Source organism: Pseudogemmobacter sp. W21_MBD1_M6 (assembly GCF_052119585.1).
Lineage (GTDB): Bacteria > Pseudomonadota > Alphaproteobacteria > Rhodobacterales > Rhodobacteraceae > JBGQOJ01.
The window spans coordinates 1-57,443 of sequence record NZ_JBGQOJ010000018.1; the positions used below are offsets into that span (position 1 = coordinate 1).

Sequence of the window (57,443 nt, forward strand, 5' to 3'; positions counted from 1 at the left end):
TGACAACCAGCCTCCATCTCACACTGGCCCAATGTCTACACCGCCGTCAGATCAGGCGCAATTTTTAGAGGTGCCCACAAGAGTATCGCGCAGCAGATCGTGATCGTCAGCAATCAGAATTCTCATTAATTTCTACCTTTGCACACCCCAGAGTAGATTACCGGAGTCCAAAGGCTTGGCACAAGGTAAATCAGGCGGACAATCGCGCCGACCGACCTATCCATCCGGATATGGCGTTAACCTTAATGAAGCAACGGCGGCACCATATGCAGCGTTGCGGGCGCGGTTGCCACCAAAACCTGTCCGCCCGCTCGGTTGAGGCGACAGCCGGAATGCCTCAGGTTCAGGGCAACAGATCGCCTTATCCGAGAGAGCACCATGCAATATTCTCATCCAAACGCATTCACCAAAGCCACCGCCGTTACATCACACTCCAAGGACGCACCGGCTGCGTCGGTTCCCGTCTTGCCACTGTTTGGGCTTCGTGTTGTCAATGCCACGGCAGACACCGCGATCACAGCGATGCTGACTGCGGGCAAACGTCGCGTTCATTTTCTGAACGCCCACTGCGCCAACATCATGAACAAGGACACGGCCTATGCTGCCGCGCTACAGACGGCGGATATGGTCCTGCCGGACGGCTTGGGGGTCGAGCTGGCCCTGCGGATGAAGGGCAGCCGCCTGGCGGCAAACCTTAACGGTACCGATTTCGTGCCCGCGCTGATGCAGGTCGCCGGGAAAATGGGGCTGTCCGTTTACCTGTTCGGCGGTCGCCCCGGCACCGCCGAGGTCGCTGCCAACGCACTTTGGGCAAAGGCACCCGGCCTGAGAATTGCAGGCACACGGGACGGGTTCACGGGGGCCGCCGATACTGATGCTGCAATCCGTGATATCAACGCCTCTGGCGCGGATATTCTGCTGGTGGCTCTGGGCGTTCCGATGCAGGATCTGTGGATCACCGAAAACGCAAACCGTCTTGCACCGCGCCTGTCTCTGGGTGTCGGGGCGCTGTTTGACTTTCTGGCGGGCAATGTGTCCCGCGCGCCCCGCGCGGTACGTGCTGCTAAGATGGAATGGATCTGGCGACTGTCGGTAGAGCCACGCCGTATGGCGCACCGCTACCTGATCGGAAATGCAACCTTCATGGCGCGGGCCGCCCGCCACGCCCTTCAATGTGCAAGCACCGCCGACATGCTGAAGCGCGCGGTGGATATCACCGCCTCGGTCGGTGCCCTAGTTTGCCTGTCGCCCGTTTTTCTGGCGGCCATGGTGGCGATAAAGCTGGACAGCCGTGGCCCTGTCTTTTTCACGCAGACCCGGATCGGTCGCACTGGCGTGCCTTTTCCAGTCTATAAATTCCGCTCGATGCACATTGATGCAGAGGCCCGCCGCACGGCGCTTCTGGAAACATCGGATCGCACCGGTATCTGCTTCAAATCCCGCAATGACCCTCGTGTGACACGCATTGGCCGACTGCTGCGCCGTTATTCCATCGACGAACTTCCGCAGATCCTGAACATCCTTCGCGGCGAAATGTCGGTCGTAGGACCGCGCCCCGCCTTGCCACAAGAAGTTGCCGCCTATCCCGCCCGCGCTCTTGGCCGTATGGCTGTCAAACCCGGCCTGACCGGAATTTGGCAAGTCTCTGGCCGCGCCGAAATCGGGTTTGAAAAGATGATCGATATGGATCTTGCCTATGCCCAGTCAAAATCGCTGCTGCTGGACATGATCCTGATCGCCCTGACCTTTCGCGCCGTCATCGGCGGGCGCGGCGCCTATTAATTCCGATTTTCACACATTCACCAAAGGACCTATCCAATGACACGTATCCGCAAAGCAGTCTTTCCCGTCGCCGGTCTTGGCACACGCTTTCTTCCTGCCACAAAATCCGTTCCGAAAGAGATGCTGACCCTGATTGATCGCCCGTTGATCCAATACGCCGTGGATGAGGCCCGCGAAGCCGGAATCGAAGAGTTCATCTTTGTGACCGCCGCCGGAAAGACCTCGCTCGAAGATTATTTTGATACCGCAGCCGCGCTGGAGCACCGGCTGACGGCCAGTGGCAAGACGACCGCGCTTGATGCGCTGTCTGTCACGCGGATGAACGAAGGCGCACTGACATTTGTGCGTCAGGACCAGCCACGCGGGCTTGGCCATGCCGTGCGCCTTGCCCGCCGCATGGTTGGCGACGAGCCCTTTGCGGTCATTCTGACCGATGACGTGATCATGGCCCGAAAGGGCGCGCTGAGCCAGATGATAGAGGCACACGGAAACACCGGCGGCCATATGGTTGCAACGATGGATGTGCCGCTGGAGATGACATCATCCTACGGTGTGCTTGATGTGTTCGCAGACAAGGGCCGGATCGCACATGCGCGCGGGCTGGTCGAAAAGCCGCATCCAACAAAGGCCCCGTCGACCCACGCGGTGATCGGTCGCTACATCCTGCAGCCGTCGATCTTTGATCGTCTGGATGAAATCGGTCTGGGTGCCGGCGGCGAAATGCAACTGACCGACGCGATAAATGCTGACGTGGGAAATGTCGGCGTCTGTGGCTACCGTTTTGACGGCGAGCGGTTCGACTGTGGGTCGATCCAGGGCTTTGTGCAGGCGACAGCCGCTTTCGCACTGGCGCGCCCCGACCTGCGTGACGCCTTTGCCGGTTACGTGGCTGACCGCACCCAGTGTTTCCGCAGCGCCGCATAACCTACCCGAATGGATAAATCATGATCCGTTATTCCCCATGATCTATTCTGGCGAACCTGCCATGGTTGTATTGAAAAACAGGAGACTTCCGATGCTGACACCCCTTTATCGTACGACTGTCGCCGCAGTTGCGTTTGCCGCCTTTATGACGTCGGCCATTGCGTCAGAACTGGGACGTCCCACCACAGACGTCCTTTTGACGGTAACGGGTGCAATTGCGGTGACAAACGCAGAAGATGCCGCGGTTTTTGACTTGCCTATGCTGGAAGCAATGCCCCCAGTAACCTTCCAGACGACAACAATCTGGACGGAAGGTTTGCAGACATTCACAGGCGTGCCACTGAAGACTCTGATTGATACGCTTGGTGTCCAGACCGGGACGCTGCGCGCGACTGCCGTCAATGATTACACCGTCGAAATTCCGGTAGATACAGCTATCGAAGGCGGCCCGATCATTGCGTATGTTCGAAATGATGCCGCGATGTCCCTACGCGACAAGGGACCACTTTGGATCATCTATCCATATGACGGCAACCCGGACTATCAGTCTGAAGTGGTTTATTCCCGAAGCATCTGGCAACTCGACAGGATCGAAGTGGTCAAGTAACACAACGTATAGGTGCCACTGCGGCATACGGATATGGAGTGACGGCTGCCGTGACCAAAAGGCTTAATCCATATCGTCTGGCCTGGTTGGCGCTGATTGCGGTCTCATCGACGTTGATCTTCATGACGTTCGGATCTTTGGTTTACGAAGTCAGCAGGAAGCTGGAACTTCTGCGCACAGCCAGTTCTGACAACGTCCAATGGACACTGTCACAGGCTGAGGTCGAGTTCCTTGAGTTCGACATGGCAATGGTCCGGGCTCTTGTGTCGGATCCGCCAGATACAGATGCGGTGCGCGAGGCTTTTGACATTTTCTACAGCCGTATGGAAACGATAAACTCCAGCGCTTTGTACAAAGACCTGCGACAAGACCCTTCTTACGAAAATGCCTTTTCGAACCTTCTGAAATACATGCGCGCCGCACCAGCGATGATCGACGCGCCTGATTCCGCGTTGATCGCCTCACTACCCCAGCTTGCGGCACCGCTCGAGAACCTTCGGCTCGACGTCAGGCGTTTGTCGAACGGTGGACTGTTGCAGTTCGCAAGATCGGCCGACACCCAACGAAAAGGCGTGGCGGAAACTCTTTTGCGGCTCGCCGTGGCGACTGCCTTGCTGCTTGCAACGCTCACCCTTTTTACGGTATTTCTGGGCGGCCTTTACAGACAAAGCGACCGTCGACGGATCGAACAAAAAACCACCAGTGATCGCCTCGCGACCATTCTTAGTACGTCGCTGGATGCAATTGTGGTTGCGGACTCCTCCGGCTTGATTATCGACTTCAACGGCGCAGCCGAAAAGGTCTTTGGTTACCAACGCCAAAGCATCATCGGGAAAGACATCGGGGCCGTGCTCGTTCCCCAAAAACACCGCAAAGCCCATTACGATGGAATGGCCAGATACCGAAAGACCGGCGTGAAGCATGTTGTCGGCAGCGGCCGCATACAGCTTGAGGCAATACGTGCAAACGGAGAAATCTTTCCCATCGAAATGTCCATCCAATCGGCACAATCCGCCGACGCCGAAATCTTTGTCGCCTTTATGCGGGATATTTCCCACCGCGTTGCGGCAGAGGCAGAGCTTGTCGAAACGCGCGACAAGGCACTGGCCGGTGAAAAGGCCAAGGCAGAGTTTCTTGCCGTAATGAGCCACGAAATCAGGACGCCGCTAAATGGCTTGTTGGGAAATGTTACGCTTTTGCGTGATACCCCCTTGTCGCTAAAGCAGGTCGGCTACCTTGATAACATGGATATTTCGGGAAATGTTTTGTTGTCCCATGTAAATGATGTGCTCGACATTGCAAAATTTGAAGCCGGTAAGATGAATGCCCAAAAGGTGCCCGTCCATCTTAATCGTTTTCTGCAAGAAACGGTCGAGAGCCAACGTGGCCCCGCCCAGATTTCCAGCAATGTCCTGCGCTGGGAGTGGGTGGGCACGCCGATCATATGGTGCACGACCGATCCCGGACGTCTGCGCCAGGTGCTGCTGAATCTAGTGGGAAACGCCATCAAATTCACCCGTAACGGCCTGATTACCATTGAGGTCGAAGTGATAGATCGCTCCTGTGTCCCTCCCATTACGGAATTCCGCGTGATCGATACGGGGATCGGAATTCCCGAGGGTGATATCGAGCGTATGTTCGCGGATTTCGAAACCCGCGACTCGTCTTACGGCAGGGCGACGGGCGGAACGGGGCTGGGGCTTGGAATAGTGCGGCGCATCGCCAGTGTTCTGGACGGACAAGTCGGCGCTGAAAGCGTTGAGGGTGAGGGAAGCACATTCTGGGTGCGACTTCCACTGGCGGAATGCTCTGCCCCCATCGAGAATTCGGTGAGGCGCAACAGTGGCGCTTCGGTACGCTCGCTGCAGGTGCTGGTGGTAGAGGACAATGCGATCAACCGGGATGTGGTCCGGGGAATGCTGACAGGTGACGGTCACAACGTTACCGAAGCCACCGATGGCCAGATGGGCGTTCATATTGCAGATCTGCGCCGATTTGACTTGATTTTGATGGATATCAGCATGCCCGTCATGGACGGCCGCGCTGCAACGCGGAAAATCAGAGAATCCAACGGACCGTCATGCAATGCACCCATTGTGGCTCTGACGGCACATGTCATGCCGGAAGACATCACAGAGTTTCTAAGCATCGGGATCACCGATTTTCTTGCAAAACCCTTGTCCAGGCCCGACCTTCGCCGGATCATCAATGATACACGGTTCGAACCTGCGGATCGTCATCCCCAAGTCCTGCCAAAGCCAGTGACTGCAAACAGCAGAGCACCCGTTCTGGACCTTGAGGTCATCGCCTCGCTGACAGAGGCGGTCGGTGCAAGAAATGCGACAAGCCTGATGGGCCGGTTCTGTGCCGAAGCCGATGACAGGGTGGCGTGGCTATCCGACGGTGCCAGAGGCGAGACCAGCACCGCCGAGTTGACAGACGCCATTCACAAATTGACAGGAAGTGCCGGAACCTTCGGTGCATCACAGCTGAAGCACCATCTGGCCTATCTTGAAAAACTTGGACGTCAGGATGCGCGCGATACTCTGGATAGCGCCTTACCTCAGATCCGCAAGATTTGGCTGGAAACACGTGCTGAGTTGCAGAAAGTCGCGCTATGAAGGCGTTTCAGATGCTTGATCCCATGATTTTATAGGGCGGTCCTTGCGCCGGAATGGCCATTGACCTGCTCATACTCTTCAACGAACCATACCGGCGGGATCCGCCATCATCACCGCTTGGCTTCCTGTATCGGGACGGCATCAGATGATCGATGACCGCACGGGGCCATTGCGCCTGCTTGGCCATCAATTGGATGGTGCCTCCACGTCGCAAGGCCATCAGGCTTTGAATCGGCTTTATGCGCCTACTGCAGGCCCATGATCCTCAAAAACCAACTTTTGTCGAAAAGTCGGTCTTTGAGTGTCGAACCACAACAAATAGAAAGTTAATGGTGATCCCAGCAGGACTCGAACCTGCAACCCCCTGCTTAGAAGGCAGGTGCTCTATCCAGTTGAGCTATGGGACCGCTCTTTATGGTTTTGCGCAAACCACGCAGGGATGGCAAGGCGTGATGCGCGATTGCGCCGCGAATATGCGACATTGCACACATTCGGTGCCTAGTGGGTCCAGACCGCGCGGCGGTTCGGCACGAAATTCTCGGAGTAGCCGCCTTTGCGGATATTGGGCTTGCGGGTGTGTGGCTCTGTGACGACCGCCTCGATCCCTTTGTCCCCGGCGTATGTCAGTGCAGCCTCTTTGCTGTCGAACGACAGTTTGACCTGCGTCTGGGTGTCGGTCGAACTGGTCCAGCCCATCAGGGGATCGACGTCGCGTGCGCTGTCCTGGGCGAATTCCAGCACCCAGCCCTTGGTCTTGGCTGTGCCAGACTGCATGGCTGTTTTGGCGGGTTGGTAAATACGCGCACGCATGGGACTCTCCTGTCGTTTGCCCATCTTATCCCGAATGTGGACCACGTGCGCAAGCGGGCAATGCGCCCGTATCGCCATGTTCTAGGTGTTTTCAGGGGGGAAGGTGCCAGCTGCATCGGGTACTCAAGGGGTGGAGCGAGGGGGTGCAGCTGGCTGGGAGGTCCAATAGGGTAGGTTCAGGATAGAATTCATGCGGGATTTTGACAAGCAATATTCATCTTAAGGTTGTTTTATCTGCGCACCTTCTGTCTCGGGTGCCGCCCGCCAATGCCAGTCTCCCCTTGAACCAGAACAAAAACAGATCATTTTAAGGGCTCACACAGGAATCGCTTATGTCAAACCCAGTTCTTCACGCCCCTTCCCCCGACGTCCGTCTTCGCGACAAGCTAGAGGGCGGACAACGGTTTGTGATGCACACCGAATATACCGCAGCGGGCGACCAGCCCAAGGCGATTGCGGAACTGTCGGAGGGTGTACGCAACGGCGAGCGGGATCAGGTTTTGCTGGGGGCCACGGGCACCGGAAAAACCTTTACGATGGCCAAAATCATCGAGGAAACCCAGCGCCCCGCGATTATCCTTGCACCGAACAAAACATTGGCTGCCCAGCTTTATGGCGAATTCAAAGGCTTTTTCCCCGACAATGCCGTCGAATATTTCGTCAGCTATTACGACTACTACCAGCCAGAGGCCTATGTCGCCCGCTCTGACACCTTCATCGAGAAGGAATCGCAGATCAACGAACAGATCGACCGCATGCGCCATTCGGCCACGCGCGCCCTGCTGGAACGGGACGATGTGATCATCGTGGCGTCTGTATCCTGCATTTATGGCATCGGCTCTGTCGAAACTTACGGCGCGATGACACAGGATCTGGTCGCGGGGCAATCCTATGACCCGCGCAAGGTGATCGCCGACCTGATCGCCCAAGCCTACAAGCGGAACGATGTGGGATTTCAACGGGGCAGTTTCCGGGTGCGCGGCGATGTGATCGAGATCTGGCCCGCCCACCTTGATGACCGCGCATGGCGGATGTCGTTCTTTGGCGACGAGTTGGAAACGCTGACCGAATTCGACCCGCTGACCGGTGCAAAGACCGATACGTTTGACCGCATCCGCATCTACGCGAACAGCCACTACGTGACCCCGCGCCCGACGATGAATCAGGCGATCATCGGCATCAAAAAGGAACTGCGCCACCGGCTGGATCAACTGGTGGTCGAGGGCAAACTGCTGGAGGCGCAGCGGCTGGAACAGCGATGCAGCTTTGATCTGGAGATGCTGGAGGCGACAGGCGTCTGCAACGGCATCGAGAACTACTCACGCTATCTGACGGGCCGCGCACCGGGAGAGCCGCCGCCCACCTTGTTCGAATTCATCCCCGACAACGCCATAGTGTTCGCCGATGAATCTCATGTCTCTGTCCCGCAGATCGGCGGCATGTACAAGGGCGACTTCCGGCGCAAGATGACGCTGGCGGAACACGGTTTTCGCCTGCCGTCATGCATGGACAACCGCCCCCTGAAGTTCGAGGAATGGGACGCGATGCGCCCGCAATCGGTCTTTGTCAGCGCCACCCCCGCGAAATGGGAGATGGAGCAGACCGGCGGTGTGTTTACCGAACAGGTGATCCGCCCGACCGGCCTGATCGACCCGCAGATCGAAATCCGCCCCGTGGAAATGCAGGTCGACGACCTGCTGGACGAGGTGCGCAAGGTCAGCGCGGCGGGCTTCCGCACGCTATGCACCACCCTGACCAAACGCATGGCCGAGGATCTGACCGAATACATGCACGAACAGGGCATTCGCGTGCGCTATATGCATTCGGATATCGACACGATCGAGCGGATCGAGATCCTGCGTGACCTGCGGCTGGGCGCGTTCGATGTGCTGATCGGCATCAACCTTCTGCGCGAGGGTCTGGATATTCCCGAATGCGGGCTGGTGGCCATTCTGGACGCCGACAAAGAGGGTTTTCTGCGCTCTGAAACCTCGCTGATCCAGACCATCGGCCGCGCCGCGCGGAACTCTGAAGGGCGGGTCATCATGTATGCCGACCGGATCACCGGCAGCATGGAACGCGCCATGGGAGAGACGGATCGCAGGCGGGCGAAACAGGTCGCCTACAACCTTGAACATGGGATCACCCCGACAACGATCAAGAAGAACGTCGATGACATTCTGTCGGGCCTATACAAGGGCGACACCGATCAAAGCCGCGTCACCGCCAAGATCGACAAGCCGCTTGTCGGTTCCAACCTGAAGGCGCATCTGGACGCCATGCGCCTGCAAATGCGCAAGGCCGCCGAGAACCTGGAATTCGAAGAAGCGGCCCGTCTGCGCGACGAGGTCAAGCGGCTGGAAGCCGTCGAACTCGCCATTGCCGACGACCCGCTGGCGCGTCAGTCCGCTGTGGAAGCGGCGGTCGAGGCGGCGTCAACGGCAGGCGGGCGCAGCACGGGGGGCAGAGGCGGAATGCGCGGCGGGAAAAGCAGGTATGGCGGGAAGAAGTAGGGATGAGGATGGCAAACTTGCCAAATCCACGCAAGTTGGAACCGCGTTCCATCTAGATGAGCTACGTTCAAGAGAAAACAACCGTTTATCAAAAAATGTCGAGCGTTTTACACGATGGATTTTCTGATTGACGATAATTGCCACAGTTTCCACACTTCTTAATCTGACACTATTTGCGAAACAAATTAGAGGCCGTATCTGGTGATAAGGAGCGGGAAACATGCATCTCTCCTTCTAAGATTTGGCGATAGGTTGCGTGAGTTATAAGAATCCCTACCCCACCAATCCCCTCTTGCGCACGATCTCGTGCAGCATCGGCATATCCACCCGCCCCTCGGCATAGCGGCCGCGGATGAGGAAGCCTTTGGTTCCCACCTTGCGAAACTTGACCCTCCAGTCGCGAAAGCGGTCGTTGCTGACCACCCGCAACCCGTTCCGCGAGGCATAGTCCAGCAACATCGGGTCGGCGGGGGTGCCGCTTGGGCTGATCTGCACCTGCGCGGGGCTTATCCCCAGCAAGGTGGCCAGCTCTGCCGCATCCATATGCCGCCCCGACAGTTTGTACCCGACATTGGCATCGAAAAAGACCACCGGCACGAACTCTGCCTTGACCAGTTCCGCCAGCACGCGGTGCAGAACGTCCAGCGACGGCGCCTCTGCCCGCCAATGCATGACGTTGGACCCGTCCACCACGATACGCCGCCCCCTGGGAGGGACGGCAGCCTTGGGGCGAAGCACGCGCCGGATCAGAATGATCAGCGCGGCCACACCAAGTATCGGAATCAAAAGCAAGACATCAGGATCCATGGCCGTATGGATGGCCGAAGCACTCAAACCCGTCCAGCCCGAAGCAGGGCCTTACCCGCCGCTGACCGTCAGGCCCAACAACTGCCAGCTTTGCATGCCGCCACGATAGTATGAAATCCTGTCCGCGGGATAACCCGCCGCGATCATCGCGCGGATCGCGGTTGGCGATTGGCCGCACCACAGCCCGTTGCAAAACAGCGCCACGCGTCTGGCGTCGTCGCACTCCCACCCGTCAAAGCCGACCTCGCAGCCCAGCTGTGCCAGTTGATCGGTCATCACTGTGTAGGGAATATTGACCGCGCCGGGGATCGTGCCCTTGGCGACCCAATCGGGTGTGCGGCTGTCGATCACCATGGCTTCGGAATCGGCCAGCATGTCCAGCAGCTCCAGCTCTCCGATGTTTGTGACCCCTTCGGCGGGCGACATCGGCTGGATGCAGAACGGCGGGCACGCACGCGAGGTCAGGGCAAAGTCGCCCGTGATCTGATGCGCATTGTCCTGAATGCGGGAAATCTCGACCGGGCCAGCCTCGGTCTGGACGGTGACGGATGCGACATCGGGGCGGATATTTACGGGCTTGTCCTGCGCCGATGCGCCGCCCGCCAAACAGATCATCAAGATCGCCCCAAACCAGTATTTCAACATCGTATTCTCCTGAAAATGGTAATCAATAATGACCGGCGACCTCGTACATCACCGGCTCGAACCGGCTGCACAGCGCGGCAATATTGCGGTTCCGCTCTCGCATTTCCGGTGTGCGCAGCATCGCCTGAAAATCCTTGCGATCACGCCACTGGCTGTAGTTGGCAATCCGCGTCTGGGCGTCGTTCACATGAAGCCCCGCCGAGATAAACCCCGGCTGGTGGCGGATGAACACCTCGTAGGCCTCTCGCAGCTGGTCCAGCAGGTCGGCACATGTGCCGGGTGTCATCTCGAAGGTGGTGATGACAGTCTGGCCGTGAAAATCGGTCGAAATCGTGGTCATGATGGCTCCTCCTGAATTCAAGCTACCAGAAAGGAAAGCGTTGCGCATCTGTTGCGACGAGGCATGGGGCGCGATAAACAGGCGCATGACCAAAGTACCCTCGCCCATTCGCCCCACAGCCCCCGAGGCCATCGCGCTTGCGCGTGCGCTGTTGCGGGGCGCAAGGTTCGGCGCGTTGGGGGTCATCGACCCGGACAGCGGTTCGCCACATGTGACGCGGATTGCCGTGGGAACGACGCCGGACGGGCAACCGATGACGCTGATTTCGGACCTCAGTGCACATACAAAGGCGTTGCGCCACTGTTCCACCTGCTCGCTACTGGTCGGAGAGCCGGGCGACAAGGGCGATCCGCTGACCCATCCGCGACTAAGCCTGACCTGCTCCGCGCGGTTTGTGCGCCACGGCGACCCCGCCCATGCAGACCTACGGTTGCATTACCTTGAAACCCACCCAAAGGCGCAGCTGTATATCGATTTCAGCGATTTTCAGTTCGCGATCCTGTCCATAGAAAAAGCCGCCCTGAATGGCGGCTTTGGTCAGGCGTTCGAACTGTCCGCCGCTGACATGATCGGCGGTTAGGGGCGCGCACTGCACGCCCCCGCCCGTCAAATCGGGGTGTCCATCCGCGCAGTCAGATGCACCGCGCCACGGCAGGCCTGCGGCCAGTTCAGCTTTATCTGGCTGCCATCCACACCCTGCCCTGTATTTGCATAGGGAAGGTCGTAGACCGTGGTTGATCCCGCCTGAATACGCCCTTCCGGCACAAGGCCCTGAACACTTTTCGTGCGGCCGGAAAACGGGAAATAAGGTCCAAAATCCACAAGCCACGATGTGGCATCCGTGGCCTCTGTGTGTTTCAGGGTCACCGGGTTCGACACCGGCTGGTTGACCGCGTTGAAACTGTTTCCTTCGAACACAATGTTCCGGTAGGCAGCCTTGTTGAGGTCCGCATAGGTCGAGTCGATACCCTCGACCCGGTCGATATTCCCGTCCAGCGGCCGAAACACGTTTCCCGTGACTGTAAGACCCTGAATGGAATGATCGGGGCCGTAGGGTTTTATGACGATCCAGCGGAACCAGGGCGCGACATCTGTCGCTGTGAATATATTGCCGGTGATCGACAATCCGCCGAAATAATACTGGTTGGCGAACTCTGGCTCTGCCTCGTATTCGTTGGTCCACTCGATCGAACAATTGTCGATATAGTTGCCGATGACCGTCGTCTTCATATTTGTGCCGGCCAGAATAAGGCCGCCGTTTCGGATACCGTTCGGTTCGCTGTCACCGTGGAAAAAGTGATTGCCGCAAATCACGTGACCCGTTCCGCCCATGATCGCGAAATGGGCAAACAGCACCACGCGGTTGTCCCGCAGTTTCACATCGTTCGAATTGACGTTCAGCGCGATCGTTGTCCGGTCCTGCACCCGCGCACTTTGCTCGTTAGACAGGAATTGGCATCCGTCGATCAGCATGCCCTGACAGCCGCCCCCGATAGAGGTGATCCCCCGGTCTTTCGGCTTGGTCACAAAGCAATCCCGCAGGTTGAAGGTCAGGCCCTCGGGTGGCAACATGATGCCGCTTGAAATGCCGCTGCACTGGAATTCGATATCCGCAAAGGTCACGCGGCTGAACTGGCTGAACCCGCTGAAATCCAGAATGTATTTGAACCGCTTGAACGTATAGCTCTGGCTGCTTGCCGCCCCGAACAAAGGCTGGCTAAGCGTCAGGGTGGCCGCACCCACATTCCGCGCCTTCACATAGATTTCACGGCCCACACCGTTGCCCGACACATGCGAGCCGACCTGTATCTGCGCGACATTCGCAACATTGGTCAAAAGCAGGGGGTTGGCCTTGGCATAAGTCGCGGTCGAGGTAACCTCGTCCGTTGTCCAATCCGGCCCGCTGATGACGTTGAACTGGCCATTGCGGATCACGCGGCGGGTGTTGAAGGAATCCAGATCGCCTGTAGCCGCGCGCACGTCAATCGGGGCGTCCAGCTCGATGCGGCGGCCGCACATATCCAGCGATTCATGGTCGGAAAAGCTGAACAGCGCGTGGATCGCCTTTTTGAATCCGGTCACCTCGTCCCCGAAGGCATCAATATATGCGGGAAGGTCAAAGTTCCTGGTCAAGACCAACCGCTTGTTCGCGGGCATCACCACTGTGCCCTCGAAGCGCGCGCGATTTTCAAAGGTCACATGGTCGGACAGATAGTATGTGCCCTTCGACACAAGAACTTCGCGCCCGTTCGCTGCGGCATCCGCAGCCTCGAACGCGGCCTGATCGTCGGTGACGCCGTCGCCTATGGCACCAAAGTCGCGGACATCGACCCAGTTCATCATATTGCGCAGAAAGGCGCTGGTGATGTCCTCGATCTCGATATCGTCCACGCGGATGACACCGCCATTGGCCCCCGTCAGGTCAAGCCCGAAGTGGCCATAGATCGCACCCGTGCCCCAGACCATATCCACGCCGATCCGATCACCCGATCCGACGATCGCGCTGATCGTCACGACATCGCCGTAAGATGTCAGCGTGACTACCGGTGCTGTCTCGATCACACCGCCCACATGCGCCCCACCGGCCCCGCCGGCCCAGGCCGCAATGCGAACCCCTGGCAGGTTGCCGCTGATCGCCTTTACCCGCGCCGTGATCCGCAAATAACAGCCGGGCAAAAGTGGCGTCTCGCCCATGTATCGCAATTTTTGCACGCTTTGGGATTTGACGATCTCAAGACATCCGCTGAAATCCTGATCGGCAGGCACATAGGCCGCCATACCCGACCCCTCGTAGACATCCGACCCCGGCGTGCCGTCGCCGCGGGACCAAACTGTCAGGCCTCCCGAAAACGGTGGTGGCGTCAGCATCAGCCCGTCTGTAATCGCTTTGTTCATCTCACCCTCTTTTCAGATCGTCAAAGGCGCACGTCGCGAAGAAGCAGACAGCCCGATCCTGCCAGACCGCCGTTCCGCTCGATTTTGATGTGCTCTGTTGGAAAACCTCGGGCCTTTCCCGAATGGCTGCGATGTATCACGGCAAATGTGAACCACCTGTAACCCGCCCGCGCGCCAGAAGCCGCTTTGCAGTTGACGCGGGCCTGTCCGGCTGTAGCGTAGCGCAGACATCAAAGGGGGCGTCATGCTGTTCAAGATATTGCACTATCTGGCTTTTTCCGTTGCCATCGGTGGCGGTGTGGCCAGCATGATCCTTGGCATCCGCGCATCGAAAAACGCCGATGCGGCGCCCCATTTGCGTGGTGCGCAACGGGCCATCGGCACGGGCGCAATCCTTGCAATCGGATTGCTTTGGATTACGGGCCTTGCAATGTGGATAGGGTCTTATGGTGCCAGTATGGCCCTTGGCGGCGGCTTTCATGTCAAGCTGGCAGCCGCCACGCTTTTGACGGTCCTGTCCGCCTATGTCTTCGTCAGGGGCAAAAACGCGGCAAAGGGCGGAACACCGTTACCACCCAAGACCGCCCGCCTGATCGGCGCAACCACTTTGTCGCTGGCCGTTGTCGCGGTCAGTGCGGCAGTGGTCACTTTTAGCGGTTAAGCGCCAACCTGCGGGGCCTGCAACAGCTGCACGCCGTCGATCTGCCAGACGCCACCCACCTCGGTCATCGCGTAATCCAGAATATGAATGGCACCGGCGGCATCGGTGATCATCACCTTTTGCCACATCTGCCCGTCGATCTCGCGCAGGTCCAAGTACCGGATATTCGCGGGCTTCCACACCATCGGATAGCCCTGTTGGACCATCATCCCAAAGTTTTCGGAACTGCCAAAAATACGTTTGATATTGGGCGATGCGAAACGGAACGCCTCTGCAACATCGTCCTTCGCAAAGGCATCCATCTGCCCCTGAATGACGCCTTCAATTGCCGTTTTCCCGCCGGACTGCGCCCCCGCCGGAAGCGCAACACAGACAGCAAGAACAACCCAAAGACACAGACCCCGCATAACCCATCCTCCTGTTGACCGGACTGCAAAAGTAGGCCGACAAAAGGACAGGTCAAATCACAATCATCAGCCGCCCAGCTTGCCGGCCAGTGCGTCCTCGATCAGCGTTACGGTCTCATCGACGCCGTAAAGCGCGATAAACCCGCCAAACCGCGGGCCCTGACTCGCGCCCAGCAATACTTCGTAAAGGGCCGTGAACCATGTGCGCAGCGGGTCGAACCCGTGCTCTGTGCCAACGGCAAACACCATGGTTTGTAACGCGTCGGCATCGAGACCACCCTCCCAGACCTTCAGCCGGTCCAGCAAATCGGTCATCGCCGCACGCTCTTTTTCATCCGCCGCCCGATAGGTTTTCGCGGGGGCCACAAAGTCATTATAGTAGCGCACCGCATAGCCTGCCGCCGCATCCAGATCAGGGTGCGTGCCGGGCGTGGCCTCTGGCGCATAGCGCTGGATAAAGCCCCATAGCTGGTCTTTCTCGCTGGCACCCGCAACGCTGGCAAGGTTCAGCAACATCGCGAACGGCACAACCATTTTGCTTTCGGGCGGGTTGCCGTGGTGGATGTGATAGACCGGGTTGTTCAGCTTACCCGCATCATCCTGCGTCGGATAGGCCCGCAACTGCTGGTGATACTCGTCCACCGCCTTGGGGATCACATCGAAATACATCCGCTTTGCCGTTTTCGGCTTCTGGTACATGAAATAGCCCAGCGATTCCGTCGAGGCATAGGTCAGCCATTCGTCAATCGTCAAACCGTTGCCCGACGACTTGGAAATCTTGCTGCCCTTCTCGTCCAGAAACAGTTCGTATGTGAAATGCTCTGGCGCGCGCCCGCCCAGAACCTCGCAGATGCCATCATAGATCGGCGTGTTGGTTGAATGGTCCTTGCCGTACATCTCAAAGTCGACACCCAACGCGGCCCAGCGCGCGCCAAAATCGGGCTTCCACTGCAACTTCACATTGCCGCCGGTGATCGGAAGGGTGATGTCATGGCCGTCCTCTCCCTCGAAGGTCACCGTGCCATCCTTGGCGTTGACCTCTTTCATCGGCACATACAATACACGGCCAGACGTCGGAGAAATTGGCAGGAAACAGCTATAGGTCTCGCGCCGCTCTGCCCGCAAGGACGGCAACATGATCGCCATGATGTCGTCATACCGCTCTGCCGCGCGCAGCAGGATCTCGTCCATCTTGCCGGATTTGTAGTATTCCGTGGCGCTGGCGAATTCGTATTCGAACCCGAAGGTATCCAGGAATCGGCGCAGCATCGCGTTGTTGTGATCGCCAAAGCTGGGGTATTCGCCAAACGGATCGGGAACAGAGGTCAGCGGCATTTGCACATGCTCGCGCATCATCTCTTGCTGGGGCACGTTCTCGGGGATCTTGCGCATCCCATCCATATCGTCGGAAAAGCACAGCAACCGCGTCGGGATTTCGGAGATCACCTCGAAAGCACGGCGCACCATCGTGGTGCGCTGCACCTCGCCGAAGGTGCCGATATGCGGCAGACCAGACGGGCCATAGCCGGTCTCGAACAGGACATATCCCTTCTCGGGCCCCGACTTTTCATAGCGTTTGAGAAGGCGGCGCGCCTCTTCAAAGGGCCAGGCTTTCGAAGTCAGTGCAGCTGTGCGAAGATCAGACATATCCGTCCACTTAAATTAGGTCGCGTCGGAACACCGCGCCCCGACAGGCCTGCTACCTATTGCCCGACCGCGCTGGCGTCAATATTGTCGCGCCGAACCGTCGTTCCTGAAAGGACGCCCAAGTGAACCAGATTACCCCGCCAATGGATGCGCAGGATTGCCTTGTCGCAGTGATGATCGCGATTTCCGCCTCTGACGAGAATATCCGCACGGTCGAGCTTGTGTCTATCGAAGAGCAGATCAATCACCTGCCCGTTTTCTCGGGCTTTGACATGGATCGTCTGAAGACCATCTCGCAGACCGTGTTCGACCTGCTGGAGGAAGAAGACGGGCTGGACGCTCTGTTCGGCCTGATCCGCGACAGCCTGCCAGAGCGTTTGTTCGAAACCGCCTATGCCTTGGCCTGCGATGTAGCCGCGGCGGATGGCACATTGCGGTCGACCGAACTGCGCCTGCTGGAAGAAATCCGCTACGAGTTGAACATCGACCGCCTGCATGCCGCAGCCATCGAACGGGGGGCCCGCGCCCGACACCTGACCCTATAGCGGCGCGTTCCGCGCCATTCCTTTTGTCTCAGGCCCTGACGGGCCTTCGGGTTTTGCGCTGCGCGCGCGAGTATTTTTTCCGAGAAGAATCACTAGCTGCCGTAAACGCCGGCCCAGCGTTCTATCAATGCCTGTTGCAGCGTCTTGGAGGATTTGTTCCAGGACGCTGCCCCCCTTGGCGCTTCGGCTTCGGCGGCGACTATTCTGGCGCGGCGTGCCTCGTTCGAAGTGAAGATCGCAAAGGCAAGTGTCGTGCCGTCCGGTGCGGTCATATAGCCCGCCAAGGCACTGACGAAGTTCAGCGTGCCAGTCTTGGCCTGCACCCTGACCGGATGCGACTTCAGCGGTTTGCCTTTTGCATCCCGCATCGGGATATCTTTCATCAGGCTGTGCAATGCGCCATTCGGCCCGGCCTTGACCAACGCCGTCACCATGTCGTTGGCCGATATCCGCGAGCCCGCCCCCAGACCGGAGTGATCGACAAAGGACGCACTGTTGATCCCGTAGCGCTGCGCGAGCCAGGCTGTCATCGCCCGGCCTGACGCGCTCAGGTCGCGGGCCTTGACGCCCAATGCGGCGCTTGCGGTCAGGCCCGCAACCTCTGCCGTCATGTTGGTCGAATATTTCAGCATGTCCTTCAGCACCTCGGCCAGGGGTGCGCTGGTCTGTTCGGCCAATACGGTGCCACCGGGCACCGCGCCCGTGATCTGCGGTGCCGGCAGGGCGATCCCGTTCGAGCCGGCCAATGCCTGCAATACCTCGCCGGTGTAGATGTCCGGGCGGCGCACAGGCAACCAGCGGCTTCCGCCGGTGCCAAGGGCGCGCCGTGACACGGTCCAGTTATCGACATTCTTGGTGCTTGCGTAGGTGAACAGCGGCGCGGCGCGTTCGACCACCTTCATACGCGCCATCCGGACATCTGGGCGCACATGGCCGGAGCGGGCATCCATTGACACAGCATAGCCGTTGCCGCCCTTTTTCCATTCGAAATGAACGCGGTTGTAGTTCAGGTTCAGTCCGGCGATCGACGGGCTGTACCCCACATAATCCGGTTGGTCTGGGTCGATGGTCTTGATGTAGGGCAGCGCCCCGCCATAGACGAGAAACCTGCCCGATATCTCGCGCAGGCCGGATACCTTCAGCCGCGCCGCGATCTGCGCCAGCCTGTCCGTGTCCAGCGTCGGATCGCCGGCGCCAACCAGCACCAGATCGCCGTTCAGACGCCCGTTGCTGATAGGGCCGGTCGCCACAAGGTGCGTCCGGAACCTGTAATCCGCACCCAGAGCATCCAGCGCATAAAGCGTCGTCAGTGCCTTGGCGGTGCTTGCGGGCATATGCGGTGTGTTCGGGCTGCGCGCCTCAAGGATCAGACCCGTGCGGGCATCGGCCACGACATAGGCAATATCGCCGTCCAGCCCGGACGCCTTGATCAGCGCCTCGGCAGACCGCACGGATTTGGACGCAACGGGTGCCGTGGCCGTCGACCCCCGCAGAACGGGCCGCGGCGATGTCGCAGGGGCCTCGGCAAAGGCGCACCCCGCAACCCCCGCCATCAACGCGGCCAATACAAACCGCCGAGAATACTTGTTTTCCATGCGCCGGAGTAAACGAAATCTTCCGGCGACAGGCAAGGGTTCGCTTTGGGCTTTTCTTCGCATTCGGTTGCACATAGCGTCGCGCCATGTCCAGCACGCTTACCTCGGCTTCGGCCCCCGGACTTTTGCCCGCCATCGCATTGATTGCGGTCGCGCAAACGCTGATTCCATCGGCCGATATGGCGGGCAAGGTTCTTGCGAACAGCTTTGACGTCGCGCCATTCTTCGTCGCGTGGTCACGCTTTGTCATTGGGGCGCTGTTGATCCTGCCGTTCCTGCCAAAGCACCAGTTCGATGCACGGCTTTATCTGGACTGGCGAATCTGGCTGCGGGCGCTGTTCATCACCGGCGTCGTCGCGTTCATCCTGACCGCGCTAAAGACCGAGGATGTGGCGACAGTCTTTGGCGCATTCTTTGTCGGCCCCATCGTCTCCTATACCCTGTCCGCGCTGTTCCTCAACGAGCGCGTGACTTTGGGGCAAACCGCCTTGTTGGCGCTGGGGTTCTGCGGCGTGTTTTTTGTCGTCCGCCCCGGTTTTGGCATGTCAAGCGGCGCGCTTTACGCGGTTGCTGCGGGCTGTTGCTATGGCGGGTTTCTGACCTGCAACCGATGGTTGGGCGGCATTGCCCCGCCACGGGCGCTGTTGATGTCGCAATTGGTGATCGGGGCGCTGGTGCTGACGCCATTCGGCCTGCCCGTTATTCCCGCAATGACCGCGCCAATAGCCGCCCTGACCTTTGCCAGTGCAGCGCTGTCCATGGCCGGCAACCTTTTGCTGATTTTTGCCTACCGCCGTGCGACGGCGTCCCGGCTGGCGCCGTTCATCTATTTCCAGCTTGTCGCGGCAACGACGCTTGGGTTTTTCGTGTTCGGGACCGTGCCGGACAGCATGACACTGGTCGGGGTTGCCTTGCTGCTTTCGTCGGGTGTTATGTCTCTTGGCCTGAAGCGCGTCTAGCGCTGCCACTCGCCGCGCTGGCGGATTTCGGTGCTTGAGATATCCGTCATCGGAATATTGGCAAAGCACCAGGCAGGTGCGCCAACTTGTGGCAACAACTCTGCCTCGCGCCCGCGCAACCGAAACCGTGCGTACCGCCGGGCCGCAGGCGACATCCGCCCTGCGATCCCGTCACCGGGGCGTGCGATAACCCCGACAGGGATATTTTCCATGATCCAGTCCCAACGCTCCCATTTGTGAAAGCTGGCCAGATTGTCGGCCCCCATCAACCAGACGAAGTTCACGCCGCGATACTGCCGGAAAAGGGCCTCCAGCGTCTCGGCGGTATAGCGTGTGCCAACCTTCGACTCGAAATCTGTAACGATGATGCGCGGATCTGTGACCAGGGCGCGGCATGCCGCCAGACGTTTTTCCAGCGGCGCGGGGCCGTGGGCCTTCAAAGGGTTCCCGGGCGACACCAGCCACCAGACTTTCGACAGGCCGAAGCGTGCCATGGCCGCGCGGCTGATATGCAGATGACCCTGATGCGGCGGATCAAAAGAGCCACCCAGCAAACCGATGGTCTGACCAACGGCAGCTATTGGAAAACCGTATTTCAAGGATACTCTCCTGCCCTGCGCAGTCTGCCTTGTTTCGCGATGCGGGCAGTCTGTCAATCGGGCAGCGTTGCGGCCCCTGCTGTGTGCAGGGGCCGCATTCGGGCGTTATGCCTTGTGCTTGACGATTTCACCCGACTTTAGCCGGGCAAAATAGCTGTGCATCTCGCGCTTGACGATCGGCATCAGCAGATACAGCGCCGTGATATTCACAACGGCCATCGCAAAGATCATCGCGTCAGAAAAGTCGATGACCGCCCCAAGCTGCGCCGCAGCCCCGATAACGATAAAGATGCAGAAGATCACCTTGAACACCGTTTCCGTCGTCTTGCCCTCGCCGAACAAGTAAGTCCAGGCCTTCAGGCCGTAGTAGGACCAGCTGATCATGGTTGAAAAGGCGAACAGGATCACCGCGATCGCCAGAACATAGGGGAACCAGCTGAACCCGGTTGCGAAGGCCGCCGATGTCAGACCGACACCCGAAGACCCGTCAACCGTCAGGATCGACGTTCCCGCCTCGTTCAGAACGAACAGCCCTGTGACCGGATCAACCACCAGCACACCGGAAATGGTAATGACCAGCGCCGTCATGGTGCAGATCACAACCGTGTCGATGAATGGCTCCAGCAAGGACACGATGCCCTCGGTCACAGGCTCTTTTGTTCGCACGGCAGAGTGGGCAATCGCCGCCGAACCCACGCCCGCCTCGTTCGAGAACGCGGCCCGTTTGAATCCCTGGATTAGCGCGCCGACAAGTCCGCCTGCAACACCAAGCCCCGAGAACGCGCCGGCAAAGATCTGACCGAAGGCCCAGCCGATCTTGTCATATTCAACCACAAGGATCATCAACGCCGCACCGACATAAAGGAGGCCCATGAACGGCACGACCTTTTCAGTCACCTGCGCGATGGATTTGATCCCGCCGACGATCACCGCGAACACCACCCCCGCAAAGATCACGCCGGTGATCCAGCCGGGAAAATCCCCCAGAATACCGGCAATCTGCGCATGTGCCTGATTGGCCTGAAACATGTTCCCGCCGCCCAATGCGCCACCGATCGTGAACACAGCAAAGACGGCCGCAAAGATCCTGCCGCCCGGGATGTTCCGCTCTGCGAACCCTTTGGTCATATAATACATCGGGCCACCGGACACGGTGCCGTCCGGATACTCGTTCCGGTATTTCACGCCCAGGGTGCATTCGGTGAACTTGGATGCCATTCCCAGAAGACCCGCAAGGATCATCCAGAAGGTGGCCCCCGGCCCGCCGATACCCACGGCAACCGCGACACCCGCGATATTGCCCAGACCGACGGTCCCCGACAATGCGGTGGTCAGCGCCTGAAAGTGGCTGACCTCGCCTGCATCATCGGGGTCGGAATAGTCACCTTTGACCAGACTGATGGCATGGCCAAAGGCGCGCAACTGGATAAACCCAAAGTAAATCGTAAACACAGAGGCAGCAACAACCAGCCACAAAACGATCCAGGGAAAACTGGTTCCCGGCAGAGGTGCAAAAATCAGATTGACGAACCACCCGGTGGACGAGGCAAAGACGTCATTGACTCGCTGATCGAAGGTCATCGCGTCCTGCGCATGTGCGGCAACCGGCAACAGCGCGGCAGAGGCCCCCACAAGGCCTTTGAATATATTGGTCATGTGATGTGCCCCTTTTCAAGGAATGATCGTGACGGGAACAGACGCGGACGCAACAAGGCGCCCTGCCACTCCGCCAAACAAACGCTCTTTCAGACCGCGGGCGCCAACGCGTCCGATGATGATCTGCGACGCACCCCGCTTGACAGCCAGATCGTCCAGAATATCGGCGGCATCGCCGTGAAAGACGTGACCTTCGATGTTCAGATCCGCCGCCTTTCCAGCTGCAATCGCAGGGTCAAGAACCCGCTCCCGCGCGGTCTTGATTTCCTCTTCGCGCCGCTTGTGACGCTGTTCGTTTTCTTCCGGTGTCTGAAAGGTGAATGGTGACCATTCGATCACATAGCACACGACAATCAGGCAATCGCCGATCGCCTTTGCCCTGTCCTCGGCAAAGGCAAGCGCCTTGCCGCCCGAAGCGGAGCCATCAAGCCCCACGACCAAAATTGTTTGTGTCATTTTTTGTCCCTGTCTGAAGTTTGCAAACTCTCTCAAGGGGATGCTCTGCTTACCTGACCGGGCTATATGACCCGATCAAAGTGCAAAGTTCGCGCGCCCCTTCTCACATGGGACTACATATTTTCAATAAATTCGCAAAAAATCGACATATGCCTGTGACATTTGGTCCAATTAACTGCCGAAATCGCAAATAAAAGGGAAATTGCTCAACTCTTGAAAATTATCGGGAACATTGCCTTTTGCCTTCGCGCAAAAACAAACAAGCCATGCAGGGAATCGCGGGCCTTGGGCCATGACCCCGCACAACACCGGCGGCAGATCGGTGCCGGATTTCGCGCACGGATGATACCCCATCCGCGCCGCGCCGTCTTCCACAGGTGGATAAGTCACGCAAACATCCCCCGATGCGCGGTTTTCTGCGGGAATTCGGCCCTTACCGCCATTGCTCTTGGACCCATGTCTGACTAGATAACCACAAATCGTACCAATCGCTGGAGCAGAACATGGCCGCCTATCAATACGTATATTTCATGGATGGTGTGTCCAAAACCTACCCCGGTGGCAAGAAATGCTTCGAGAATATCCGCCTGAACTTCCTTCCCGGTGTGAAAATCGGCGTCGTCGGTGTGAACGGCTCGGGTAAATCGACCCTGATGCGGATCATGGCCGGCATCGACAAGGATTTCGCAGGCGAGGCATGGGCCGCCGAAGGGGCGCATGTCGGCTATCTGCCGCAGGAACCCACGCTTGATGAAACCCTTGATGTGCGCGGCAACGTGATGCTGGGTGTCGCCCCGAAAAAGGCGATCCTCGACCGCTACAACGAACTTGCGATGAACTACTCGGACGAAACCGCCGACGAGATGGCGCAGTTGCAAGACGAGATCGACGCACAGAACCTGTGGGATCTGGACGCCCAGATCGACGTCTCGATGGAGGCCCTGCGCTGCCCCGCCGACGATGCCGATGTCACGACGCTTTCGGGCGGTGAAAAGCGCCGCGTCGCGCTGTGCAAGTTGTTGCTGGAACAGCCCGACATGCTGCTGCTTGACGAGCCGACCAACCACCTTGACGCCGAAACCATCGCATGGCTGCAAAACCACCTGATGGACTACAAGGGCACGATCCTGTGCGTCACCCACGACCGTTACTTCCTGGACAGCATCACCAGTTGGATTCTGGAACTGGACCGTGGCGCGGGTATCCCGTGGGAAGGCAACTATTCCAGTTGGCTGGAGCAAAAGGCGAAACGCCTGAGCCAGGAATCGCGCGAGGACAAATCGCGTCAGAAAACGCTGGAACGCGAACTCGACTGGATGCGTCAGGGTGCCAAGGCACGTCAGGCCAAATCCAAGGCCCGGATCAGTGCCTATAACGATATGGCCAACCAGTCGGAACGTGAAAAGATGGGCAAGGCCCAGATCATCATCCCGAACGGTCCGCGCCTTGGTGAAAAGGTGATCGAGGTCGAAGGGCTGAAAAAGGCCATGGGCGACAAGCTGTTGATCGAGGATCTATCGTTCTCGATCCCGCCCGGCGCGATTGTCGGCGTGATCGGCCCGAACGGCGCGGGTAAAACCACGTTGTTCCGGATGATGACCGGACAGGAACAGCCCGACGAGGGCAGCGTGACCTTCGGTGACACCGTCGATCTGTCCTATGTTGATCAGTCCCGCGACGATCTGGACGCGCACAAATCCGTCTGGGAGGCGATCACCGACGCCTCTGAAATCATCCAGCTGGGCGAGGCTGAAATGAACAGCCGCGCCTATTGCTCTGCGTTCAACTTCAAGGGCGGCGACCAGCAGAAAAAGGTCGGCATCCTGTCGGGCGGCGAACGCAACCGCGTCCACATGGCGCGGCTGCTGAAATCGGGCGGCAACGTGCTGCTGCTTGATGAGCCGACCAACGACCTTGACGTCGAAACGCTTCGTGCGCTTGAAGATGCGCTGGTCGACTTTGCCGGATGCGCCGTGGTCATCAGCCACGATCGTTTCTTCCTAGACCGGATCTGCACCCATATTCTGGCATTCGAGGGCGACGCCCATGTCGAGTGGTTCGAGGGCAACTTCGAGGATTACGAAGAAGACAAAAAGCGCCGTCTGGGTGCCGACGCGCTGGAACCCAAGCGGGTGAAGTTCAAGAAGTTCGTAAGGTAAAAGTCAGCAAAAGGGGCGCAATAGCGCCCCTTTTTTGAATCAGATCAAATCCAGACCCGCTCGATAAACCAATAGCCGCCAACCAGTGCGATCCCCAAAGACGCAGGGTTGCTGATGCGGCTTCGATACCAGTCCTTTTGCCGGAACCATGCGCCCACCGCCAGAAACGCCAGTGCGATCACCGTCAACTGGCCCAGTTCGACGCCGATGTTGAACCCGATAAGGCCAAGCACGAAACGCTGCGGGTCAAGGCCGATCTCTCCCAAAACCGACGCGAACCCCAACCCGTGCAAGAGGCCGAAGGCGAACACCACAAAGGGGCGCCAGCGGATGATGTCCTTTGTCAGAATGTTTTCCACGGCCACATAGACAATGGATGCCGCGATCAACGGCTCGACGATTGTGGCGGGCACGGTGACATATCCCAGAATTCCCAAGGCAAGCGCGACCGTATGGGCAAGGGTGAATGCCGTAACCTGAAGCAGCAAGGGGCGCGCCTTCAGTGACAGGAAAAACAGCCCCAACACGAACAGGATATGATCCAGCCCCTTGGGCAGGATATGCTCGAACCCGATCTTGATATAGGTGCCGAACGCCCGCAGCGCGCCCTCGTTCGCGGTGCCCGTGCGCGGAATGACCGCAGAGCTTTGTCCGTCGGTCAGATAGCCGGTATAGGCCGTCTCGGCCGCGCCAGTCTGACGCAAGACCAACGGGCCGAAACTGCGATCCCAACCGACCGTCACGCCTTCGTCGTTCGCGGGCAGGATGGCGGTCATGGAAATATGCGAATCCCGCGGCAGGTCGATATCGCCGATATCGCCGATCACAACGGCCGTTAGGTCGGGGATGATCCGCTCAGGCCCCACCATAATGTTCAAACCGGCCTGCATCTGCGGCCAGAACCTGCGAAAATCCGCCTCCATCGCCTCGGGGTCTTTGGCGCGCAGGCTGTCATAGTCTTTGGCTTGCGCCGCCTCGTTGGTGTCGGTCACATCGGTCAGATTGATCCCCGCAACAAAGGCCTCGACGTTCAGTTGCAGATCCAGCGTCAGGGATTGCCCCTCGATCATAAGATCGGCAATCGCGGGCCGCACCTCGTGCGCGGCGGCGGCAAAGGCTGTGGCGGCGATCACAAACATGGCACAGAGACTTGACTTCACCCCCGCAAAGCGCACCCTCTGGGGTGTTCGAAAAAGGATCGTGTCGCGCATGTTCAATCTCCGTTCACTGACTATCTGCCTTGCACTGGGCCTGACCGCAAGCCCGACCCTATCCCATGAGTTCTGGCTTGATCCAACTGATTTTCAAGTCGAAACGGGTCAAAAAATCGTGGCGGATATAAAGGTCGGCCAGGATTTCAAGGGCGGCACATATTCCTACATGCCCCGCGCCTTTGTCCGGTTCGACATCGCCGCAGGCGATGCAATGGCCCCTGTCGAAGGGCGCATGGGCAATATTCCCGCCGTTGATACCGCGCCCTTGGCGGATGGCCTGAACATCCTTGTCCACCAGACCACCGATACGGTTCTGACCTATACCGAGTGGGAAAAGTTTACCGGCTTCGTCAAGCACAAGGATTTCAAAGGCGTTCTGGAACGTCACGCCGAACGCGGGCTGGCAGAGGAAAAGTTCAAAGAGGTCTATTCGCGCTATGCCAAAAGCCTTGTCGCCGTCGGGGATGGCAAGGGCACAGATCGCACCTTCGGGATGGAGACCGAGATCGTCGCATTGGCGAACCCCTATACCGATGACCTCAGCGCCGGACTGCCGGTGAAGGTTCTGTATCAGGGCATGCCCCGCGCCGATGCGCAGGTCGAAATCTTTGACCGCAATGCGAACGCCGAGGTGGTGACAACAACAACGCGCACCGACAGTCAGGGAATCGCGATGATCCCGGTGCTGGCGGGTCACACCTATATGGTGGATGCGGTCGTTCTGCGGGAACCCGATGCCGCCAAGGCGGAGCAGACACAGGCCCTGTGGGAAAGCCTGTGGGCCAACCTGACCTTTGCAGTGCCCGGTTAGCTGCATTGCGCAGCACGCCCTATACAATCCGAAAAAACCGCAGTATGAGGCGCAATCAAGTTCCGCAGGCAGATCCTGCGGGGCAACGCGCCTGCCTGATGGATGGTCCATTTATTCGGCGCTGACACACAGTCCGAAAGATTGACATGACACAGATTGAAGGCATCGTTTCGCCGCTTGCACAGGCGTTGACAAAACGTGGTTACACTGACCTGACCCCCGTTCAGAAAGCAATGGCCGACCCGGCACTTGTGAACTCCGACGTTCTGGTTTCCGCCCAGACCGGCTCGGGCAAGACCGTCGCGTTCGGCCTTGCCATTGCCCCCACCCTTCTGGGTGATTCGGAAACCTTTGGCCGCGCCGATATTCCCCTGACATTGATCGTGGCACCCACCCGTGAACTGGCGCTTCAGGTCAGCCGGGAACTGGAATGGCTTTACGCGCTGACAGGCGCGAAAATCGCGACCTGCGTCGGCGGCATGGACATGCGCAACGAGCGTCGCACGCTGGAGCGTGGCGCGCATATCGTTGTCGGCACCCCCGGCCGTCTGAAAGACCACATTCTGCGCAAGTCGCTGGACATGTCCGCCATGCGCGCCATCGTTCTGGACGAAGCCGATGAAATGCTGGACCTCGGGTTCCGCGAAGATCTGGAATTCATTCTGGGCGAAGCCCCCGAAGACCGCCGCACGCTGATGTTCTCGGCCACGGTGCCCCGTTCCATCGCAGCCCTTGCCAAAAGCTATCAAAAAGACGCCGTGCGCGTGTCCACCACAGCCGAGCGCGACCAGCACGTCGACATCGAATACCGCGCCATGACCGTTGCCACTTCGGACCGCGAGAACGCAATCATCAACGTTCTGCGCTATTACGAGGCACGCAATGCTCTTGTGTTCTGCGGCACCCGCGCGATGGTCAACCACCTGACGGCACGGCTCAACAATCGCGGTTTCTCGGTCGTGGCCCTGTCGGGCGAACTGTCGCAGAACGAACGCAGCCATGCGCTTCAGGCGATGCGCGACGGGCGCGCTCGGGTTTGCGTCGCAACCGATGTGGCCGCCCGCGGCATCGACTTGCCCGGTCTGGAACTGGTTGTTCACGCCGATCTTCCGTCGAACTCTGAAACCTTGCTGCACCGCTCTGGCCGGACCGGCCGTGCGGGCAACAAAGGCGTCAGCGCCATCATCGTTCCCCAGAACTTTCGCAAAAAGGCAGAGCGCCTTTTGCAGGGCGCCAAGGTCAACGCCACATGGGCCCCGCCCCCGTCCGCGACCGAAGTCATCGGCCGTGACAACGAGCGCCTTCTGGGCGATCCGATGCTGACAGAGCCGGTGGGCAAGGACGATCTGCCGTTCGTGCAGCAGCTCCTGGAGCTGCACACCCCAGAGCAACTGGCCGCAGCCTTTGTCCGCGTTTACCGCGCCAAAAGCTCTGCCCCGGAGGAGCTGAACGACAAGCCACTGGACACCAAGAAGCCCGCGAAAGAGGACTTTGGCGCCAGCGTCTGGATTTCGGTGTCTGTCGGTCGCAACCAGAACGCAGAGCCACGCTGGCTGTTGCCGCTGCTGTGCCGATCGGGTGACATCACAAAGCAGGAAATCGGTGCGATCCGCATGCAGCCCGAAGAAACCCATGTGCAGTTGGCTGCCGGTTGCTTTGACGCTTTCATGACGGCGATCGGTCCCAAGGCCGAACTGGAAGACGGCATTCGCGTGACCCGGATGAACGGCACCCCCGAAGGCGCAGACAGCCCGCGCCCCGAACGGGCAGAGCGTGGACCGCGCCCCGAGCGCAGCGAGCGCCCCGCCTTTGGCGAGCGCAAGCCCTACACGCCAAAAGACGATGCCGCACCGCGCAAGCCCTACTCTCCAGACCGGAACGCCGATGATGCGCCGCGCACCTCGACGCCCTATGTCAAAAAGCCCTATGCGGCGAAATCCGACGCGGGCCGCAAACCCTATCTGCCGGAAACGACAGATGGCGCGGTAACAGAGCGGGCAAAGCCGAAAGGCAAGTTCAGCCAGAAGCCGCCCTACAAATCCGAAGGCAAGCCAGCGGGCAAACCCGCCTATCGTTCCGAAGGCAAGCCGTCGAGTGACAAACCGGCGTTCAAGGGCGGCAAGCCGACAGGCGGCAAGCCTCCGTTCAAGGGTAAACCGGCGGCGGCGGGCAAATTTGCAAAGGCGGGCGATTCATCGGTCAGCCTGCGCAAGCCCCGCACCAAGCCCGCAAAGTAACCTGACCCCGGCTTGAAATAGCGGACAGACGCGAAATCCTGACCAATTTTCGCGTCTGTCAACACCCCTCGATCCTGCTAGACTGTTCATGGCGGCGCACAGCCGATCCGTGAATGTGACAACACGCAGGACAGCACGATGACGTCAAAACCCCTTTGGAAACTGCTGCGGCTGACACGTGTCATGTGGATCCGCATGTCCTTGATCGCGCTGTTGTCCGTCTTTGCTGCGGTGGCAAGCGTTGTATTGCATCCCTTCATCCCCGCGTTCCTGAACACCCTGCTGACATCTGAAGGGGTCATGCCGGTCCTGACAATTCTTGCCTCCAGCATGCTGGCCGTCGTCACCTTTTCGCTCAGCGTCATGGTCACGGCCCATCAGGCGGCATCGTCACAGGTGACGCCGCGTGCGCACCGCCTGCTGTTGGAAGACACGACAACCCAAACCGTGCTGGCCACCTTTCTGGGCGCATTCATCTTTGCGCTGGTGTCGATCATCGTGATCAGTGCCGAACTTTATGGCGGCAGGTCCGTCGCTGTCATCTTTATCGTCGCGCTTTTTGTGATCGGGTTGGTCGTGGTCGCCATCCTGCGCTGGATCGAGCATCTGTCCTCTCTGGGCAGCATGGACGATACGACGCGGATGGTGGAACGGGTGGCTAAAAAGGGCATGGCCATGCGTATGTCCGCCCCCTGCATGAAGGCGCAGCCTTTGAAAACAGTCCCGAAAAAGGCCAAACCCCTGCCCGCGAATGCCTTTGGCTATGTGCAGTTCATTGATATTTCAAGCCTTACCGCCAGCGCCGAAAAGCATGATCTGAAAATCTATATCCATGAAAGTCCGGGCCATTTTGTCACCCCGGAAAGCCCGCTTTTGTCCTATGTCGGGCAGGCGGACGACATCGGGGATCATTTGCGAAACGCCTTTGTCATCGACGACATGCGCACCTTCGATCAGGATCCGCGCTTTGGCCTGATTGTGCTGGCCGAAATCGCCGCAAGGGCGCTGTCACCGGGGATCAACGACGCGGGCACCGCGATCGACATCATCACCCGCAGCACCGGCATCCTCAGCACCTTCAAGGATGAAACCACAGACACCGCCAAGGGGCACCCGAATGTTTTCGTCGCACCCCTGTCCGCCGATGACCTGATCGAGGACGCCTTTTCCCCGATCATCCGCGATGGCGCTGGTGTGCTGGAGGTCCAGACCCGCGTGATGAAATCACTGTCCTATCTGGCGACACATGACACCCCCGCTCTGGCCAATGCGGCCCGCAAAATGGCAAAACGCGCCCTCGGTTATGCCGAAGACGCGTTGTTGCTGGACGAGGACAAGGCACGCTTGCGCGCGCTTATGCCCAAGGCTTAGCCTCTATTCGGCGGCGTCCAGATAGCTTTCCAGCGGCGGGCAGGTGCAGACCAGATTGCGGTCGCCGAACACGTTGTCGACACGGCCCACGGGTGGCCAGTATTTGTCGACACGGAACGCCCCCGGCGGGAAACATCCCTGCTCGCGCGAATAGGGTCTGTCCCAATCGGCGACCAGATCCTGCACCGTGTGCGGGGCGTGTTTCAACGGGTTGTTCGTGGCGTCCATCGTGCCATCCTCGACCGCGCGGATCTCTTCGCGGATCGCCAGCATGGCGCTGATGAACCGGTCGAGTTCCGCCTTGGTTTCGCTTTCCGTCGGCTCTACCATCAGGGTTCCAGCCACGGGCCAGCTCATCGTCGGGGCGTGAAAGCCGTTGTCGATCAACCGCTTGGCGATGTCATCCACGGTGATATGCGCGGTCTCGTCGAACGGGCGTGTGTCCAGAATGCATTCGTGCGCGACGCGGCCCTGCCGCCCCTTGAACAGCACCTCATAGGATCCGTGCAGGCTGGCCGCGATATAGTTCGCGTTCAGGATCGCCACCTTGGTCGCCTGCGTCAGGCCAGCGCCCCCCATCAGCAGGCAATAGGACCAGCTGATCGGCAGGATCGACGCGGACCCGTAAGGCGCCGCCGACACCGGCCCTTCGGCGCCGCCGGTTTCGGGGTGTCCGGGCAGGAACGGCGCCAGATGCGCCTTGACGCCGATCGGCCCCATGCCCGGCCCGCCGCCGCCATGCGGAATGCAGAACGTCTTGTGCAGGTTCAGGTGGCTGACGTCGCCGCCGATCTGTCCGGGCTGCGACAGGCCGACCATCGCGTTCAGGTTCGCACCGTCGATATAGACCTGCCCGCCAAAGCGGTGGGTGATCTCGCAGACCTCTTTCACCGTCTCCTCGAACACGCCGTGGGTCGAGGGGTAGGTGATCATGCAGGCCGCCAGATTGTCGCCTGCCGCCTCTGCCTTGGCGCGGAAATCGGCTACGTCGATATCGCCGTTCGAGGCAGAGCGCACCACCACAACCTCCATCCCGGCCATCTGGGCCGAGGCGGGATTGGTGCCATGGGCCGACACCGGGATCAGGCAGATGTTGCGGTGCGTGTCGCCATTCGACCGGTGGTAGGCCGCAATCGTCAGCAGCCCCGCATATTCGCCCTGCGCCCCGGAATTGGGCTGCATCGACATCGCATCATATCCGGTGATCTGGCACAGCTTCGCGCTGAGGTCTTCCAGCATTTCGGCATAGCCGCCCGCCTGATCCTTGGGGGCAAAGGGATGCACCTGGCCGAATTCGGGCCATGTGACCGGCATCATTTCGACCGCTGCGTTCAGCTTCATTGTGCAAGACCCCAGCGGGATCATCGAGCGGTCAAGCGCAAGGTCTCGGTCCGCCAGGCGACGCATATACCGCATCATCTCGGCCTCGGCGCGGTTCATGTGAAAGATCGGATGGGTCAGAAAGGCCGACTGCCGGATCAACGCCTCGGGCACGGCGATGTCGGGAACTGCAAGGTCCACGTCGGCCTCCAGCCCGAAGGCACGCCAGACCTTCCCGATGATCTCGGGATCGACCATCTCGTCAACCGAGATACCGATGCGATCCGCGCCCACCTTGCGCAGGTTGATGCCCTCGGCCACGGCGGACCGCAGGATCACGCCCTGCATCGCGCCAACCTGCACCGTCACCGTGTCAAAGAACGCGGCGGGCTGCACATCAAAGCCCGCATCGCGCAGGCCGCGGGCCAGACGCACCGCGTTGAAATGCACCATTTCGGCAATGCCGCGCAGGCCTTTCGGCCCATGGAACACCGCAAAGAACGACGCCATCACCGCCAGCAAGGCCTGCGCCGTGCAGACATTCGACGTCGCCTTTTCGCGGCGGATATGCTGTTCGCGGGTTTGCAGCGACAACCTGTAGGCCCGCCCGCCGCGGGCATCCACCGACACCCCCACGATCCGACCCGGCATGTTGCGCTTGAACGCGTCCTTGCACGACATGAACGCGGCATGTGGCCCGCCATAGCCCAAGGGCACGCCGAACCGCTGGGCGCTGCCCACGGCGATGTCGGCATCCATTGCGCCGGGTTCCTTCAGCAGCGTCAGCGCCAGAAGGTCCGTCGCCATGACTGCGACCGCCTTGGCCGCATGAAGGGCCGCGATGGGCGCGGTAAAGTCCTGAATATGGCCATAGGTGCCGGGATACTGGAAAATCGCGCCGAACACCTGTTCGGGCACCAGCGTTTCTGGCGCGCCGACGATCAGCTCGATCCCCAAAGGGTGCGCCCGCGTCCGCATCACGGCGATGTTTTGCGGATGGCAGTTTTCATCGACAAAGAACGCCCGCGCCTTCGACTTTGCCACGCGCTCTGCCATCACCATCGCCTCGGCGCAGGCTGTTGCCTCGTCCAGAAGCGACGCGTTGGCCACCTCCAGCCCTGTCAGGTCGGCAATCATCGTCTGAAAGTTCAGCAGCGCCTCCAGCCGGCCTTGGGCAATTTCCGGCTGGTAGGGCGTGTACGCCGTATACCATGCCGGATTTTCCAGGATATTCCGCTGGATCGCGGGTGGCGTCACGGTGCCGTAATAGCCCTGCCCGATCAGACTGGTCATCACCTTGTTCTTGCCCGCAACCTTGCGCATCTTTTGCAGGATCGCGTGCTCCGTCATCGGGGCCCAGTCCAGTGGCGTGGGCTGGCGGATGCTGGCAGGCACTGTCTGGTCGATCAACTCGTCCAGCGAACCGACCCCCAGAACGGCCAGCATATCGGCCATCTCGGACGGAGACGGGCCGATATGACGGCGGTTGGCGAAATCATAGGTATCGTAGTCTGTCGGGGTGAAGGGCATCAAAAGCCTCCTTTAACCGATGAATTTCTTATAGGCGGCTTCGTCCATCATGTCGTCCAGCGCCGACATATCCTCGACCGACATCTTGAACATCCAGGCCGCGCCCATCGGGTCCTCGTTCACCAGACCGGGGTTATCGGTCAGGGCCGAATTGACCTCGACGATCTCGCCGTCCAGGGGCGCCAGAATATCGGACGCGGCCTTGACGCTTTCGATCACGACGACCTCGTCGTCCTTGGTCACCGCAGTGCCTTCTTCGGGCAGTTCCACGAACACCACGTCACCCAGCTGTGTCGAGGCATGTTCTGTGATGCCGACCACAATCAGGTCGCCTTCGATGTCCAGCCATTCGTGCTCTTCTGTAAATTTCATCGCTATTGTCCCTTGTTAGCGTTTGTAGGTGTTGGGTAGGAAAGGCATGTCGGCCACGCGCGCGGGCAGGCGTTTGCCCCGCACGTCGCCGTAGATCACTATGCCCGTGGCGGCATTGCCCGCCATCACATAGCCCATCGACATCGGCCCTTCGATCGAGGGGCCAAAGGCGCCGGATGTGACCTCGCCAATCGGCGCGCCGCCCTCGGGGGTCGCGTAAAGCAGGGTGCCCGCACGCATCGGTGCACGCCCCTCGGGCAAAAGACCGATCCGCCTGCGGGTCGTCCCCTCGGCCAGTTCGCGCAGGATACGGTCGGCACCGGGAAAGCCACCGGCACGCGCCCCGCCGGTGCGCCGCGCCTTCTGGATCGCCCATGTCAGCGCGGCCTCGACCGGGCTGGTCGTCTCGTCGATGTCATGGCCATAAAGGCACAACCCCGCCTCCAGCCGCAGACTGTCGCGGGCACCCAGGCCGATCGCCTGAACCGCGTCCATCTTCAAAAGGGCATCGGCAAAGCCTGTCGCCTCGACGGCAGGAACCGAAATCTCAAAGCCGTCCTCGCCGGTGTAGCCAGAGCGCGACACCCAGATTTCGCCGCCGCTGATCGGCAGAATGGCGGCATCCATGAATTTCATATCGCTGGCCTCGGGTGCGATGCGTTCCAGCGCCCGTTCGGCCATCGGGCCCTGCAGGGCGATCAACGCGCGGTCCTCGATCACCTCGATATCGCAGGTGTCCGACAGACGGGCGCGCAGATGGGCGATGTCGGCGTCCTTGCAGGCGGCGTTGACCACCAGAAACAGGTGGTCGCCACGGTTGGCAACCATCAGGTCATCCAGAATTCCGCCCGCGTCATTGGTGAACATCGCATAGCGCTGGCGCCCTTCGGCAAGGCCCAGAACATCGACGGGAACAAGGGCTTCCAGCGCAAGGGCGGCGTCTGCCGTATTACCGGATTTGGCACGCAGTATAACCTGCCCCATGTGGCTGACGTCGAACAGACCGGCGGCGGCGCGGGTGTGAAGATGCTCTTTCATCACGCCAAGCGGGTATTGAACGGGCATGTCGTAGCCCGCAAAGGGCACCATTTTTGCCCCCAGTTCGACATGCAGGTCGTAAAGACAAGTGCGTTTCAGATCAGGCATCTGCCATCCCTTTCTCGCCGGTTCGGAAGAACTGGCATCATTGAACGTGCCACGACTGGCCCGTATTTGATGCCCCCTCTGTCCCTTCGCCTGAGATCGTTATCCCTTCGGCGGACGCCTGCGCGCCTCTCTCCAGAGTTTTGAACAGCGTCGGTCCTTTGGGCCTGAGAGTTTACCGGGGCGGTTGCTCCTTCGGCACTGGAGATCCAGATTCTCCCGTCGCTGATGTCGAAATCTCTAGTTGATGTGCCGTATTCCGGCAAGGGCTTGTATTCGGAAAATTATTCATCAACATCCCGGCGTATGGTTCATAATTATTTCTTCGGCTACGGCAGCCTGGTCAACCGGCAGACCCATGGCTACGGTCAGGCGCATCCCGCGCACCTGACCGGCTGGCGGCGGGTGTGGCGGCACACCGCCCTGCGGCCTGTGGCTTTTCTGACCGGCGAGCCCGCTGCGGGCACGGTGATCGACGGGCTGATCGCGCATGTTCCGAATGACGATTGGGCCGCGCTGGACGAACGGGAATTCGCCTATGACCGCATAGCACTGAATGGTGCGGACCTGATGCATCCCGTGACCACCCCGATAGATGTGCAGATCTATGCTGTCCCCGCGGGGAAACATGGCGCGACGACAGCGCAGCATCCGATCCTGCTCAGCTATCTCGATGCGGTTGTGCAGGGCTATCTGACCGAGTTCGGAGAGGACGGCGCGCGGCGCTTTTTCGACACCACGGGCGGCTGGGATGCCCCGATCCTGAATGACCGCCACACCCCGCAATACCCAAGGGCGCAGCGCCTGACCAAGGGGGAAACCGCCTTTGTCGACAGCGCCCTGGCGGCAACCGGAAAGCGCTGCTAACCGCCGCTGCGGCAACAGTCGGTGGCGGATCAGGCCGCAGTCAGGCCGCAGTCAGGTCTTGGCGCGGATTGTCTGCAAAAGCGGCATGAACGATGCCATATCCGGCCCATGCGCCTGCCCTGTGACGGCTAGGCGCAGCGGCATGAACAGTGCCTTGCCCTTGCGGCCCGTCGCCTCTTTCACGGCGCTGGTCCATGCCCCCCACGTCTCGGGGGTGTAGGGCGCGTCGGGCAGAAGGGTCATGGCGGTCGCGATGAACTCTTTGTCCTCGTCAGCGATCACCGGCTCTGCGCCGTCACGGCACAGGGTCCACCATTGGGCCAGATCAGCCTTGACGGTGATATTCTCGCGCGCGACTTCCCAGAATGCGGTGGCCTTGTCATCGGGCACGCCAAGGGCCGCGATCTGGTCCTTCATCGCCGAAAACGGCAGGCTGTGGTTGTGCTTTGCAGTCAGCGGGAACAGATCCTGTTCGTCGAATTTTGTCGGCGCAGCGCCAAAGCGCGTGATGTCGAAACCTTCGATCAGCTCGTTCATCGAGCTGCGCAACTCCACCGGATCGGCAGAGCCGAGACGCGCCATCAGCGACAACAGCGCCATAGGCTCGACCCCCGCCGCACGCAGGTCGCGCAGGGACAGGGTGCCAAGACGTTTCGACAACGCCTCGCCCTGCGGGCCGGTCAGCAGCGAATGGTGGGCGAAGGAGGGAACAGCGCCGCCAAGCGCCTGAATAATCTGGATTTGCGTGGCGGTATTGGTCACATGATCGGACCCGCGCACGATGCTTGTCACACCCATTTCGATGTCATCGACAACCGACGCAAGCGTATACAGAACCTGCCCGTCGCCGCGGATCAGCACCGGGTCAGAGACCGAAGCGGCATCAATGGAAATGTCGCCCAGAATGCCGTCGGTCCATTCGATCCGCTGTTGGTCCAGCTTGAACCGCCAATGACCGGACCGCTCTGCGCGCAGGGTGTCTTTCTGGGTTTCCGACAGGTTCAGCGCGGCACGGTCATAGACCGGCGGCTTGCCCATATTCAGTTGCTTCTTGCGCTTCAGGTCCAGCTCGACCGGTGTCTCGAAACATTCGTAGAAGCGGCCGATGGACCGCAGTTCGTCCGCCGCCGCATGATAACGGTCCAGCCGCAACGACTGCCGCTCGATACGGTCCCAGGTCAGGCCCAGCCATTCCAGATCTTCCATGATCCCGTCGGCATATTCCTGCTTCGATCGGTCCTGATCGGTGTCATCCAGCCGCAGGATGAATGTGCCGCCTGCCTTGCGGGCAATCATGAAATTCATCAGCGCGGTGCGCAGGTTTCCGATGTGGATATAGCCGGTGGGGGACGGGGCAAAACGGGTAACGGTCATGGCAATCTCCTGTTGGCGCCCGTCTTTCACAGACGCGGGCTTTTGTCCATATCGGGCGGGATTGACGGCGGCGCGCATCCTATGCACACTTTATGCACAGACGATGTGCATCGGTGCAGGCTCGTCCAGACGAGGCTCCGCACTAACTGCCACTCAGGATTTTTAAATCAGGAGGAGTTTCAATGTCCCTTTCCCCGAAACTGACCCGCCGTCAGGCCCTTGTCACAGCCGCCGGCCTTCCCCTGGCGGCAAGTGCCGCGTTGACCGGACGCGCCTACGCGAGCGCCGGGATGATGGGCGCGGCCACCCCGCAGTTCAACCGCTTTGCACTGGGCGGATTCGAGGTTACCGCGCTGCTGGCCGGCACCCGGACCGTAGAGGCACCGCAGAACATCTTTGGCCTGAATGTCACCCCCGAGGAGTTCGGAAGCGTCTCTGACGACAACTTTATCCCGGCCGACAAGACACAGTTTTTCTTTACGCCGACCGTGGTGAACACGGGCACGGAACTGGTGCTGTTCGACACCGGCCTCTCGGCCGAGGGGATCATTGCTGCGCTGGCGGCGGCGGGCTATTCCCCCGATCAGATCGACGTGGTGGTCCTGACGCATATGCACGGCGACCATATCGGCGGCATGGGCACGGCAGAGGCACCGACATTCCCGAATGCCCGATATGTCACCGGCGCGACCGAATTCGACTATTGGGACATGGCCGCGAACGAAGGGTTCGAGAAGGGCGTGCGCCCTGTCGCCGAAAAGATGACCTTTATCAACGATGGTGGCAGTGTAGCGTCGGGGATCACCGGCATGGATGCCTTCGGCCATACGCCCGGTCACATGGGGTATATGCTGGAAAGCGAAGGGCAGCAGCTTATGTTGACTGCCGATCTGGCGAACCATTATGTCTGGTCCCTTGGCTATCCCGACTGGGAGGTCAGTTTTGACGTCGACAAAGCGGCCGCTGCTGCCTCGCGCCGCCGCGTTCTGGGCATGCTTGCGGCGGACAAGGCCCCGTTCATCGGATACCATATGCCGTTTCCGGCAATGGGCTTCATCGAGGCGAAAGACAGCGGATTCCGCTTTGTCCCTGCCAGCTACCAGATGATGCTTTGACCAGGGTAGCCGCACGTTGATCCAAAGAAGGCGCCATTGGCGCCATTCCTTCTGGCACTTCGTGCTGCTTTGCGTTTCGCGCAGGGATATTTAAGCCAAGAAGAGGATTAGGTTCTTTTTGGAAAAAATATCCACGCGCGAAGCGCAAATCACCGGGGTCTTGGCAGCCGCCAGACGATAAGGGCGACAAGGCCGAAGGCGGCAATGTTATAGAGCAATCCGCCGCCGATCGCGTTTGCATAGATGTCGTGCGGCACTGCGGCAGGTGATCCAAGGGCCTGAAGGCGCGAGAAGAAGATCTCTCCGACGATTGCCACACCGAAGGCGCCGCCAACCTGTTGGAAGGATTGCAGCGCACCCGAGGCGGAGCCGGTATCCCGGCCCTCGATATTCGAGAGCACGGTTTGGAACATCGGCGAGATCGCCGTGCCAAGGCCGACGCCCCCGATCAGCAACGGCACCGCAAATTGCATCCAGACGATGTCGTCAACCGTGTGCTGCACGACGATGCGAAGCCAGACCATCGCGGTCGTCAGCAGAACCCCGCCCACGGCAATCCGGCGGCGGGGCCAGCGCACCCCGAGCCGCCCCGAGACGACCGAAGCGATCAGCACCCCGACCGAGAACGGCAGTGTGGTCAGGCCCGATTGCAAGGGCGTCAGGCCATAGCCGTTCTGCAAATAAAGCGCGAGCATAAGGAAAAAGCCGGGAATGCCGGAAAACAGGACCATGACCATCCCGGTTCCCACCATGAAATTCGCGTTCTCCATCAGGCTGACAGGCAACAACTGCGGCCCCCCGCAGGCCGCCTGCCGGCGTTGCCACAGCACAAAAAGCACCGCTGCGGGCACTGATGCTGCCATCATGGCAAAGCACCAGAGCGGCCAGCCCGCCTGGCGACCCTCGATCAGCGGGAAGATCACCAGAAGCAGCGCCACCATGGCGATCGCGATGCCGATAAAATCGTTCTTCAGACCCTTTGCGCCGGGCACTTCTGGCAGATACCTGAGCGCGGCAAAGATCGCGATCACGCCGACAGGGATGTTCACCAGAAAGATCGGGCGCCAGCCGAGGCCATAGATATCCGCCCCGATCAGAACCCCGCCCAGCAACGGCCCCGTGACCGACGCAAGGCCCGCCGACAATCCGAATAACGCATAGGCCATGCCGCGTTCGTGGGGCGCGAACAGCGCCGGAACGATGCCCAGCGTTTGCGGCGTCATCATCGCGCCGCCTATGCCCTGCAGCACCCGCGCCGCCACCAGCGTTTCCATCGAGGGCGCAAGACCGCAAAGCGCCGATCCGAAGGTGAACACGCCCACCCCCCACACAAACATCCGCCGCCGCCCCAGAATATCGCCCAACCGCCCTGCTGGCAAAAGCCCCAGCGCGAAAACAAGGATATAGCCCGCCACGACCCATTCGATCTGGCTGCTTGTCGCGCCAAAGGCTTTTTGAAGGCTGGGCAGGGCCACGTTCACGATGGTGACGTCGATCAGGTTCATGAACCCCGCGATCAACAGGACGGCCATTGCAATCCAGCGGCCCTGAAGGCCCATGCCGGGCTGTGCCGTATCCAAGGGGGTTTGCATCCTGTTGTCCTTTCGCAAGACAGACCGTCGGCAGCCCGAAGCCCGCCAGCCGGATAAGCTGAACCGTTACCCCGCAACTTCAACCCTGCACAAGCCGAAGATCATGATTGTCTCGGGACGGGAGGTGCCCTAGCGTCGGCCCATGACCAGATATACCCCGATCCCCGCCCTGCTTGTCGCCCCGAATGGTGCGCGCAAGACCAAAGCCGATCATCCGATGCTGCCTGTCAGCATCCCCGAGACCGTCGCCGTTGCCACCGCCTGTTTCAGGGCGGGCGCGGGGGGGCTGCATGCGCATGTGCGCGATGCGGAGGGGGCGCATGTTCTGGATGCCGGGCATTATACGGAATTGCTGGCCGAAATGGCGCGGGCGGTGCCGGATATGATGGTGCAGATCACCACAGAGGCAGTCGGCAAGTATTCGGCGGCAGAGCAGCGCGCGCTGGTCGCCGCCGTGCGCCCGCGCCATGTATCGGTCGGCCTGCGCGAGATGCTGTCGGACGGGGACACCCCTGCTGCGACGCGGTTCTACCGGGATGCCGCCGAGGCGGGTTGCCGGGTGCAGCATATCCTTTACCACCTTGATGACATCGCCACGATGCGGCAGGCCGTTGCCGATGGCATCGTGCCGGCGGACGATCTGGAAATCCTGCTGGTGCTGGGGCGCTATACCGACGGGCAACAGTCCGACCCGGCAGAGCTGGACCGGATGGTAGCCGCGCTGCATGCCTATGACTCGCCCCCCGCCTGGGCGCTCTGCGCCTTTGGCGCGGCGGAAACCGACTGCCTGATCCGCGCCCACCGGATGGGCGGCAAAATGCGCGTCGGGTTCGAGAACTCGCTGCAGATGCGCGACGGGTCGATCGCGGCGGACAACGTCGAGCGGGTGCGCGAGGTTGCGGGGCTGATGCGGGAATAGGGGGGAGTGAGCAAGTGGTGGGGGGCAGATAAGGACTAATAGCAATGTGTGTAGGTTTCTTTGAACTGGGCAATGCGTACGCGAAGAGTGCAGATTTTCTCAGTAATGCCGCTTCGTTGGAAACATTCAAGATACCCCGCGACGAGCCGATCGACTTCTTGTACGCGCATGCCTTCGAGTTGATGCTCAAGGGCTGCTTGATCGCAGTCGATCCCACGGAAGATGTGGAACGTTTCAGACATAATCTCGAGTGCCTTTACGATACGCTAAAGTCGCGGAATAGCCTCGAAGGTCTAATCATTAATGTCGAACTAGCGATCAAGGAACGCTGGAAACAGCATCTGCAAGGCGCGCGCGACAGGTTCAAAGCGCGTCTCGACTTAGGAGTTCTTTCCACTGGGGAGAGCGAAGATTTTGGCATCTTGGGAAACGATGTGATCGGTGAACAGCTTCCCGATCTGCGGAGGCAGGTCGTTTGGTTAAGCAACCGGCACAAGAACGGCGGCGGCCATTTCCGTTACTCTAAATGCGGTTGGGACAACACGGAATACATTAAAGATTTTGGTCTTTCCGATAATGTCGTCTGGAAATCATCGCATTGGGCATGCGAAGAGATATATGATCGCTTCCGCAAGCACTGTTCTTCTAAATCAGATCAATCATGAGTAACGGGTCGCCCCGAAGTCCCGCCCCTAACTCGGGTCGCGCCAGCGGTTGGCGATGGGATAGCGGCGATCCAGCCAGAAGGCGCGTTGGGTCAGGCGGGCGCCGGGGGCGGACTGGAACCGTTTGTATTCCGAGATGTAGATCAGGTGTTCGATCTTCTTCACCGTCTCGCGGTCAAAGCCCTCGGCGACCACATCGCAGACCGAGGCATCCTCGTCCACCAGCATTTCCAGTATCCTGTCCAGCACCTCGTAGGGCGGCAGGCTGTCGTCGTCGCGCTGGTCGGGGCGCAGTTCGGCGCTGGGGGGTTTGTCGATGATGGCGGGCGGGATCACCTCTCCCGCAGGGGCCAGCATCCACGGGCGGTGGTTGGCGTTGCGCCAGCGGCAGGTCTCGAAGACCCGCATTTTATAGAGATCCTTGATCGGGTTATAGCCACCCGCCATATCGCCATAGATCGTGGCATAGCCCACGGCGACCTCGGATTTGTTGCCGGTGGTCAACAGCATCTCGCCGAACTTGTTGCTCAGCGCCATCAGCATGACGCCGCGCAGGCGGGACTGGATGTTTTCCTCTGTCAGGTCGGGTTTTGTGCCTTTGAACAAGGGCGCAAGCGCCTCTGTCACCGCCGCGCGCGGCCCCCCGATGGAAACGGTATCAAGCTGAATGCCCAGCGCATGGGCCACCCCTGCGGCATCCGTCAGCGAGGCCTGAGAGGTGTATTCGGACGGCAACATCACGCCGCGCACGTTTTGCGGGCCGATCGCATCGGCGGCAATGGTCGCGACAAGAGCACTGTCGATGCCGCCGGACAGGCCCAGTAGCACCTTTTTGAAACCGGTCTTGGCCATATAGTCGCGCAAGGATTGCACCATGGCGCGGTAATCCTGCTCAAACGCGTCGGGGGGCGTTGCCTTTTCGCCGTCCAGCGCGCGCCATCCGCGGCCCTCGTTGACGAAATCGACATGGGCCAGCGCCTCATCAAAAACCGGCATATGCGCCGCCAGTTGCCCGCCGGGGTTCAGCACAAAGGAACTGCCGTCAAAGACCTGATCGTCCTGCCCGCCCACCATATTCAGATAGACCAAAGGCAGGCCCGTTTCGATGACGCGGGCCACCATGATATTCAGGCGGGTGTCATGTTTCCGGCGGTAATAGGGCGAGCCGTTGGGCACCAACAGGATGTCCGCGCCGGTTTCGGCCAGGGCCTCGGCCACATCGACATGCCATGCGTCCTCGCAGATGGGTGTGCCGATACGGATCGGCCCGACGCGGTAGGGCCCGTTGATCGGGCCACTGTCATACAGGCGCACCTCGTCAAAGACCGTTTCGTTCGGCAGGTGGTGTTTAAGGACCGTCGCGGTGATCTTGCCGCCCTGAAGGATGAAATAGGCATTGAACAACTGGCCGTCGCGCATCAGCGGCGCACCGATACCCAGCGCCGGGCCGTCGGCGCATTCTGCCGCCAGCACCTCCAGATGGGCCGCGACATCGGCAAGAAAGGCGGGTTTCAACACAAGGTCTTGCGGGTTGTATCCGGTCAGGAACATCTCGGTCAGGGCGACCATATCGGCACCGGCGGCCTTGCCGGCCATCCATGCAAGGCGCGCTTTTTCGGCGTTGGACGCCAGCGCGCCCACCGTCGGGTTCATCTGCGCCATTGTCAGGCGAAATTTCTCGGCCATGTCTGCCCCCTGGAACTTTGGTGTTTTCTTACCAGAGTTACGCGCAAGTGAAAGCCGATTGATGCCAAAAGGCGTTGTCACGCTTCCCCTGCTGAATTAGGGTCGTTTTCGAACCGGACCACCCGGAATATTGCATCACGCGGCGGTGCGCCGCAGGGGGCCAATGTGCAGAACTCGAAACCGTTTATCATCGGGCGTCAGGCGCTTTTGGGCAGCCTTCTGGCCTATGCCTGCTGCGCGGCCCCCCTGTTCGCGCAGGAAACCGGCGATGTGGTGACCAAACAATACGAGGATGGCGGCGTCTACGAGGGCACGTTCAAGGACGGCAAACAGGACGGGCGCGGCACCTACCGCCTGCCGAACGGCTATGAATACAGCGGCGAGTGGGTCGCCGGAGAAATCGCGGGCCAGGGCACGGCGCGCTTTGCCAACGGGTCGTTTTACGAGGGCCGGTTCGCCAAGGGCAAACCCGAGGGCTTTGGCAAGATCACCTTTGCCGATGGCGGCACCTACGAGGGCGACTGGCTGGATGGCAAGATCACCGGCAACGGCATCGCGACCTATGCCAACGGTGTGGTCTACGAAGGCGCATTCCGCAACGCCACGCACCACGGCAAAGGCACGATGCGCAGCCCAAACGGCTATATCTACGAAGGTGACTGGGTGTCCGGCGTCAAGGAAGGCCAGGGCAAGATCACCTACCCCGATGGCGCGATCTATGAAGGCGCATTGCTACGCGGCGACCGCGAGGGGGCGGGCGTTCTGACGATGCCCGACGGGCTGGTCTACACCGGCGAGTGGAAAGCCGGGCAGATCAACGGGACCGGCAAACTGGTGCAGCCCAATGGCGACGTCTACGAGGGCACGCTGGTCGAGGGGAAACGTCAGGGGATCGGCAAGGTGACCTATGCCAATGGCGACCTCTACGAAGGCGGATTCCAGAATGACAAGCGCCACGGTCAGGGCACGTTCAGGGGCACCGACGGCTATCTTTATATCGGTGGATGGGTCGAGGGCCGGATCGAGGGCACCGGTGCCGTCACCTATCCCGATGGATCCGTCTACGAAGGTCAGTTCAAGGGCGATCTGGCAGAGGGCAAAGGCAAGATCACCTATCCCGATGGCAACACCTACGAAGGCGACTGGCTGGAAGGCGTAATCGAAGGCCGCGGCATTGCACGCTATGCCAACGGCCTTGTCTACGAGGGCGAGTTCAAGAATGCCAAAAACGACGGCATTGGCACGATGACCTATGCAGACGGTTACAGCTATTCAGGCGAATGGCGCGACGGCCAGCGCAATGGCGCGGGCACCGCCACCTATGCCGATGGCACAGTCTATGTCGGCACGTTCGTGAATGGCCAGCGAGACGGCAAAGGGTCGATCCAGATGCCCGACGGATTTGTCTACACCGGTGACTGGAAGAACGGCGAAATCGAAGGCCAGGGCACGGCGACCTATGCCAACGGCGATGTCTACGACGGCACGTTCAAGGCAGGCAAGCGGCAAGGCCCCGGAACAATGCGCTATGCCACGGGTCAGGAAAGCAGCGGCGACTGGGACAACGGCGCGCTGAACGGAACCGCCAATGCAATCACACCTGCAACGGACAAGGCTGTAGCCGCCCCCGAAACGCCGCCTCCGGCCGATGCCGCCACACCGGCTGAAGGCAACTGATCCTTTGTTTTCTGACTTCTAAAAATATCCGCGCCGCAGGCAAAATACTTTAAATGCCTGCGGCGCCTGAGTATTTGGACCGAGAAGAATGGTCAGGACAGCAAGCGGACGCCTACCAGACAACCTGCTTGCCCTGCCAGTCATAGAAGCCGCCCGACTGGCCGGATGTCAGGCCCGAGATCACATCCAGCAGGTTTTCTGCGGCCACCGATGCGGCCACAGCCGGGTGTCGGCCGAGGTATTTTGCAGTAAAGTCCGTTTCCACCGTGCCGGGATGCAGGGCAACGCAGACGGCCTGAGGATGGCTTCGCGCAAGCTCGATCGCGGCGGTGTGCAGGATCTGGTTCAGCGCCGATTTTGCCGAACGGTAGGAATACCAGCCCCCCAATGCGTTGTCACCGATGGACCCGACACGGGCCGACAGCGCCGCGAAAACCGCGCGCCGATCGCGCGGCAACAGGCGGATGCTGTGTTTCAGGACCAGTGCCGGGCCGATGGTGTTCACGTCGAACTGGCTGCGCAGGCCATCGGCCGTCAGGCTGCGGATGGTTTTTTCCGGCTGGTGGCCGCCCGTTGCCAAGGCACCGGTTGCCACGACGATCAGATCGAAAGGGCCGGACAGCTTGCCCAGATGCTGCGCCACCGAGGTCTCGTTGGTGATGTCCAGCCCGTCCGCCGACCGCGATAGCCCCGTGACCGCGCCCCCCTTGGCACGCAGCCCCGCCACAAGCGCGGCTCCGATGCCGCCACTGCTGCCGATGATCAACGCATTCTGCATGCTTTCCCCCTGCTTTGCCTCTGGACATAATAGAGTTTGCCCGAAGGTCAAAAAAAGCCTTTCCATTCGGTAAAGCGCGGGTATGATCCGGCGCATGAACACTGGCACAGATAAAGCGATGATCCAGACGGGCGCCTTGGCGGCCCTGTCCTTGCTGTGCCTACGTCTTATTCGCCCTTGAGCGTGCCTTTCGGCGCGACCGCTCAGGGGTAGGCAGCGCCGGAAAATTCCACCATACCGAAAAACGCCAAGATAAAGAGAACCCCTATGACACAAGCATCCGACCAAGATCGCGTCCTGATCTTCGATACCACGTTGCGTGATGGCGAACAGTCGCCCGGCGCCACCATGACCCATGCCGAAAAGCTGGAAATCGCGGCCCTTCTGGATGAAATGGGCGTCGATATCATCGAAGCCGGTTTTCCCATCGCCTCGGAAGGCGATTTTCAGGCGGTCAGCGAGATCGCGAAGCAATCGAAGAATTCGGTGATTTGCGGCCTTGCGCGGGCCAGCACGAATGACATCAACCGCGCATGGGAGGCCGTGAAACATGCGGGCCAGCCGCGCATCCACACCTTCATCGGCACCTCTCCGTTGCACCGCGACATCACCAAGTTGAGCCAGGACGAGATGGCCGACAAGATCAACGTCACCGTCGGCCATGCCCGCAACCTTTGCGGTGATGTGCAGTGGTCGCCGATGGATGCCACGCGGACAGAGCATGACTATCTGTGTCGCGTTGTGGAAATCGCGATCAAGGCGGGGGCCACGACGATCAACATCCCCGACACCGTCGGTTATACCGCGCCATCCGAAAGTGCCGATCTGATCCGTATGTTGCTGGAGCGGGTGCCTGGCGCGGACGAGATCATCTTTGCCACCCATTGCCACAACGATCTGGGCATGGCGACCGCCAATGCGCTGGCCGCCGTCGGCGCGGGCGCGCGGCAGATCGAATGCACGATCAACGGTTTGGGCGAACGCGCCGGCAACACCGCGCTGGAAGAGGTCGTCATGGCCCTGAAGGTGCGCAACGACATCATGCCCTACCGCACCGGCATCGACACCCGGCTGATCATGAAGGCCAGCCGCCTTGTGGCGACCGTGTCGGGTTTTCCGGTGCAGTTCAACAAGGCCATCGTTGGCAAGAACGCCTTTGCGCATGAATCCGGCATCCATCAGGACGGCATGCTGAAGAACGCGGAAACCTTCGAGATCATGCGCCCCGAGGACATCGGCCTGACCGCCACCAGTCTGGTGATGGGCAAGCATTCGGGGCGGGCCGCGTTGCGATCCAAGCTGAAGGATCTGGGGTTCGAGATTGCCGACAACCAATTGAACGACGTTTTCGTGCGGTTCAAGGAATTGGCCGACCGCAAGAAAGAGGTCTATGACGACGACCTGGTCGCGTTGATGCGGGTCGGCGAAGATGCGGCAAACGACCGTTTGCAGATCAAGCGCCTGCATGTTGTCTGCGGCACCGACGGCCCGCAATCGGCAGAGCTGACCATGCTGATCGACGGGGTCGAGCACAAGACACAGTCAACCGGCGACGGCCCTGTGGATGCGACGTTCAACGCCGTCAAACAACTGTTCCCGCATCACGCGCGCTTGCAGCTTTATCAGGTGCATGCCGTGACCGAAGGCACCGACGCGCAGGCGACTGTTTCTGTGCGGATGGAGGAAGACGGGCGGATCGTGACCGGCCAGTCCGCCGATACCGATACCGTCGTCGCCAGCGCCAAGGCCTATGTCAACGCGCTGAACCGTCTGCTGGTGCGCCGCGCGCGGACAGCCCCCGGCGAGGACAAGCGCGAGGTGTCCTACAAAGACGTGTCATAAGGGCGAGATCCGGTCAAATGACCGAAAAGGGGGCAGGTATTTCCTGCCCCTTTTTTTCCGGCACGGCGGGGCCTGCCGCGCGGTCAAAGCGCCTTGGACTTAGCGGATTTGTGCTGACGCGCGGGATTCAAGGTCTTTACCCGCGTCCGGCAGAGTGCCTATAAGAGACACCGTTCGGGCTTGTAGAGTCGCGGGCTCAAATCTTATTTCGGGAACCCCTTCATGTTTGGTTTATCGGGTCTGTTTTCGTCCGACATGGCAATTGACCTTGGGACGGCGAACACCCTTGTCTACGTCAGAGGCAAAGGCATTGTGCTGAACGAGCCGTCCGTGGTTGCGTATCACGTCAAGGACGGCCGTCGGCAGGTATTGGCAGTCGGCGAGGACGCCAAGTTGATGTTGGGGCGAACCCCGGGCAGCATTCAGGCGATCCGCCCGATGCGCGAAGGCGTGATTGCCGATTTTGACACCGCGGAAGAGATGATCAAGTATTTTATCCGCAAGGTGCACAAACGCACGACCTTTTCGAAACCCAAGATCATCGTCTGCGTGCCGCATGGCGCGACCCCCGTTGAAAAACGCGCGATCCGTCAGTCGGTTCTGTCCGCAGGTGCCCGCCGCGCCGGTCTGATTGCCGAACCGATTGCCGCAGCGATCGGTGCGGGCATGCCCATCACCGACCCGACGGGCAACATGGTTGTCGACATCGGCGGCGGCACCACTGAAGTTGCCGTTCTGTCGCTGGGCGACATCGTTTACGCGCGGTCCGTGCGCGTGGGTGGCGACCGGATGGACGAGGCGATTATCAGCTATCTGCGTCGCCAACATAACCTGTTGATCGGCGAAAGCACGGCAGAGCGGATCAAGACCTCTATCGGCACCGCGCGCATGCCCGACGATGGACGCGGCGCGTCGATGATGATCCGTGGTCGCGATCTGCTGAACGGCGTTCCTAAAGAAACCGAGATCAATCAGGCGCAAGTCGCCGAGGCCCTGTCGGAACCCGTGCAGCAGATCTGCGAAGCGGTGATGACAGCGCTGGAAGCAACCCCGCCCGATCTGGCCGCCGACATCGTTGACCGTGGCGTCATGCTGACCGGCGGCGGCGCATTGCTGGGCGAGTTGGACCTTGCGCTACGCGAGCAGACAGGTCTGGCGGTTTCGGTCGCGAACGAGTCGCTGAACTGTGTGGCTTTGGGCACCGGCAAGGCGCTGGAATATGAAAAACAGCTGCGCCATGTGATCGACTACGACAGCTAATACCGCGAACCCGCGCCAAGGAGAGCCTCCGTGGCAAAAGACCGAGGCAACAGCGACGACTACGTTCGCCCGATCAGACGCATTCTGGTCGGGCTTCTGGTCTTTGTGCTATTTGCCGTCTTCCTGATCTGGCGGATCGACAACCCGAGGGTCGAGCGGTTCCGCGCGGCCCTTGTTGACCGTGTCGTGCCCAATTTTGAATGGGCGCTGGCGCCTGTGACAAAGGGCGCGGAAATGGTCGGGCAATTCCAGTCCTACGTCCGCATCTACGAGCAAAACCAGGAGTTGCGCCGCGAGTTGCAGCAGATGAAGGCCTGGAAAGAGGCGGCGCTGCAACTTGAGCAGAAGAACGCAAAGCTGCTGGACCTGAACAAGGTCCGGCTTGACCCGGCTTTGACATTCGTGACCGGCGTTGTGCTGGCCGACAGCGGATCGCCGTTCCGGCAATCGGTGCTGCTGAATGTGGGCGACCGCGACGGGATCACCGACGGCTGGGCGACCATGGACGGGATCGGTCTGGTCGGGCGGATTTCCGGTGTCGGCCAAAACACCGCGCGTGTGATCCTGTTAACCGATTCCAACAGCCGCATTCCCGTGACGATCCAGCCATCGGGGCAAAAGGCGCTGTTGTCCGGCGACAACACCGCCACCCCCCCGATCGAGTTTCTGGAAAGCCCTGAACAGGTGCGGCCGGGCGACCGGGTGATATCCTCTGGTGACGGCGGCGTGTTTCCAGCCGGTTTGCTGGTGGGGCAAGTGGCGCAGGGGCCGGACCGGCGGTTGCGTGTCCGGCTTGCCGCCGACTACGAGCGGTTGGATTTTCTGCGCGTCCTGCGAAGCCACCGCCCCGAGGTGATCGCCGATCCCGGCTCTCTTGTCGCGCCGCCGGTGGAAAGCCAGCCCCTTTCGGATACGACAGACGTGCCGCTTGCGGGGGGCAGCACTGATGGTTGACCCGATAACAACGCGCCGCTGGATCTTTCGGGGCCTGTTTGTCGCGGCCAGCCTTTTGATCATTTTCGTGCTGCTATTGCCGCTTGATCTTTCGGCGGGCCAGCTGCCCGGACCCGATATATTGATCTGCCTGACCTACGCCTGGGTCTTGCGGCGCCCGAACTATGTTCCGGTTCTGTTGATCGCGGCGGTGTTTCTTGTGACCGACCTGTTGTTCATGCGCCCGCCCGGCCTTTTGGCGGGGCTTGTTGTCATGGGGTCGGAATTTCTGCGCGCGCGCGAATCCACGTCGCGGGAACTGACGTTCCTGCTGGAGTGGGCGATGGTCGGCGGTGTCCTGATTGCCGTAACCCTTGCCAACCGGCTGTTTTTGCTGATCGTCATGGTCGAGCAACCTGCCCTTGGTCTGGTCCTGTTACAATTCCTGACCACGCTTCTGGCCTATCCGGTGATCGTGATTATATCGCGTTACGGGCTTGGGCTTCGCAAGATCGCGCCCGGCGAGGTTGATTCATTGGGGCACAGGCTATGAAGCGTTCGCCGAAAGACACCGAATCCAGTGCGCGCACCATCAGTCGGCGTGCGCTGGTGCTGGGCGCGGCGCAGGCGGGTTTCATCGGCATTCTGGGCCTTCGCATGCGATATATGCAGGTAGATCAGGCGGATCAGTTCCGCATGCTGGCCGACGAGAACAGGATCAACATCCGGCTGCTGCCCCCCGCGCGCGGCCTGATCTTTGATCGCAACGGCATTCCCATTGCCGAGAACGAGCAGAATTACCGTATCGTCATTGTCCGCGAGGATGCGGGTGATGTTGACGAGGTGATCCAGAAGCTTTCCCGCCTTGTGCCCCTGCCCCCCGAAGAGCTGGAGCGCGCGCTGAAGGAAATGAACCGCCGCAGCCCGTTTGTGCCTGTGACAATCGCGGATCGGCTGACCTGGGAGGACATGGCAGAGGTTGCCGTCAACACCCCCGCCCTGCCCGGCATCACGCCAGAGGTCGGCCTGTCACGGCATTACCCCATGGGGGCCGATTTCGCCCATATCATCGGATACGTCGGGCCAGTCAGCGACTATGATCTGGAACGTCTGGACGATCGCGATCCGTTGCTTCAGATCCCCAAGTTCCAGATCGGCAAAACCGGTGTCGAAGCCAAGATGGAACACGATATGCGCGGCAAGGCGGGCACCAAGCGGATCGAGGTGAATGCCGTTGGCCGTGTCATGCGCGAACTGGACCGGCAAGAGGGCCAGCAGGGCGCCAACCTGCAACTGACCATCGACGCCAATCTACAAAACTTTGTGCAGGCCCGTCTGGGTGCCGAAAGCGCCGGCACGGTGGTGATGGACACCGAGACCGGCGACGTTCTGGCCATCGGGTCGACACCGGCCTTTGACCCCAACAAATTCGTGCGTGGGATCAGCGTCAAAGACTACCGCGAACTGACCGACAACATCTATCGCCCGCTGGCGAACAAGGCGGTTCAGGGTCTTTACCCCCCCGGTTCGACCTACAAGATGGTCACAGCCCTTGCGGCGCTGGAAGCGGGCGTGATCAAGCCAGAGGAAACCGTCTATTGCCCCGGCCATGTCGATGTCGCCGGTCGGCGGTTCCACTGCTGGAAGCGCGCCGGTCACGGCTGGGTCGATCTGCCCACCAGCATCGCGCAGTCCTGCGACGTTTATTATTACGATATCGCCCAACGTGTCGGGATCGACAGGATCAGCGAGATGTCCAAGAAGCTGGGCATCGGGGTGCGGCATGATCTTCCGATGTCCGCGCTCGCCGAGGGTGTATCGCCCGACAAGGCGTGGAAACAGCGCAACAAGGGCACGGATTGGGTGGTCGGCGATACGCTGAACGCCGGGATCGGGCAGGGCTTTGTTCTGGCCTCGCCGCTGCATCTGGCGGTCATGACGGCGCGCATTGCCAGCGGTCGCGCGGTAGAGCCGCGCCTGATAAAATCGGTCGACAGTCTGGATGTGCCGTTGTCAGGCGGTCAGGATCTGGGGATTGATCCCGTCAACCTTCGCCATGTCCAGCGGGCCATGTCGACGGTGATGAACAACCGTCGCGGCACCGCCTATGGCTCTCGCATCATCGACGACACGATGCTGATGGCCGGAAAGACCGGCACAAGCCAGGTCCGCAACATCACCATGGCAGAGCGTGCCCGCGGTGTGTTCAAGAACGACGACCTGCCGTGGGAACGGCGGGACCACGCGCTGTTTGTCGGGTTTGGCCCCGTCGCTGCCCCGAAATACGCGATTGCCATGCTGGTCGAACATGGCGGCGGCGGTTCGGCCGCAGCGGCCCCCATCGCGCGCGACATCCTGTTGCAGGCGATGAACGGCGGCCTGCCGTCGCTGTCGGCCTATCCCGAGAATCAGCGCAAGAAAATCGACGAGATGCAGCGCGGTCTGCAACTGCGCGATCCCGATGCGACATCGGCGACCAAGGACGGGCGGAGCCGCGCGTGAGCTATCTTGAACATAATCTGAAGACCGTTCCGGCAGGCTTTCGCAAGCTGTTCTTTCTGAACTGGCCTGTGGTTCTTTTGTTGACGGCTGTCGCATGCGTCGGATTTCTGATGCTTTATTCCGTGGCGGGCGGGTCTTTGACGCCATGGGCCGAACCGCAGATGAAGCGGTTTGTTGTCGGCATGGTGCTGATGTTCGGGGTCGCCATGGTGCCGATCTGGTTCTGGCGGAACATGGCGGGCCTCGCGTATGGTCTGTCCATACTCTTGCTTCTGGTGGTCGAATTCTTTGGTGATGTGGGCATGGGCGCGCAGCGTTGGATCGACCTTGGCTTTATTCGCTTGCAGCCCTCGGAACTGACCAAGATCACGCTGGTGATGATCCTTGCGGCTTATTACGACTGGCTGGACATCAAAAAGACCTCGCGTCCGGTCTGGGTGATCATTCCGCTGATCCTGATCCTTTTGCCGACGTTTCTGGTGTTGACGCAGCCCGATCTGGGCACGGCGATCCTTTTGGTGGCGGGCGGCGGGATCATCATGTTCCTGGCCGGTGTCCACTGGATGTATTTTGCGGCAGTTATCGCGATGGCGGTGGCGCTTGTCTTCGGGGTGTTCGAGTCGCGGGGCACGCCCTGGCAATTCCTGAAAGACTATCAATACAAGCGGATCGACACCTTCCTTGACCCCTCGACCGATCCGTTGGGGGCCGGCTATCATATCACGCAGGCCAATATCGCGCTGGGATCGGGGGGCTGGACCGGTCGCGGCTACATGCAGGGCACCCAAAGCCGCCTGAACTTTTTGCCGGAAAAGCACACCGACTTTATCTTTACCACCCTGGCCGAGGAATTCGGCTTTGTCGGGGCGTTTTCCTTGCTGGTGCTTTACGCGCTGATCATCTTTTTCTGCATCGTCTCTGCGATGAACAACAAGGACAGGTTTGCGTCCTTGTTGACCCTTGGCGTTGCGGCGACCTTTTTCCTGTTCTTTGCGGTGAATATGTCCATGGTGATGGGGCTTGCACCCGTCGTCGGCGTGCCGCTGCCTATGGTGTCCTATGGCGGATCGGCGATGCTTGTGCTGTTGGTGGCCTTCGGCCTCACCCAAAGCGCCCATGTCCACAGACCGAGGTAACAAATGCCGATCAATGTCCTTTTCGCCGCCAAACCTGAAAGATGGAGCACCTACGGCCCCGCCCTGAAACGGGCCTTCGACGAGGTCGGTCTGGACGTGGATCTGCGGCCGGATTTCGACCCCGCCGAGGTCGATTACCTTGTCTATGCGCCGAACGGGTCGGTCACCGATTTCACCCCCTTTACCCGCGCCAAGGCGGTTCTGAACCTTTGGGCCGGGGTCGAGGATGTGGTCGGCAACACGACCTTGCATATCCCGCTGGCGCGGATGGTGGACGACGGATTGACCGAAGGCATGGTTGAATGGGTGGTCGGGCACACATTGCGCCACCATCTGGGAATTGACCTGCATATCCACGGGCAGGACGGGCAATGGCGCGCCCATGTTCCGCCTTTGGCGCGCGACCGCAAAGTCGGCATTCTGGGGTTGGGAGAGTTAGGCCGCGAATGCGCCTATGCCCTGCGAGAGCTGAAATTCGACGTGGCCGGTTGGAGCAGGTCGGAAAAGCAGTTGAACGGCGTTAAATGCTACCATGGCGATGCCGGCCTTCGGACTGTTCTAGGCCGTTCTGAAATCCTGATCCTGTTGTTGCCACTGACCGGGGACACCCGTGATCTGCTGGATGCAAAGCGTCTGGCGCTGCTACCCGAGGGGGCTGTCATCATCAACCCCGGTCGCGGGCCTTTGATCGATGACGCGGCGCTGTTGGACGCGCTGGACAGTGGCCGGATCGGCCATGCCACACTGGATGTGTTCCGGGTAGAGCCGCTTCCGGTGGATCACCCGTTCTGGACCCACCCGCGCGTGACGGTCACCCCGCATATCGCATCCGAAACGCGGCCCGAAAGCGCGTCACGGGTGATTGCGGAAAACATCCGGCGGGGCGAGGCCGGCGCGCCCTTCATGCATCTTGTGAACCGCGATCTGGGCTACTAGCGCAGAACCGGCGGTTTCTGCGGGTCCATTCCGGGGGCTGCGGGGCTGACGCGCTGTGCTGCCGAGACCTTTGGCAGATCAAAGCGCAGACCGACCAGCGCCAGTTTCGCGCAGATCGGATCAGAGGCGGCAAAGAACGCGACGTCCATCTGCCCGGCCTCTATCCCGCTGAAGGTCAGCGCCTCGCCCGCAGCCTGTGCCAGTGCGGCATTCGCGCCCTCGACCGTGTTCACAAAGGCCAGCAGGTGGCTGCGGCGGTTCCCCTCGTATGTGACCCCGACCAGAAAGGCCAGTTGCGCCAGACCGGCCGCCAGCGCCAGCTTCGTATCCAGCGCCGAGATCAGCGTTTCGGGCAGGCCTGCGGGGGCGGTGACTTCCAGCGGGCGCTCCTCGATCTCGGAGGGGCGATTGCCCAGCGTCTCTGCCAGCCAGAGCACCGCCTCTTCGGGGATCAGGATGCTGGACGGCGCCACACCAAGGTTCACGCCCAACCCGATCCCCTCGCCCGCCAGCATCTGTGCGACAACACGACCGGGCAAGGCTGCATAGGGGGCCACGTCGCCAACGAAGGCCGACAGGCGGTCCTCGCGGTCGAACACCAGAACGAATGTGCCGCCTTCGACGGGAAAGACCGACGGCGTGATGTCTTCGCCCTCGGGGTCGTTGTCCAGCAGCACGAAAAGTTCGCTGTCGGCAAGACGTTCATAGAACTTCAATCGCAGGGCGTCATCGTCGGGTGACTGTTCCATCGCGGTGTGGGCTTTGTCGAGTGGGGTGATCTCAGTCATCTTGCAATACCTCGCGCACACGGCGTTTCAGGGCGGGCAACAGGTCTGCCTCGAACCACGGGTTTCTCTTTATCCAGCCCGTATTCCGCCAAGACGGATGGGGCAAGGGAAAGACGTGCGGCGCATGGTCCTGCCATGCCGCAACACGCTGCGTTACCGCCATTCGGCCCAGATGCCAGCCTTGGGCATAGCCGCCAACCAGCAGGGTCAAGGGCATCGGGCCAAGCGCCTGCAAGACCGGCGCGCGCCATGTGTCGGCGCAGATCCGGGGCGGCGGAAGGTCGGCCCCCTTGGCGTCATACCCCGGAAAGCAGAACCCCATGGGAAGGATGGCAATGCGGCTGCGGTCATAGAATGCGGGCCTGTCCAACCCCGTCCAGTTGCGCAGGCGGTCGCCAGAGGGATCGTCAAAGGGAATACCGGAGCGGTGTACCCGCATGCCCGGCGCCTGCCCTGCGATCAGTATTCTGGCCCCTTGCCCGACCCAGAACACCGGACGGGGCCGGTGCCCTGTGGGGGTCCGCGCAAACCGGTCGGCGCATAGGCTGCACCGCGCGATGTCAGCACCAAGGCGCGACAGTGGGAATGTCATACGACCACGCTTTCCACAACACCCCCGCCCCCGACGTGCGCAGGCCTAGCTGCTGAAGTTGATGACCAGCGTAACACCCAGAAGGATCGCGATCCAGATGACCATTGCCCCTGTCGGCCAAACCTTGGCGATCTGCCCTTCTGGCCCATGAGAGCGGTAAAGCCGTTCGATCATCCCATTGACACCCCGCGTCCAGAACGCGCTTTGCGTCGCCCAAAGGGATGACACGACAGAGGCGACGAACCCGATAATCTGCGGGAACAGGCGGCGGTAGGTCCAGTCCGTATCGAGGTTCACCGAGCGCAGTTCGGGCGGATAGATCCGGGTCAGCATCAGGATCGTGAACGCCAGAGCCGAGAAGAACAGAAGCTGCAGCTGCGTGATTACGTGGGTCGTCGTATAGGGAACATAGTCCACCTTGAACGGAAGCAACGCATACAACGGCGCCGGATAGACGCCGATGGCGATGCACAGGAACGCCGTCAGGCCCATCGCCAGCAGCATATGTGTCGGCGCCTCTTTCGGGCGCAACCCGCTGTCGTGGGCGAAAAAGGCGAAATAGGGAATCTTGATGCCCGAATGGTGGAACACACCGGCCGAGGCGAACAGCAGGATCGCCCAGACATAATAGTGCTTTTCATCAACCGAGGCCGACAAAATCAGCGACTTGGTGACAAATCCCGAGAACAGCGGAAAGGCCGAGATCGAAGCCGCTCCGACGACGCAGAAGATCATCGTCAGTGGCATGGTCTTGTAAAGCCCGCCCAGTTCCGAGCCCTTGGCGGTGCCGGTGCGGAACATCACCGCGCCCACCGACATGAACAGGAGCGCCTTGTACAGGATATGGGCAAAGGCGTGGGCTGCGGTTCCGTTCAGGGCCATCTCTGTGCCGATGCCAATGCCCACAACCATGAATCCAAGCTGGTTGTTCAGACTATAGGCAAGCACCCTGCGCAGGTCGTTCTCGATCACAGCGAAGAAGATCGGGAATAACGTCATGACCGCGCCAATGTAGATCAGGATTTCGGTGCCCGGAAAGCCTCGCGCCAGCGCATAGACGGCAAGCTTTGTGGTGAAGGCCGACAAGATCACCGTGCCGGTTATGGTGGCTGCGGGATAACTGTCCTGCAACCAGTTGTGCAGCATCGGGAAGGCGCATTTGATTCCGAAGGCCAGAAAGATCAGCCAGGTGCCGAGGCTGCCCAGCGTCATCTTTTCAAAAGCAAGCGAACCTGTTTCACGATAGAACAGCGCCGCCCCCGCCAATAATAACACGCCGGACCCGATCTGGATCAACAGATAGCGCATGCCAGTGTGGTAGGCCCCCTCGGTCCGCCGCGCCCAGATCAGAAACACCGACGTAATCGCCGTTCCTTCCCAGAAGAGAAACAACGTGACCAGATCGCCCGCGAAAACCGCGCCAATCGCGGAACCGGCATAAAGCAGTGCAGCCACCTGCTGGACCGTGTCTCGCACATGCCAAGCATAAAGATTCCCGAGGAACGCCGCGATCGAGAAGATCAGCGCGAAAATGCGCGCCAATGGATCCACGCGCAAGAAATCCAGGTCCAGCCCCATCAAGCGGACAGTCCACAGGTGCCCCTCGGGCAGGGACCAGACCATCAGCCCTGAAAGCACCGGAACCAGCAACAGCAGCGCCGCGCGGGCCGGTCCCTTGGGCAGGGCCAGCAATAGCGCGGCCCCCGCAAAGAACAGAAAAGCGACAGGAAAGCCGTCAATCATTGTGACTAATCCTCTCTAACTGGTCCTCGGGATAGTCCTCGGACTCTATGTCGTGGGGGGCGTAGAAATCCTCGGGCCGCTTCAGAAGCACACGCAGAGCCTTGGCGCAAATCACAAGGGCGGCGCACATGAAGAAACCGTAGAGCGCATAAAAGCCGGGAACACGCTCGATTGCCACGTAGGTATGCTTGTCATAGATGAAATCGGCAAGGAACAGGCAAGCACACAGGAAATAAAGCGCATAGCAAATGCGCTGGACGTTCTTCTTTTCATCCACCCACAGCAAAGCGCGGCCCAGAGCGGGAAAGCCACTGGTATCTTCCTTGCGCTTCGGCTTTGTGCCCGTCGATGTCTTGGTGTTACGCGCCATTATGTCCCCCTATTCCGTGGCCACGATGGGCGCGAGAAAGCT

The 57,443-nt window shown here is 60.3% G+C and carries 50 protein-coding genes, 1 tRNA gene and 2 riboswitches (1 of these 53 running past the window's edge); of the genes, 25 read left to right on the forward strand and 26 right to left on the reverse strand.

Annotated elements, in window-relative coordinates:
* The first annotated feature begins 378 nt into the window (after positions 1–378).
* From ACEN2R_RS15500 to ACEN2R_RS15515, 4 genes are all read left to right on the forward strand, one after another.
* Positions 379–1,782, forward strand: coding sequence for a sugar transferase (locus ACEN2R_RS15500; RefSeq protein ID WP_442043584.1), 1,404 nt, complete (start codon positions 379–381; stop codon positions 1,780–1,782).
* Between the two features lie 36 nt (positions 1,783–1,818).
* Positions 1,819–2,706, forward strand: coding sequence for a UTP--glucose-1-phosphate uridylyltransferase (locus tag ACEN2R_RS15505; RefSeq protein WP_442043585.1), 888 nt, complete (start codon positions 1,819–1,821; stop codon positions 2,704–2,706).
* 91 nt (positions 2,707–2,797) lie between these two features.
* Positions 2,798–3,313 carry an oxidoreductase gene (locus ACEN2R_RS15510; protein ID WP_442043586.1) on the forward strand — a complete coding sequence of 172 codons (516 nt, stop codon included), beginning with the start codon at positions 2,798–2,800 and terminating at the stop codon, positions 3,311–3,313.
* Positions 3,314–3,399: 86 nt separating this feature from the next.
* Positions 3,400–5,934 (forward strand): ATP-binding protein, encoded by a 2,535-nt coding sequence (locus ACEN2R_RS15515; RefSeq protein WP_442043587.1) that lies wholly within the window; start codon positions 3,400–3,402, stop codon positions 5,932–5,934.
* A gap of 330 nt (positions 5,935–6,264) precedes the next feature.
* On the opposite strand, the gene ACEN2R_RS15520 is transcribed toward ACEN2R_RS15515, so the two are convergent.
* Both ACEN2R_RS15520 and ACEN2R_RS15525 read right to left on the reverse strand, forming a co-directional pair.
* Positions 6,265–6,341: transfer RNA gene (locus tag ACEN2R_RS15520), tRNA-Arg, on the reverse strand.
* Between the two features lie 91 nt (positions 6,342–6,432).
* Positions 6,433–6,744 carry an ETC complex I subunit gene (locus tag ACEN2R_RS15525; RefSeq protein WP_442043588.1) on the reverse strand — a complete coding sequence of 104 codons (312 nt, stop codon included), beginning with the start codon at positions 6,742–6,744 and terminating at the stop codon, positions 6,433–6,435.
* 332 nt (positions 6,745–7,076) lie between these two features.
* On the opposite strand from ACEN2R_RS15525, the gene uvrB reads away from it, so the two are divergent.
* Positions 7,077–9,257: an excinuclease ABC subunit UvrB gene (uvrB, locus tag ACEN2R_RS15530; protein WP_442043589.1), complete on the forward strand. Its 2,181-nt coding sequence runs from the start codon at positions 7,077–7,079 to the stop codon at positions 9,255–9,257.
* Positions 9,258–9,530: 273 nt separating this feature from the next.
* On the opposite strand, the gene ACEN2R_RS15535 is transcribed toward uvrB, so the two are convergent.
* From ACEN2R_RS15535 to ACEN2R_RS15545, 3 genes are all read right to left on the reverse strand, one after another.
* Positions 9,531–10,049, reverse strand: a complete 519-nt coding sequence (locus ACEN2R_RS15535) for an NYN domain-containing protein (RefSeq protein WP_442043590.1) — start codon at positions 10,047–10,049, stop codon at positions 9,531–9,533.
* A 66-nt stretch (positions 10,050–10,115) separates the two neighbouring features.
* Positions 10,116–10,709 (reverse strand): rhodanese-like domain-containing protein, encoded by a 594-nt coding sequence (locus ACEN2R_RS15540; RefSeq protein ID WP_442043591.1) that lies wholly within the window; start codon positions 10,707–10,709, stop codon positions 10,116–10,118.
* Positions 10,710–10,731: 22 nt separating this feature from the next.
* Positions 10,732–11,049, reverse strand: coding sequence for an antibiotic biosynthesis monooxygenase family protein (locus ACEN2R_RS15545; protein WP_442043592.1), 318 nt, complete (start codon positions 11,047–11,049; stop codon positions 10,732–10,734).
* 85 nt (positions 11,050–11,134) lie between these two features.
* Between ACEN2R_RS15545 and ACEN2R_RS15550 the strand changes: the two genes are divergently transcribed.
* Complete coding sequence (locus tag ACEN2R_RS15550; protein WP_442043593.1) at positions 11,135–11,629, forward strand: HugZ family pyridoxamine 5'-phosphate oxidase; 495 nt, start codon at positions 11,135–11,137, stop codon at positions 11,627–11,629.
* Between the two features lie 26 nt (positions 11,630–11,655).
* Here ACEN2R_RS15550 and ACEN2R_RS15555 read toward each other — a convergent pair whose 3' ends face one another.
* A complete protein-coding gene (locus ACEN2R_RS15555) occupies positions 11,656–13,944 on the reverse strand; it encodes a glycosyl hydrolase family 28-related protein (protein WP_442043594.1) in 2,289 nt (762 codons plus the stop codon).
* Between the two features lie 244 nt (positions 13,945–14,188).
* Here ACEN2R_RS15555 and ACEN2R_RS15560 point away from each other — a divergent pair, with 244 nt between their 5' ends.
* Positions 14,189–14,605 carry a hypothetical protein gene (locus ACEN2R_RS15560; protein ID WP_442043595.1) on the forward strand — a complete coding sequence of 139 codons (417 nt, stop codon included), beginning with the start codon at positions 14,189–14,191 and terminating at the stop codon, positions 14,603–14,605.
* Here the strand turns inward: ACEN2R_RS15560 and ACEN2R_RS15565 are convergent.
* Together ACEN2R_RS15565 and ACEN2R_RS15570 are read right to left on the reverse strand one after the other, a co-directional pair.
* Positions 14,602–15,012: a DUF4864 domain-containing protein gene (locus tag ACEN2R_RS15565; RefSeq protein ID WP_442043596.1), complete on the reverse strand. Its 411-nt coding sequence runs from the start codon at positions 15,010–15,012 to the stop codon at positions 14,602–14,604. The genes ACEN2R_RS15560 and ACEN2R_RS15565 overlap by 4 nt on opposite strands.
* A gap of 66 nt (positions 15,013–15,078) precedes the next feature.
* On the reverse strand, positions 15,079–16,659 hold the full coding sequence (locus ACEN2R_RS15570) for a lysine--tRNA ligase (RefSeq protein ID WP_442043597.1): 1,581 nt from the start codon (positions 16,657–16,659) through the stop codon (positions 15,079–15,081).
* Between the two features lie 143 nt (positions 16,660–16,802).
* Between ACEN2R_RS15570 and ACEN2R_RS15575 the strand changes: the two genes are divergently transcribed.
* Positions 16,803–17,204, forward strand: coding sequence for a tellurite resistance TerB family protein (locus ACEN2R_RS15575; protein WP_442043643.1), 402 nt, complete (start codon positions 16,803–16,805; stop codon positions 17,202–17,204).
* A 92-nt stretch (positions 17,205–17,296) separates the two neighbouring features.
* Here ACEN2R_RS15575 and dacB read toward each other — a convergent pair whose 3' ends face one another.
* A complete protein-coding gene (gene dacB, locus ACEN2R_RS15580) occupies positions 17,297–18,769 on the reverse strand; it encodes a D-alanyl-D-alanine carboxypeptidase/D-alanyl-D-alanine endopeptidase (RefSeq protein WP_442043598.1) in 1,473 nt (490 codons plus the stop codon).
* A gap of 116 nt (positions 18,770–18,885) precedes the next feature.
* On the opposite strand from dacB, the gene ACEN2R_RS15585 reads away from it, so the two are divergent.
* On the forward strand, positions 18,886–19,758 hold the full coding sequence (locus ACEN2R_RS15585; protein WP_442043599.1) for a DMT family transporter: 873 nt from the start codon (positions 18,886–18,888) through the stop codon (positions 19,756–19,758).
* On the opposite strand, the gene ACEN2R_RS15590 is transcribed toward ACEN2R_RS15585, so the two are convergent.
* From ACEN2R_RS15590 to ACEN2R_RS15605, 4 genes are all read right to left on the reverse strand, one after another.
* Positions 19,755–20,357 (reverse strand): nicotinate-nucleotide adenylyltransferase, encoded by a 603-nt coding sequence (locus tag ACEN2R_RS15590; RefSeq protein WP_442043600.1) that lies wholly within the window; start codon positions 20,355–20,357, stop codon positions 19,755–19,757. The two genes, ACEN2R_RS15585 and ACEN2R_RS15590, sit on opposite strands and share 4 nt — an antisense overlap.
* Positions 20,358–20,462: 105 nt before the next feature.
* Entirely contained in the window at positions 20,463–22,013 is a 1,551-nt protein-coding gene (locus tag ACEN2R_RS15595; protein ID WP_442043601.1) for an alanine/glycine:cation symporter family protein, read from the reverse strand.
* Between the two features lie 15 nt (positions 22,014–22,028).
* Entirely contained in the window at positions 22,029–22,469 is a 441-nt protein-coding gene (locus ACEN2R_RS15600; RefSeq protein WP_442043602.1) for a universal stress protein, read from the reverse strand.
* A gap of 171 nt (positions 22,470–22,640) precedes the next feature.
* Complete coding sequence (locus tag ACEN2R_RS15605) at positions 22,641–22,859, reverse strand: hypothetical protein (RefSeq protein ID WP_442043603.1); 219 nt, start codon at positions 22,857–22,859, stop codon at positions 22,641–22,643.
* 113 nt (positions 22,860–22,972) lie between these two features.
* On the opposite strand from ACEN2R_RS15605, the gene ettA reads away from it, so the two are divergent.
* On the forward strand, positions 22,973–24,628 hold the full coding sequence (gene ettA / locus ACEN2R_RS15610; protein ID WP_442043604.1) for an energy-dependent translational throttle protein EttA: 1,656 nt from the start codon (positions 22,973–22,975) through the stop codon (positions 24,626–24,628).
* Between the two features lie 44 nt (positions 24,629–24,672).
* Here ettA and ACEN2R_RS15615 read toward each other — a convergent pair whose 3' ends face one another.
* Positions 24,673–25,767 (reverse strand): HupE/UreJ family protein, encoded by a 1,095-nt coding sequence (locus tag ACEN2R_RS15615; RefSeq protein WP_442043605.1) that lies wholly within the window; start codon positions 25,765–25,767, stop codon positions 24,673–24,675.
* 70 nt (positions 25,768–25,837) lie between these two features.
* Here ACEN2R_RS15615 and ACEN2R_RS15620 point away from each other — a divergent pair, with 70 nt between their 5' ends.
* From ACEN2R_RS15620 to ACEN2R_RS15630, 3 genes are all read left to right on the forward strand, one after another.
* Positions 25,838–26,653, forward strand: a complete 816-nt coding sequence (locus ACEN2R_RS15620) for a DUF4198 domain-containing protein (RefSeq protein ID WP_442043606.1) — start codon at positions 25,838–25,840, stop codon at positions 26,651–26,653.
* A 146-nt stretch (positions 26,654–26,799) separates the two neighbouring features.
* Entirely contained in the window at positions 26,800–28,890 is a 2,091-nt protein-coding gene (locus ACEN2R_RS15625; RefSeq protein WP_442043607.1) for a DEAD/DEAH box helicase, read from the forward strand.
* Between the two features lie 138 nt (positions 28,891–29,028).
* Positions 29,029–30,261: a DUF2254 domain-containing protein gene (locus ACEN2R_RS15630; protein ID WP_442043608.1), complete on the forward strand. Its 1,233-nt coding sequence runs from the start codon at positions 29,029–29,031 to the stop codon at positions 30,259–30,261.
* Between the two features lie 3 nt (positions 30,262–30,264).
* Here ACEN2R_RS15630 and gcvP read toward each other — a convergent pair whose 3' ends face one another.
* Genes gcvP through gcvT form a run of 3 tightly spaced genes read right to left on the reverse strand, consistent with a single transcriptional unit; the run spans position 30,265 to position 34,629 of the window.
* Positions 30,265–33,111, reverse strand: a complete 2,847-nt coding sequence (gcvP, locus tag ACEN2R_RS15635; RefSeq protein ID WP_442043609.1) for an aminomethyl-transferring glycine dehydrogenase — start codon at positions 33,109–33,111, stop codon at positions 30,265–30,267.
* A gap of 12 nt (positions 33,112–33,123) precedes the next feature.
* Positions 33,124–33,483, reverse strand: a complete 360-nt coding sequence (gene gcvH, locus ACEN2R_RS15640; RefSeq protein WP_442043610.1) for a glycine cleavage system protein GcvH — start codon at positions 33,481–33,483, stop codon at positions 33,124–33,126.
* Between the two features lie 15 nt (positions 33,484–33,498).
* Positions 33,499–34,629 carry a glycine cleavage system aminomethyltransferase GcvT gene (gene gcvT / locus ACEN2R_RS15645; RefSeq protein WP_442043611.1) on the reverse strand — a complete coding sequence of 377 codons (1,131 nt, stop codon included), beginning with the start codon at positions 34,627–34,629 and terminating at the stop codon, positions 33,499–33,501.
* A 76-nt stretch (positions 34,630–34,705) separates the two neighbouring features.
* Positions 34,706–34,767, reverse strand: a riboswitch (glycine riboswitch).
* 3 nt (positions 34,768–34,770) lie between these two features.
* Positions 34,771–34,858, reverse strand: a riboswitch (glycine riboswitch).
* A 74-nt stretch (positions 34,859–34,932) separates the two neighbouring features.
* Here gcvT and ACEN2R_RS15650 point away from each other — a divergent pair.
* Complete coding sequence (locus ACEN2R_RS15650) at positions 34,933–35,493, forward strand: gamma-glutamylcyclotransferase family protein (protein WP_442043644.1); 561 nt, start codon at positions 34,933–34,935, stop codon at positions 35,491–35,493.
* 51 nt (positions 35,494–35,544) lie between these two features.
* Here ACEN2R_RS15650 and gltX read toward each other — a convergent pair whose 3' ends face one another.
* Positions 35,545–36,867, reverse strand: coding sequence for a glutamate--tRNA ligase (gltX, locus tag ACEN2R_RS15655; RefSeq protein ID WP_442043612.1), 1,323 nt, complete (start codon positions 36,865–36,867; stop codon positions 35,545–35,547).
* Between the two features lie 182 nt (positions 36,868–37,049).
* On the opposite strand from gltX, the gene ACEN2R_RS15660 reads away from it, so the two are divergent.
* Entirely contained in the window at positions 37,050–37,982 is a 933-nt protein-coding gene (locus tag ACEN2R_RS15660) for an MBL fold metallo-hydrolase (protein ID WP_442043613.1), read from the forward strand.
* Positions 37,983–38,131: 149 nt separating this feature from the next.
* Here ACEN2R_RS15660 and ACEN2R_RS15665 read toward each other — a convergent pair whose 3' ends face one another.
* The gene (locus ACEN2R_RS15665) at positions 38,132–39,574 is read right to left on the reverse strand and encodes an MFS transporter (RefSeq protein WP_442043614.1); all 1,443 of its coding nucleotides are present in this window, start codon (positions 39,572–39,574) and stop codon (positions 38,132–38,134) included.
* A 142-nt stretch (positions 39,575–39,716) separates the two neighbouring features.
* Between ACEN2R_RS15665 and ACEN2R_RS15670 the strand changes: the two genes are divergently transcribed.
* Positions 39,717–40,493 (forward strand): 3-keto-5-aminohexanoate cleavage protein, encoded by a 777-nt coding sequence (locus ACEN2R_RS15670; protein ID WP_442043615.1) that lies wholly within the window; start codon positions 39,717–39,719, stop codon positions 40,491–40,493.
* A 44-nt stretch (positions 40,494–40,537) separates the two neighbouring features.
* Complete coding sequence (locus ACEN2R_RS15675; RefSeq protein ID WP_442043616.1) at positions 40,538–41,158, forward strand: hypothetical protein; 621 nt, start codon at positions 40,538–40,540, stop codon at positions 41,156–41,158.
* Positions 41,159–41,185: 27 nt separating this feature from the next.
* On the opposite strand, the gene ACEN2R_RS15680 is transcribed toward ACEN2R_RS15675, so the two are convergent.
* Positions 41,186–42,844, reverse strand: coding sequence for an NAD+ synthase (locus ACEN2R_RS15680; protein WP_442043617.1), 1,659 nt, complete (start codon positions 42,842–42,844; stop codon positions 41,186–41,188).
* Between the two features lie 165 nt (positions 42,845–43,009).
* Here ACEN2R_RS15680 and ACEN2R_RS15685 point away from each other — a divergent pair, with 165 nt between their 5' ends.
* The gene (locus tag ACEN2R_RS15685; RefSeq protein ID WP_442043618.1) at positions 43,010–44,521 is read left to right on the forward strand and encodes an MORN repeat-containing protein; all 1,512 of its coding nucleotides are present in this window, start codon (positions 43,010–43,012) and stop codon (positions 44,519–44,521) included.
* A 112-nt stretch (positions 44,522–44,633) separates the two neighbouring features.
* Here ACEN2R_RS15685 and ACEN2R_RS15690 read toward each other — a convergent pair whose 3' ends face one another.
* Positions 44,634–45,299: an SDR family NAD(P)-dependent oxidoreductase gene (locus tag ACEN2R_RS15690; RefSeq protein WP_442043619.1), complete on the reverse strand. Its 666-nt coding sequence runs from the start codon at positions 45,297–45,299 to the stop codon at positions 44,634–44,636.
* Between the two features lie 267 nt (positions 45,300–45,566).
* Between ACEN2R_RS15690 and ACEN2R_RS15695 the strand changes: the two genes are divergently transcribed.
* The 7 genes from ACEN2R_RS15695 to ACEN2R_RS15725 all read left to right on the forward strand — a co-directional run bounded on the left by ACEN2R_RS15695 (position 45,567) and on the right by ACEN2R_RS15725 (position 53,908).
* Positions 45,567–47,141 carry a 2-isopropylmalate synthase gene (locus ACEN2R_RS15695; protein WP_442043620.1) on the forward strand — a complete coding sequence of 525 codons (1,575 nt, stop codon included), beginning with the start codon at positions 45,567–45,569 and terminating at the stop codon, positions 47,139–47,141.
* 222 nt (positions 47,142–47,363) lie between these two features.
* Entirely contained in the window at positions 47,364–48,401 is a 1,038-nt protein-coding gene (locus ACEN2R_RS15700; RefSeq protein WP_442043621.1) for a rod shape-determining protein, read from the forward strand.
* Between the two features lie 30 nt (positions 48,402–48,431).
* On the forward strand, positions 48,432–49,355 hold the full coding sequence (gene mreC, locus ACEN2R_RS15705) for a rod shape-determining protein MreC (protein ID WP_442043622.1): 924 nt from the start codon (positions 48,432–48,434) through the stop codon (positions 49,353–49,355).
* Positions 49,348–49,887 carry a rod shape-determining protein MreD gene (locus tag ACEN2R_RS15710; protein ID WP_442043623.1) on the forward strand — a complete coding sequence of 180 codons (540 nt, stop codon included), beginning with the start codon at positions 49,348–49,350 and terminating at the stop codon, positions 49,885–49,887. Before mreC ends, ACEN2R_RS15710 begins: the two co-directional genes overlap by 8 nt.
* Positions 49,884–51,836, forward strand: a complete 1,953-nt coding sequence (gene mrdA / locus ACEN2R_RS15715; protein WP_442043624.1) for a penicillin-binding protein 2 — start codon at positions 49,884–49,886, stop codon at positions 51,834–51,836. The genes ACEN2R_RS15710 and mrdA overlap by 4 nt, the downstream gene beginning before the upstream one ends.
* Positions 51,833–52,972, forward strand: coding sequence for a rod shape-determining protein RodA (gene rodA / locus ACEN2R_RS15720; protein ID WP_442043625.1), 1,140 nt, complete (start codon positions 51,833–51,835; stop codon positions 52,970–52,972). Before mrdA ends, rodA begins: the two co-directional genes overlap by 4 nt.
* Before the next feature lie 3 nt (positions 52,973–52,975).
* On the forward strand, positions 52,976–53,908 hold the full coding sequence (locus tag ACEN2R_RS15725; RefSeq protein WP_442043626.1) for a 2-hydroxyacid dehydrogenase: 933 nt from the start codon (positions 52,976–52,978) through the stop codon (positions 53,906–53,908).
* Here the strand turns inward: ACEN2R_RS15725 and ACEN2R_RS15730 are convergent.
* The 5 genes in view from ACEN2R_RS15730 to ACEN2R_RS15750 are tightly spaced (at most 45 nt apart) and all read right to left on the reverse strand, a layout consistent with a single transcriptional unit that may run on beyond the window.
* Positions 53,905–54,696: an SseB family protein gene (locus ACEN2R_RS15730; RefSeq protein WP_442043627.1), complete on the reverse strand. Its 792-nt coding sequence runs from the start codon at positions 54,694–54,696 to the stop codon at positions 53,905–53,907. The genes ACEN2R_RS15725 and ACEN2R_RS15730 overlap by 4 nt on opposite strands.
* The gene (locus ACEN2R_RS15735) at positions 54,689–55,288 is read right to left on the reverse strand and encodes a uracil-DNA glycosylase family protein (protein ID WP_442043628.1); all 600 of its coding nucleotides are present in this window, start codon (positions 55,286–55,288) and stop codon (positions 54,689–54,691) included. The genes ACEN2R_RS15730 and ACEN2R_RS15735 overlap by 8 nt, the downstream gene beginning before the upstream one ends.
* A gap of 45 nt (positions 55,289–55,333) precedes the next feature.
* On the reverse strand, positions 55,334–57,031 hold the full coding sequence (locus ACEN2R_RS15740; RefSeq protein ID WP_442043629.1) for a Na(+)/H(+) antiporter subunit D: 1,698 nt from the start codon (positions 57,029–57,031) through the stop codon (positions 55,334–55,336).
* The gene (locus ACEN2R_RS15745) at positions 57,024–57,401 is read right to left on the reverse strand and encodes a hypothetical protein (protein WP_442043630.1); all 378 of its coding nucleotides are present in this window, start codon (positions 57,399–57,401) and stop codon (positions 57,024–57,026) included. The genes ACEN2R_RS15740 and ACEN2R_RS15745 overlap by 8 nt, the downstream gene beginning before the upstream one ends.
* A 9-nt stretch (positions 57,402–57,410) precedes the next feature.
* Positions 57,411–57,443, reverse strand: partial view of a proton-conducting transporter transmembrane domain-containing protein gene (locus ACEN2R_RS15750; RefSeq protein WP_442043631.1) — the end only. The gene runs 1,434 nt beyond the window's last position; the window shows 33 of its 1,467 coding nt (coding positions 1,435–1,467); its start codon lies off the right edge, out of view; the stop codon is at positions 57,411–57,413.

Coding starts and splice junctions, on each gene's coding strand:
- ACEN2R_RS15500 (WP_442043584.1), top strand. CDS start 379: ATGCAATATTCTCATCCAAACGCATTCACCAAAGCCACCGCCGTTACA.
- ACEN2R_RS15505 (WP_442043585.1), top strand. CDS start 1,819: ATGACACGTATCCGCAAAGCAGTCTTTCCCGTCGCCGGTCTTGGCACA.
- ACEN2R_RS15510 (WP_442043586.1), top strand. CDS start 2,798: ATGCTGACACCCCTTTATCGTACGACTGTCGCCGCAGTTGCGTTTGCC.
- ACEN2R_RS15525 (WP_442043588.1), bottom strand. CDS start 6,744: ATGCGTGCGCGTATTTACCAACCCGCCAAAACAGCCATGCAGTCTGGC.
- uvrB (WP_442043589.1), top strand. CDS start 7,077: ATGTCAAACCCAGTTCTTCACGCCCCTTCCCCCGACGTCCGTCTTCGC.
- ACEN2R_RS15540 (WP_442043591.1), bottom strand. CDS start 10,709: ATGTTGAAATACTGGTTTGGGGCGATCTTGATGATCTGTTTGGCGGGC.
- ACEN2R_RS15545 (WP_442043592.1), bottom strand. CDS start 11,049: ATGACCACGATTTCGACCGATTTTCACGGCCAGACTGTCATCACCACC.
- ACEN2R_RS15550 (WP_442043593.1), top strand. CDS start 11,135: ATGACCAAAGTACCCTCGCCCATTCGCCCCACAGCCCCCGAGGCCATC.
- ACEN2R_RS15555 (WP_442043594.1), bottom strand. CDS start 13,944: ATGAACAAAGCGATTACAGACGGGCTGATGCTGACGCCACCACCGTTT.
- ACEN2R_RS15560 (WP_442043595.1), top strand. CDS start 14,189: ATGCTGTTCAAGATATTGCACTATCTGGCTTTTTCCGTTGCCATCGGT.
- ACEN2R_RS15565 (WP_442043596.1), bottom strand. CDS start 15,012: ATGCGGGGTCTGTGTCTTTGGGTTGTTCTTGCTGTCTGTGTTGCGCTT.
- ACEN2R_RS15570 (WP_442043597.1), bottom strand. CDS start 16,659: ATGTCTGATCTTCGCACAGCTGCACTGACTTCGAAAGCCTGGCCCTTT.
- ACEN2R_RS15575 (WP_442043643.1), top strand. CDS start 16,803: ATGGATGCGCAGGATTGCCTTGTCGCAGTGATGATCGCGATTTCCGCC.
- ACEN2R_RS15585 (WP_442043599.1), top strand. CDS start 18,886: ATGTCCAGCACGCTTACCTCGGCTTCGGCCCCCGGACTTTTGCCCGCC.
- ACEN2R_RS15595 (WP_442043601.1), bottom strand. CDS start 22,013: ATGACCAATATATTCAAAGGCCTTGTGGGGGCCTCTGCCGCGCTGTTG.
- ACEN2R_RS15600 (WP_442043602.1), bottom strand. CDS start 22,469: ATGACACAAACAATTTTGGTCGTGGGGCTTGATGGCTCCGCTTCGGGC.
- ettA (WP_442043604.1), top strand. CDS start 22,973: ATGGCCGCCTATCAATACGTATATTTCATGGATGGTGTGTCCAAAACC.
- ACEN2R_RS15615 (WP_442043605.1), bottom strand. CDS start 25,767: ATGTTTGTGATCGCCGCCACAGCCTTTGCCGCCGCCGCGCACGAGGTG.
- ACEN2R_RS15620 (WP_442043606.1), top strand. CDS start 25,838: ATGTTCAATCTCCGTTCACTGACTATCTGCCTTGCACTGGGCCTGACC.
- ACEN2R_RS15625 (WP_442043607.1), top strand. CDS start 26,800: ATGACACAGATTGAAGGCATCGTTTCGCCGCTTGCACAGGCGTTGACA.
- ACEN2R_RS15630 (WP_442043608.1), top strand. CDS start 29,029: ATGACGTCAAAACCCCTTTGGAAACTGCTGCGGCTGACACGTGTCATG.
- gcvP (WP_442043609.1), bottom strand. CDS start 33,111: ATGCCCTTCACCCCGACAGACTACGATACCTATGATTTCGCCAACCGC.
- gcvH (WP_442043610.1), bottom strand. CDS start 33,483: ATGAAATTTACAGAAGAGCACGAATGGCTGGACATCGAAGGCGACCTG.
- gcvT (WP_442043611.1), bottom strand. CDS start 34,629: ATGCCTGATCTGAAACGCACTTGTCTTTACGACCTGCATGTCGAACTG.
- ACEN2R_RS15650 (WP_442043644.1), top strand. CDS start 34,933: ATGGTTCATAATTATTTCTTCGGCTACGGCAGCCTGGTCAACCGGCAG.
- gltX (WP_442043612.1), bottom strand. CDS start 36,867: ATGACCGTTACCCGTTTTGCCCCGTCCCCCACCGGCTATATCCACATC.
- ACEN2R_RS15660 (WP_442043613.1), top strand. CDS start 37,050: ATGTCCCTTTCCCCGAAACTGACCCGCCGTCAGGCCCTTGTCACAGCC.
- ACEN2R_RS15665 (WP_442043614.1), bottom strand. CDS start 39,574: ATGCAAACCCCCTTGGATACGGCACAGCCCGGCATGGGCCTTCAGGGC.
- ACEN2R_RS15670 (WP_442043615.1), top strand. CDS start 39,717: ATGACCAGATATACCCCGATCCCCGCCCTGCTTGTCGCCCCGAATGGT.
- ACEN2R_RS15675 (WP_442043616.1), top strand. CDS start 40,538: ATGTGTGTAGGTTTCTTTGAACTGGGCAATGCGTACGCGAAGAGTGCA.
- ACEN2R_RS15680 (WP_442043617.1), bottom strand. CDS start 42,844: ATGGCCGAGAAATTTCGCCTGACAATGGCGCAGATGAACCCGACGGTG.
- ACEN2R_RS15690 (WP_442043619.1), bottom strand. CDS start 45,299: ATGCAGAATGCGTTGATCATCGGCAGCAGTGGCGGCATCGGAGCCGCG.
- ACEN2R_RS15695 (WP_442043620.1), top strand. CDS start 45,567: ATGACACAAGCATCCGACCAAGATCGCGTCCTGATCTTCGATACCACG.
- ACEN2R_RS15700 (WP_442043621.1), top strand. CDS start 47,364: ATGTTTGGTTTATCGGGTCTGTTTTCGTCCGACATGGCAATTGACCTT.
- ACEN2R_RS15710 (WP_442043623.1), top strand. CDS start 49,348: ATGGTTGACCCGATAACAACGCGCCGCTGGATCTTTCGGGGCCTGTTT.
- mrdA (WP_442043624.1), top strand. CDS start 49,884: ATGAAGCGTTCGCCGAAAGACACCGAATCCAGTGCGCGCACCATCAGT.
- ACEN2R_RS15725 (WP_442043626.1), top strand. CDS start 52,976: ATGCCGATCAATGTCCTTTTCGCCGCCAAACCTGAAAGATGGAGCACC.
- ACEN2R_RS15730 (WP_442043627.1), bottom strand. CDS start 54,696: ATGACTGAGATCACCCCACTCGACAAAGCCCACACCGCGATGGAACAG.
- ACEN2R_RS15735 (WP_442043628.1), bottom strand. CDS start 55,288: ATGACATTCCCACTGTCGCGCCTTGGTGCTGACATCGCGCGGTGCAGC.
- ACEN2R_RS15740 (WP_442043629.1), bottom strand. CDS start 57,031: ATGATTGACGGCTTTCCTGTCGCTTTTCTGTTCTTTGCGGGGGCCGCG.
- ACEN2R_RS15745 (WP_442043630.1), bottom strand. CDS start 57,401: ATGGCGCGTAACACCAAGACATCGACGGGCACAAAGCCGAAGCGCAAG.